Origin of the sequence: Erythrobacter dokdonensis DSW-74 (genome assembly GCF_001677335.1) — a bacterium.
GTDB classification, from domain to species: domain Bacteria; phylum Pseudomonadota; class Alphaproteobacteria; order Sphingomonadales; family Sphingomonadaceae; genus Erythrobacter; species Erythrobacter dokdonensis.
Genome location: NZ_LZYB01000009.1, coordinates 1 through 55,475 on the forward strand (window position 1 = coordinate 1; position 55,475 = coordinate 55,475).

At 65.2% G+C, this 55,475-nt stretch carries 61 protein-coding genes (1 of these 61 running past the window's edge); 37 read left to right on the forward strand and 24 right to left on the reverse strand.

The features are described 5' to 3' along the window. The 3 genes from I603_RS13435 to I603_RS13445 form a co-directional block, all read right to left on the reverse strand. A partial coding sequence (locus I603_RS13435; protein ID WP_198157260.1) for a hypothetical protein occupies positions 1-546 on the reverse strand: 546 nt, incomplete at its 3' end. A gap of 27 nt (positions 547-573) precedes the next feature. After that, on the reverse strand, positions 574-1,395 hold the full coding sequence (locus I603_RS13440) for a fimbrial biogenesis chaperone (RefSeq protein WP_068865759.1): 822 nt from the start codon (positions 1,393-1,395) through the stop codon (positions 574-576). Positions 1,396-1,502: 107 nt separating this feature from the next. Continuing rightward, a complete protein-coding gene (locus I603_RS13445) occupies positions 1,503-1,994 on the reverse strand; it encodes a DUF4402 domain-containing protein (RefSeq protein WP_158093644.1) in 492 nt (163 codons plus the stop codon). 307 nt (positions 1,995-2,301) lie between these two features. Between I603_RS13445 and I603_RS13450 the strand changes: the two genes are divergently transcribed. The 3 genes from I603_RS13450 to I603_RS13460 all read left to right on the forward strand — a co-directional run bounded on the left by I603_RS13450 (position 2,302) and on the right by I603_RS13460 (position 6,820). After that, positions 2,302-4,773 (forward strand): hybrid sensor histidine kinase/response regulator, encoded by a 2,472-nt coding sequence (locus I603_RS13450; protein WP_084440127.1) that lies wholly within the window; start codon positions 2,302-2,304, stop codon positions 4,771-4,773. Beyond that, the gene (locus I603_RS13455; protein ID WP_068865762.1) at positions 4,761-5,372 is read left to right on the forward strand and encodes a response regulator transcription factor; all 612 of its coding nucleotides are present in this window, start codon (positions 4,761-4,763) and stop codon (positions 5,370-5,372) included. The genes I603_RS13450 and I603_RS13455 overlap by 13 nt, the downstream gene beginning before the upstream one ends. A 641-nt stretch (positions 5,373-6,013) precedes the next feature. Next, positions 6,014-6,820, forward strand: coding sequence for a mechanosensitive ion channel family protein (locus tag I603_RS13460; protein WP_198157261.1), 807 nt, complete (start codon positions 6,014-6,016; stop codon positions 6,818-6,820). Between the two features lie 166 nt (positions 6,821-6,986). On the opposite strand, the gene I603_RS14920 is transcribed toward I603_RS13460, so the two are convergent. From I603_RS14920 to I603_RS13475, 3 genes are all read right to left on the reverse strand, one after another. Further along, positions 6,987-7,364: a Smr/MutS family protein gene (locus I603_RS14920; protein ID WP_324613960.1), complete on the reverse strand. Its 378-nt coding sequence runs from the start codon at positions 7,362-7,364 to the stop codon at positions 6,987-6,989. A 203-nt stretch (positions 7,365-7,567) separates the two neighbouring features. Continuing rightward, a complete protein-coding gene (gene mltA / locus I603_RS13470) occupies positions 7,568-8,764 on the reverse strand; it encodes a murein transglycosylase A (protein WP_068865764.1) in 1,197 nt (398 codons plus the stop codon). 37 nt (positions 8,765-8,801) lie between these two features. After that, positions 8,802-9,455, reverse strand: coding sequence for a Tim44/TimA family putative adaptor protein (locus tag I603_RS13475; protein WP_407643889.1), 654 nt, complete (start codon positions 9,453-9,455; stop codon positions 8,802-8,804). Between the two features lie 255 nt (positions 9,456-9,710). Here I603_RS13475 and secB point away from each other — a divergent pair, with 255 nt between their 5' ends. The 4 genes from secB to I603_RS13495 all read left to right on the forward strand — a co-directional run bounded on the left by secB (position 9,711) and on the right by I603_RS13495 (position 13,679). Continuing rightward, positions 9,711-10,250, forward strand: a complete 540-nt coding sequence (secB, locus tag I603_RS13480; RefSeq protein WP_068865765.1) for a protein-export chaperone SecB — start codon at positions 9,711-9,713, stop codon at positions 10,248-10,250. Positions 10,251-10,275: 25 nt separating this feature from the next. Continuing rightward, positions 10,276-11,841, forward strand: a complete 1,566-nt coding sequence (gene murJ / locus I603_RS13485) for a murein biosynthesis integral membrane protein MurJ (protein WP_068865766.1) — start codon at positions 10,276-10,278, stop codon at positions 11,839-11,841. A gap of 21 nt (positions 11,842-11,862) precedes the next feature. After that, a complete protein-coding gene (trpS, locus tag I603_RS13490; protein WP_068865767.1) occupies positions 11,863-12,879 on the forward strand; it encodes a tryptophan--tRNA ligase in 1,017 nt (338 codons plus the stop codon). A 185-nt stretch (positions 12,880-13,064) separates the two neighbouring features. After that, positions 13,065-13,679 carry a DUF4136 domain-containing protein gene (locus I603_RS13495; RefSeq protein ID WP_086621943.1) on the forward strand — a complete coding sequence of 205 codons (615 nt, stop codon included), beginning with the start codon at positions 13,065-13,067 and terminating at the stop codon, positions 13,677-13,679. Positions 13,680-13,791: 112 nt separating this feature from the next. Here I603_RS13495 and dut read toward each other — a convergent pair whose 3' ends face one another. The 4 genes from dut to I603_RS13515 all read right to left on the reverse strand — a co-directional run bounded on the left by dut (position 13,792) and on the right by I603_RS13515 (position 18,412). Beyond that, positions 13,792-14,244 (reverse strand): dUTP diphosphatase, encoded by a 453-nt coding sequence (dut, locus tag I603_RS13500; RefSeq protein WP_068865769.1) that lies wholly within the window; start codon positions 14,242-14,244, stop codon positions 13,792-13,794. Beyond that, entirely contained in the window at positions 14,241-15,902 is a 1,662-nt protein-coding gene (locus I603_RS13505) for a bifunctional phosphopantothenoylcysteine decarboxylase/phosphopantothenate synthase (protein WP_086621942.1), read from the reverse strand. The genes dut and I603_RS13505 overlap by 4 nt, the downstream gene beginning before the upstream one ends. A gap of 193 nt (positions 15,903-16,095) precedes the next feature. Further along, entirely contained in the window at positions 16,096-17,652 is a 1,557-nt protein-coding gene (gene ubiB / locus I603_RS13510; protein ID WP_068865771.1) for a 2-polyprenylphenol 6-hydroxylase, read from the reverse strand. 4 nt (positions 17,653-17,656) lie between these two features. Then, positions 17,657-18,412: a class I SAM-dependent methyltransferase gene (locus tag I603_RS13515; protein WP_068865772.1), complete on the reverse strand. Its 756-nt coding sequence runs from the start codon at positions 18,410-18,412 to the stop codon at positions 17,657-17,659. A gap of 57 nt (positions 18,413-18,469) precedes the next feature. Here I603_RS13515 and mutM point away from each other — a divergent pair, with 57 nt between their 5' ends. The 4 genes from mutM (at position 18,470) to I603_RS13535 (ending at position 22,517) form a co-directional block, all read left to right on the forward strand. After that, a complete protein-coding gene (gene mutM / locus I603_RS13520; RefSeq protein ID WP_068865773.1) occupies positions 18,470-19,285 on the forward strand; it encodes a bifunctional DNA-formamidopyrimidine glycosylase/DNA-(apurinic or apyrimidinic site) lyase in 816 nt (271 codons plus the stop codon). A gap of 151 nt (positions 19,286-19,436) precedes the next feature. Continuing rightward, entirely contained in the window at positions 19,437-19,697 is a 261-nt protein-coding gene (gene rpsT / locus I603_RS13525) for a 30S ribosomal protein S20 (RefSeq protein ID WP_068865774.1), read from the forward strand. A 512-nt stretch (positions 19,698-20,209) separates the two neighbouring features. Continuing rightward, positions 20,210-21,613 (forward strand): chromosomal replication initiator protein DnaA, encoded by a 1,404-nt coding sequence (gene dnaA / locus I603_RS13530; protein ID WP_068865865.1) that lies wholly within the window; start codon positions 20,210-20,212, stop codon positions 21,611-21,613. 97 nt (positions 21,614-21,710) lie between these two features. Beyond that, positions 21,711-22,517, forward strand: a complete 807-nt coding sequence (locus tag I603_RS13535) for a HesA/MoeB/ThiF family protein (RefSeq protein WP_068865775.1) — start codon at positions 21,711-21,713, stop codon at positions 22,515-22,517. Here I603_RS13535 and I603_RS13540 read toward each other — a convergent pair. Continuing rightward, on the reverse strand, positions 22,494-22,985 hold the full coding sequence (locus I603_RS13540; RefSeq protein ID WP_068865776.1) for a hypothetical protein: 492 nt from the start codon (positions 22,983-22,985) through the stop codon (positions 22,494-22,496). The two genes, I603_RS13535 and I603_RS13540, sit on opposite strands and share 24 nt — an antisense overlap. Next, entirely contained in the window at positions 22,969-23,679 is a 711-nt protein-coding gene (locus I603_RS13545) for an NAD-dependent deacylase (protein ID WP_068865866.1), read from the reverse strand. Before I603_RS13545 ends, I603_RS13540 begins: the two co-directional genes overlap by 17 nt. A 13-nt stretch (positions 23,680-23,692) precedes the next feature. Between I603_RS13545 and dapB the strand changes: the two genes are divergently transcribed. From dapB to I603_RS13565, 4 genes are all read left to right on the forward strand, one after another. Beyond that, a complete protein-coding gene (gene dapB, locus I603_RS13550; protein ID WP_232305403.1) occupies positions 23,693-24,448 on the forward strand; it encodes a 4-hydroxy-tetrahydrodipicolinate reductase in 756 nt (251 codons plus the stop codon). Positions 24,449-24,458: 10 nt separating this feature from the next. Next, positions 24,459-25,121, forward strand: coding sequence for an endonuclease III (gene nth / locus I603_RS13555; RefSeq protein WP_068865777.1), 663 nt, complete (start codon positions 24,459-24,461; stop codon positions 25,119-25,121). Positions 25,122-25,169: 48 nt separating this feature from the next. Then, complete coding sequence (locus tag I603_RS13560; protein WP_068865778.1) at positions 25,170-25,580, forward strand: hypothetical protein; 411 nt, start codon at positions 25,170-25,172, stop codon at positions 25,578-25,580. A 105-nt stretch (positions 25,581-25,685) separates the two neighbouring features. Beyond that, positions 25,686-26,156 (forward strand): hypothetical protein, encoded by a 471-nt coding sequence (locus I603_RS13565; protein ID WP_068865779.1) that lies wholly within the window; start codon positions 25,686-25,688, stop codon positions 26,154-26,156. A 4-nt stretch (positions 26,157-26,160) separates the two neighbouring features. On the opposite strand, the gene I603_RS13570 is transcribed toward I603_RS13565, so the two are convergent. Both I603_RS13570 and dapE read right to left on the reverse strand, forming a co-directional pair. Next, positions 26,161-27,417: a dicarboxylate/amino acid:cation symporter gene (locus I603_RS13570; protein WP_068865780.1), complete on the reverse strand. Its 1,257-nt coding sequence runs from the start codon at positions 27,415-27,417 to the stop codon at positions 26,161-26,163. Continuing rightward, on the reverse strand, positions 27,414-28,568 hold the full coding sequence (dapE, locus tag I603_RS13575; protein ID WP_068865868.1) for a succinyl-diaminopimelate desuccinylase: 1,155 nt from the start codon (positions 28,566-28,568) through the stop codon (positions 27,414-27,416). Before dapE ends, I603_RS13570 begins: the two co-directional genes overlap by 4 nt. A 29-nt stretch (positions 28,569-28,597) precedes the next feature. On the opposite strand from dapE, the gene I603_RS13580 reads away from it, so the two are divergent. Together I603_RS13580 and I603_RS13585 are read left to right on the forward strand one after the other, a co-directional pair. After that, positions 28,598-29,065, forward strand: a complete 468-nt coding sequence (locus tag I603_RS13580) for a cupin domain-containing protein (RefSeq protein ID WP_068865781.1) — start codon at positions 28,598-28,600, stop codon at positions 29,063-29,065. Then, entirely contained in the window at positions 29,062-29,673 is a 612-nt protein-coding gene (locus I603_RS13585; RefSeq protein ID WP_232305404.1) for a LysE family translocator, read from the forward strand. Before I603_RS13580 ends, I603_RS13585 begins: the two co-directional genes overlap by 4 nt. Here the strand turns inward: I603_RS13585 and I603_RS13590 are convergent. Beyond that, positions 29,670-30,581: a S1/P1 nuclease gene (locus I603_RS13590; RefSeq protein WP_068865782.1), complete on the reverse strand. Its 912-nt coding sequence runs from the start codon at positions 30,579-30,581 to the stop codon at positions 29,670-29,672. The two genes, I603_RS13585 and I603_RS13590, sit on opposite strands and share 4 nt — an antisense overlap. After that, positions 30,548-31,210 carry a glutathione S-transferase family protein gene (locus I603_RS13595; RefSeq protein WP_068865783.1) on the reverse strand — a complete coding sequence of 221 codons (663 nt, stop codon included), beginning with the start codon at positions 31,208-31,210 and terminating at the stop codon, positions 30,548-30,550. Before I603_RS13595 ends, I603_RS13590 begins: the two co-directional genes overlap by 34 nt. A 106-nt stretch (positions 31,211-31,316) precedes the next feature. On the opposite strand from I603_RS13595, the gene I603_RS13600 reads away from it, so the two are divergent. The 5 genes from I603_RS13600 to I603_RS13620 all read left to right on the forward strand — a co-directional run bounded on the left by I603_RS13600 (position 31,317) and on the right by I603_RS13620 (position 36,420). Then, positions 31,317-31,736, forward strand: coding sequence for a VOC family protein (locus I603_RS13600; RefSeq protein WP_068865784.1), 420 nt, complete (start codon positions 31,317-31,319; stop codon positions 31,734-31,736). A gap of 281 nt (positions 31,737-32,017) precedes the next feature. After that, positions 32,018-32,407: a hypothetical protein gene (locus I603_RS13605; RefSeq protein WP_068865785.1), complete on the forward strand. Its 390-nt coding sequence runs from the start codon at positions 32,018-32,020 to the stop codon at positions 32,405-32,407. A gap of 88 nt (positions 32,408-32,495) precedes the next feature. Beyond that, positions 32,496-33,236 (forward strand): trehalose-phosphatase, encoded by a 741-nt coding sequence (otsB, locus tag I603_RS13610; protein ID WP_084440128.1) that lies wholly within the window; start codon positions 32,496-32,498, stop codon positions 33,234-33,236. Continuing rightward, a complete protein-coding gene (locus tag I603_RS13615; protein WP_068865786.1) occupies positions 33,233-35,023 on the forward strand; it encodes a glycoside hydrolase family 15 protein in 1,791 nt (596 codons plus the stop codon). Before otsB ends, I603_RS13615 begins: the two co-directional genes overlap by 4 nt. Continuing rightward, on the forward strand, positions 35,020-36,420 hold the full coding sequence (locus I603_RS13620; protein WP_068865787.1) for an alpha,alpha-trehalose-phosphate synthase (UDP-forming): 1,401 nt from the start codon (positions 35,020-35,022) through the stop codon (positions 36,418-36,420). Before I603_RS13615 ends, I603_RS13620 begins: the two co-directional genes overlap by 4 nt. A 13-nt stretch (positions 36,421-36,433) precedes the next feature. Here the strand turns inward: I603_RS13620 and I603_RS13625 are convergent, their stop codons facing one another. Then, positions 36,434-37,954 (reverse strand): replicative DNA helicase, encoded by a 1,521-nt coding sequence (locus tag I603_RS13625; protein ID WP_068865788.1) that lies wholly within the window; start codon positions 37,952-37,954, stop codon positions 36,434-36,436. Positions 37,955-38,089: 135 nt separating this feature from the next. Here I603_RS13625 and I603_RS13630 point away from each other — a divergent pair, with 135 nt between their 5' ends. Genes I603_RS13630 through I603_RS13640 form a run of 3 tightly spaced genes read left to right on the forward strand, consistent with a single transcriptional unit; the run spans position 38,090 to position 39,775 of the window. Next, positions 38,090-38,623, forward strand: a complete 534-nt coding sequence (locus I603_RS13630) for a UPF0262 family protein (protein WP_232305405.1) — start codon at positions 38,090-38,092, stop codon at positions 38,621-38,623. Positions 38,624-38,678: 55 nt separating this feature from the next. Further along, on the forward strand, positions 38,679-39,350 hold the full coding sequence (locus tag I603_RS13635; protein ID WP_232305406.1) for a glycoside hydrolase family 25 protein: 672 nt from the start codon (positions 38,679-38,681) through the stop codon (positions 39,348-39,350). Next, on the forward strand, positions 39,329-39,775 hold the full coding sequence (locus tag I603_RS13640) for a cytidine deaminase (RefSeq protein WP_232305407.1): 447 nt from the start codon (positions 39,329-39,331) through the stop codon (positions 39,773-39,775). The genes I603_RS13635 and I603_RS13640 overlap by 22 nt, the downstream gene beginning before the upstream one ends. Here the strand turns inward: I603_RS13640 and I603_RS13645 are convergent. The 3 genes from I603_RS13645 to I603_RS13655 all read right to left on the reverse strand — a co-directional run bounded on the left by I603_RS13645 (position 39,772) and on the right by I603_RS13655 (position 42,348). Beyond that, on the reverse strand, positions 39,772-40,509 hold the full coding sequence (locus I603_RS13645; RefSeq protein ID WP_068865791.1) for a DUF4197 domain-containing protein: 738 nt from the start codon (positions 40,507-40,509) through the stop codon (positions 39,772-39,774). The genes I603_RS13640 and I603_RS13645 overlap by 4 nt on opposite strands. Before the next feature lie 67 nt (positions 40,510-40,576). Beyond that, the gene (locus tag I603_RS13650) at positions 40,577-41,716 is read right to left on the reverse strand and encodes a M14 family metallopeptidase (RefSeq protein WP_068865792.1); all 1,140 of its coding nucleotides are present in this window, start codon (positions 41,714-41,716) and stop codon (positions 40,577-40,579) included. Next, positions 41,716-42,348: a YajG family lipoprotein gene (locus I603_RS13655; RefSeq protein ID WP_068865793.1), complete on the reverse strand. Its 633-nt coding sequence runs from the start codon at positions 42,346-42,348 to the stop codon at positions 41,716-41,718. The genes I603_RS13650 and I603_RS13655 overlap by 1 nt, the downstream gene beginning before the upstream one ends. Positions 42,349-42,466: 118 nt before the next feature. Between I603_RS13655 and galE the strand changes: the two genes are divergently transcribed. The 3 genes from galE (at position 42,467) to I603_RS13670 (ending at position 44,409) form a co-directional block, all read left to right on the forward strand. Further along, positions 42,467-43,474 (forward strand): UDP-glucose 4-epimerase GalE, encoded by a 1,008-nt coding sequence (gene galE, locus I603_RS13660; protein WP_068865794.1) that lies wholly within the window; start codon positions 42,467-42,469, stop codon positions 43,472-43,474. A gap of 107 nt (positions 43,475-43,581) precedes the next feature. Beyond that, entirely contained in the window at positions 43,582-43,707 is a 126-nt protein-coding gene (ykgO, locus tag I603_RS13665; RefSeq protein ID WP_029724010.1) for a type B 50S ribosomal protein L36, read from the forward strand. Positions 43,708-43,806: 99 nt separating this feature from the next. Continuing rightward, the gene (locus tag I603_RS13670; protein WP_068865795.1) at positions 43,807-44,409 is read left to right on the forward strand and encodes an HAD-IA family hydrolase; all 603 of its coding nucleotides are present in this window, start codon (positions 43,807-43,809) and stop codon (positions 44,407-44,409) included. A gap of 112 nt (positions 44,410-44,521) precedes the next feature. Here the strand turns inward: I603_RS13670 and I603_RS13675 are convergent, their stop codons facing one another. Then, positions 44,522-44,866 (reverse strand): CC_3452 family protein, encoded by a 345-nt coding sequence (locus tag I603_RS13675; RefSeq protein WP_084440129.1) that lies wholly within the window; start codon positions 44,864-44,866, stop codon positions 44,522-44,524. Positions 44,867-45,074: 208 nt separating this feature from the next. Between I603_RS13675 and I603_RS13680 the strand changes: the two genes are divergently transcribed. Next, positions 45,075-45,629, forward strand: coding sequence for a winged helix-turn-helix transcriptional regulator (locus I603_RS13680; RefSeq protein ID WP_068865796.1), 555 nt, complete (start codon positions 45,075-45,077; stop codon positions 45,627-45,629). Between the two features lie 61 nt (positions 45,630-45,690). Next, complete coding sequence (recQ, locus tag I603_RS13685) at positions 45,691-47,487, forward strand: DNA helicase RecQ (protein WP_068865797.1); 1,797 nt, start codon at positions 45,691-45,693, stop codon at positions 47,485-47,487. Here the strand turns inward: recQ and I603_RS14900 are convergent. Both I603_RS14900 and I603_RS13695 read right to left on the reverse strand, forming a co-directional pair. Further along, positions 47,484-48,302: a hypothetical protein gene (locus I603_RS14900; protein ID WP_086621780.1), complete on the reverse strand. Its 819-nt coding sequence runs from the start codon at positions 48,300-48,302 to the stop codon at positions 47,484-47,486. The two genes, recQ and I603_RS14900, sit on opposite strands and share 4 nt — an antisense overlap. A 58-nt stretch (positions 48,303-48,360) precedes the next feature. After that, positions 48,361-49,851 carry a YifB family Mg chelatase-like AAA ATPase gene (locus I603_RS13695; protein ID WP_068865798.1) on the reverse strand — a complete coding sequence of 497 codons (1,491 nt, stop codon included), beginning with the start codon at positions 49,849-49,851 and terminating at the stop codon, positions 48,361-48,363. A gap of 141 nt (positions 49,852-49,992) precedes the next feature. On the opposite strand from I603_RS13695, the gene I603_RS14615 reads away from it, so the two are divergent. From I603_RS14615 to I603_RS13730, 7 genes are all read left to right on the forward strand, one after another. Further along, on the forward strand, positions 49,993-51,021 hold the full coding sequence (locus I603_RS14615) for a hypothetical protein (protein ID WP_068865799.1): 1,029 nt from the start codon (positions 49,993-49,995) through the stop codon (positions 51,019-51,021). A 90-nt stretch (positions 51,022-51,111) separates the two neighbouring features. Continuing rightward, positions 51,112-51,246 carry a 50S ribosomal protein L34 gene (gene rpmH, locus I603_RS13705; RefSeq protein ID WP_057884309.1) on the forward strand — a complete coding sequence of 45 codons (135 nt, stop codon included), beginning with the start codon at positions 51,112-51,114 and terminating at the stop codon, positions 51,244-51,246. Positions 51,247-51,396: 150 nt separating this feature from the next. Beyond that, positions 51,397-51,786: a ribonuclease P protein component gene (gene rnpA, locus I603_RS13710; protein WP_068865800.1), complete on the forward strand. Its 390-nt coding sequence runs from the start codon at positions 51,397-51,399 to the stop codon at positions 51,784-51,786. Then, positions 51,783-51,992 (forward strand): membrane protein insertion efficiency factor YidD, encoded by a 210-nt coding sequence (gene yidD / locus I603_RS13715; RefSeq protein ID WP_068865801.1) that lies wholly within the window; start codon positions 51,783-51,785, stop codon positions 51,990-51,992. The genes rnpA and yidD overlap by 4 nt, the downstream gene beginning before the upstream one ends. Before the next feature lie 66 nt (positions 51,993-52,058). Then, a complete protein-coding gene (gene yidC / locus I603_RS13720) occupies positions 52,059-53,798 on the forward strand; it encodes a membrane protein insertase YidC (RefSeq protein WP_198157262.1) in 1,740 nt (579 codons plus the stop codon). 4 nt (positions 53,799-53,802) lie between these two features. Next, positions 53,803-54,495: a ribosome biogenesis GTP-binding protein YihA/YsxC gene (gene yihA / locus I603_RS13725; protein WP_068865802.1), complete on the forward strand. Its 693-nt coding sequence runs from the start codon at positions 53,803-53,805 to the stop codon at positions 54,493-54,495. Between the two features lie 109 nt (positions 54,496-54,604). After that, a complete protein-coding gene (locus I603_RS13730; protein ID WP_143736700.1) occupies positions 54,605-55,330 on the forward strand; it encodes a hypothetical protein in 726 nt (241 codons plus the stop codon). Positions 55,331-55,378: 48 nt separating this feature from the next. Here the strand turns inward: I603_RS13730 and I603_RS13735 are convergent, their stop codons facing one another. Continuing rightward, a protein-coding gene (locus tag I603_RS13735) for a DUF305 domain-containing protein (RefSeq protein ID WP_068865804.1) crosses the window boundary here: on the reverse strand, positions 55,379-55,475 show its 3' portion. It continues 2,207 nt past the right edge of the window; 97 of the gene's 2,304 nt are visible here — the last part of the coding sequence; its start codon lies beyond the right edge, outside the window; it ends in the stop codon at positions 55,379-55,381.

Below are 55,475 nucleotides of genomic sequence, written 5' to 3' on the forward strand. Positions count from 1 at the left end.
GGGCCGCAGCCGCGCCTGGCGCTCCTCGCGCGCGAGCCGCATCAGCACCGGCAGGGCGGCGCGCGGTTCGAGCAGCAGGCGCTGGCTGACGGCATCATGGCTGAGCGACAGCGGCAGGTGGTCGGGCAAGTCGGCCAGCGGGACGCAATCGCCCGAGGGGCTGGGCAGCAGCGCGGCGGCGGGGATCGTCACCGCGCGGCGCGGCTCGGGCAGGGTCACGGCGATATCCGCGCCCTCCTGCGGCCGGGTGAAGGCGAGCTCGAGCGCCTCGAGCAGCGGGACAATCGCCACGCAGGTGCCAGCGCCGGGGCCGAGATCCTGCAGCGGTAGCGTGTCCGCAATCAGCCTGCCTTCCGCAAATAGGGCCGGAAGGGCGAGCCCGTCAGCGGCCTGACCGGCCCGCTCGGCCGCAGGATCGCTGCCGAACAGCCGGTCGAACAGGCCACTATCTTGCGCCCGAACCGGGGCAGGGACTGCGCCTGCCAGTCCGGCTGCGCAGACCAGTGCGGACAGCCAGCGCAGCGGCCGGAAGGGGCGGCGGGACATGGGCGATTACCGAGCCAGGTCATGAGCTCAGAGCGCCGTGGTGAGGCTGGCGAGCAGCTTGCCCGCGCTGGCCGGATCGCCCGCGTCGGTCGAGACATAATCGATCCGCACCTGCTGCCCGGCGAGCCGAGCGCGCACTTCGGGCGGCAGCGGCACGATGACGTCGCGGGCGGTGTTCGGGGTGTAGATCGCTACCCCGCGCACCAGCCATGCAGGGTCCTTCTCGCCCGCGATCGTGAGGCTGACATCGCCATAGGTCGAACGGCTGCCCGCACGGGTCAGGCGGACCACCAGCTGATCGGGCGCTTCCTCGGCGAGCGCGGCGGTATCCATGGTGACGCTGGCATCGAGCGCGCCGACCCGCAGGATGACGGGAATGGTGATCGAGCGGATCGCCACCAGTTCGATCGACAGGGAATTGTCGCCGGCGGCCTCGCCCGCGAGCTGCGTCGTGCCCGCGCTGACGGGGGCCGACATCAGCCGGAGGTGCGAGCGATACTCGCCCGGTGCAAGATCGCCGGGGGCCGATGCCATGATCCGCACCACCTGGCGCGCGCCGGGTTCCAGCACCAGCTGGCGCGGCGAATAACGCAGCTTGTCATCGGCGAACTGCTCGCCGGGAAGCGCCTCGGGCGCGTCCTCGAGGCTGCCGTCCTCGCGCATCCGGCGGTTCTCGATGGCGATGCGGAAAGCGGCGGTCTCGGCGCCCTTGTTGACGAGCACCAGTTCGGAAGAGCGCGCCTGCGGGGTCAGCACCACGCGGGTGGGGGCGACGAGCAGCTCGGCAGCGGCAGGCACAGGGGCAGCGAGCGCCGCGAGCAGCGCGGCGACAAGGGGAAAGCGGGACATGGGAGAAGACCTCTTGGCAGGGGTATGGTCTTGGCACCTTGGCGGGGGGTTGGGGGCCGCCCGTGCGATCACCGCCGGACGACCCCCTTCCCCTGCCAGGGACTGGCTTACTGGTATTCGACAGCGACGGTGAAGCTGCCGGTGTACTTGCCGGCTTCCTGACGCACGCCGACGTAGAGCGTGCCGCCAACCGTGAAGCTGTCTTCGCCGCTCAGCAGCTGGCCGCCGGTCTTCGAGCCGTTGAATTCAGTCACCTGCATCTCGGTGCCCTTCTCGTTCACGATATTGATCTCCTTGGGCAGCGAGATGGTGTAGAAGGCGTCGGCTTCACCGGTCACCGCGAAAGCAGCAGCGGTGTGGTCGGCGGTCAGGCAGGTCAGCGCCGGGCCGCACTTGCGGCTGCCGTCGGCCAGCACCACGACCTGATCGGCGACGGTGGTCGAGGGGGCGATGGTGCCGAAGTAGAGATCGGTCACGTTGCTGATTTCCAGCGGGGCGATGATCTTCGCGCCGGCGCCGGCATCGGCCGACTGGGCGTTCGCCGAGGTCGCGGCGGCGAGCGAGGCGAGAACGGTGGCAACTGCAAACATCTTGTTCATTTCATTGGTCCTTCTGGTCATGGTCATGTCCATCGGCAGGTGTGCCGTGGCTGACCCCCAGATGCCGCCCGGACCGCTGCCTGTCATTGGCGCGAGGGGATATTGCGCGGCGCGGAAGGCTGGGACCGGTCACCCGATGGTCAGGTGGTCCCTAACCGGGGCATAGGGAAATCACCGGAGGCAGGGGGCAATATATACGAAAGGATAGGATTTCATCGCCATAAGGCCGGATTGCGCGGCCCACGCGCGCGTGGAACAGGACGAGGCCATCACTCCCCGAGGCAGATTGACAGGACAGCTTCACCCGATGCGCCAACACGACCCATCCGTTCCGCCGGTTTTGCCGGACGAGCCGTTCCGGCTTGCCGCGCTGCGCGATTTGGGCGTGCTCGATACCCCGGCCGACCGCGAACTCGACGTCATCACCCGCCTTGCGGCCGACCGTTTCGACACCGCCATCGCGCTGGTGAGCCTTGTCGATGCCGACCGCCAGTGGTTCAAATCGCGCCACGGGCTGGATACGAGCGAGACCTGCCGCCGCCATTCCTTCTGCGGCCATACGATTGCCGGCCGGGAGGTGATGGTGGTCGAGGACACGCACCGCGATCCCCGCTTTGCCGCCAATCCGCTGGTCTCGGGCGCGCCGCATATCCGCTTCTACGCAGGCGCGCCGCTGGTGCTGGCTGACGGCCATGCGGTCGGCACGCTGTGCATCATCGATTCCGCCCCGCGCGAGCGCTTCACCCCGCGCGAGCGGGATATCCTGGTGCTGATGGCGAGCCAGGTCGTGGCGCTGCTCGAAAGCCGCCGCATCCGTCAGGAGCAGCGCATCTCGCAGCTGATCGCGCAGACCACCACCGACGCCTTCGTATGCTCGGATCCGGACAGCCGCATCATCCTGTGGAACCGCGCGGCCGAGGCGATGTTCGGCTGGAGCGCCGAGGAAGCCATCGGCCAGCCGCTCGACATGATCATCCCCGATCGCCACCGCGCCGGCCACCATGCGGGCGTGGCCCGGCTGCGCGCGCGCGGACCGATCAAGCTTGTCGGCCAAACGGTCGAGGTGCCTGCGACCTGCAAGGCGGGTCACGAAATACCGGTCGAGCTGTCGCTTGCGATGTGGCCGGGTGAAGGTGCCGAGGCGGGCGGGCCGGCGGGCTTTGCCGCGATCATCCGCGACATCTCGGCACGCAAGGAGGCCGAGGCCGAGCGCGTCGCCACCGAAGCGCGCCTCGCCCGGCAGGTCGCCGCGATCGAGGCGTCGGACGATGGCATCGCAATCACCGACCCCGATGGCGTGTTCATGTTCATGAACCGCGGCCACGCGCTGATGTTCGGCTACGAAGATCCGGCAGAGCTGACCGGCAAGCCGTGGCACGTGCTCTACGATCCGCTCGAGGTGAGCCGCATCAACGAGGAAGCCATGCCGATCCTGCTGCGCACCGGCCAGTGGCGCGGCGAGACGCAGGGGCGCAGGCGCGACGGCAGCCCGATCGAACAGGAAGTCGTACTCTCGCTGTCGCCCGAGGGCGGGATAGTGTGCGTCACCCGCGACGTGAGTGACCGGCGCGCGATGGAGCGCGAGAAGGCCAGGCTGCGCGAACAGCTGATGCTGGCCCAGCGGCAGGAAGTCGTCGGCCAACTGGCCAGCGGCATCGCGCATGACTTCAACAATCTCATCGCCGCGATTTCCGGCACCGCCGAATTGCTGCGCAACATCAATGACGAGCGGGTTCGCCACCATGCGCTTCGCATCCAGTCCGCCGCCTCGACCGCGGCGGGATTGACCGAGAAGCTACTGACTCTTGGTCGACGGACGCCGCATCCGAAGCTCGCCGATCTGCGCCGCACGCTGCGGGACGTGCGCGATCTGGTGGTCCCGAGCCTCACCGATCCGCTCCACCGCATCGAACTCGAACTGCCGCCCGCGCCGCTGATGGCGCAAACCGACGATACCGAGCTCAATCAGGTGGTGCTCAACCTCGCGCTCAATGCCCGCGACGCGCTGCGGCCGGGCGAAGTCGGGCGAATCAAGCTCGAGGTGATCGCCAATCGCGATTACCAGCCCGAGGGCACAGTGGTGGTCGGCACGGTGCCGCAGGTGCCTGCCGCCGTGATCCGCGTCAGCGACACCGGCTGCGGCATTGCCGCCGAGGATCTCGGCCGGGTGTTCGAACCATTCTTCACCCACAAGGGCGAGGCCGGGACCGGACTTGGCCTTGCCGTGGTGGCGGGGATCATCGCTGCCAACAACGGCGCGCTGGCGATCCAGAGCTGGTCCGATTGCGGCACCATCTTCGAAGTCTGGTGGCCGCTCGAAGCGGGCGACGGGAACGAACGCGGAATCCCCAGCAGCCTGCTGGCCGCGGGCAATGTGCTGGCGGGCAAGACCGTGCTGGTGGTCGACGACAATCCGACCGTGGCCGACACGCTGGAGGCGATGCTCGAGGAAGTCGGCGCCGAAGTCGGCCCCTGCATCGATCCGCAGGATGCGATCGCGGTGCTGCAGGACGATCCTGGCTCTTGGGATCTGGTGATCACCGATTATGACATGCCGGGCATGAACGGCGCGCAGCTGGCGCGGGCGCTGCGCCGGACGCGGGACGATCTGCCGATCCTGCTGTTGACCGCCTTGCCGCGCGTGCATCAGCTGCACCAGAAACAGGTCGGGCTGTTCGACGGGGTGCTCGGCAAGCCCACCACCACCGCCCAGCTCGCCGCCGCCGCCGCCGCCGCGATCGACGCCGCGCGCGCAAGGAGTTCCTCATGCATATCCTGATTGCCGACGATCACGAATTGCTGCGCGATGTGCTGCGCTCCTATCTTGAGGCCGAGGGGGGCTTCATGGTGGAAACCGTGGCCGATCTCCCGCAGACGCTCGATCGCATAGCTGCGGCCGCCGCGCCGTTCGATCTGGTCGTGCTCGATTACGGGATGCCGGGAATGGACGGCTATCGCGGGCTAGAACAGACTATCGCGCAGAATGCAGGCCGCCCGGTGGCGCTGATGTCGGGGCTCGCGCCGCCGGGCGTGGCCGAGAAGGTGCTCTCGGTGGGCGCCGCGGGCTATCTGCCCAAGACCCTTCCGGCGCGCTCGCTAGTCAATGCCATCCGCTTCATGGCGGCGGGTGAGGTCTACATGCCGCTCGATCTGCACCGCCCCTCGGGCGCGGTCGAGACGCCGCCCTCGGGCCTGTCCCCGCGCGAGCTTGAAGTGCTGGCAGGGCTATGCGCAGGCCATGCCAACAAGGAAATCGCGCGCCAACTCAACCTGCGCGAGCCTACCATTAAGCTCCACGTCAAGACCATATGCCGCAAGCTCGACGCCAAGAACCGCACCCACGCAGCGATGATCGCGCGCGAACGGGGACTTTGCTAGGGCTGTCCTGATCCACAAGACTGACCAAATTCGCTTGGGGATCGCAAGGTGATTGGTATGAATTGCCTGATTAGAATGAACGCTTGCCGGCGCGGTTCCATCAGCGTCTAAACGAAAACGCACTTCCTCGTTAGACTGCGAAAAGCGAAATCCGGAGTTGACTTCTTCGGGGTCTCTTCCAGTTTGGGCTTTCAGGAAGCGGACACGAGATAGCCACCCTCGTTGCCGCTGGGCATGGTTGTGTCCGCTTCTGGTGAAACCAGCCTTAAGGCAAGCTGCCTTTTAATGGCAGCAAAGTCCCAGATCCAGTCGTTGATCCCCTTTGCACAATTGCCCGCTTTCAAGTGATCATGAGGTGGTTCGCAGAGACCGAAATGAGAGCGCAAAGCTGCCATGAGTGAGAGACCTTTCACGTTCCGACTGTGAGCACCGCCACCTCACTTGAGAAGTCGGCCCGGTTTTCATGCCGGGATGCACCAACCCTCGCGCAGCGTCATGGACGGCGCCATATGCCGGCGCGCAGGGCGGGCTGGTGGACGATAGCGGCCATGCAAAACTGTTCCCTTTCACAAGAGCTTCGGGCATTCTTCGGATGGTGACGACTCGATTTTGGTTCGGTCGCTGGTGCGGGGGATGGTGAGATGCAAATGGACTGGGCGACGATTTCGGCGGCGATGACGTCGGCTGCGCTGCAGATTGCGGCGGGCTTTGCGCTCTACATGATCGGGCGCTGGCTGATCAGCTTTGCGATCGGCGTGCTGGGACGGGTGCTGACCGCGCGCAATTTCGACCCCACGTTGCAACGCTACATCGCCTCGATCCTCTCGGTCGTGCTCAACATCGTGCTGGTGGTGGCGATCCTGGGCTATTTCGGGATCGAGACGACCAGCTTTGCCGCGCTGCTCGCCGGTGTCGGTCTCGCCGTGGGCGCGGCCTGGTCGGGCCTGCTCAGCAACTTTGCCGCCGGTGCCTTCCTCATCATCTTCCGCCCCTACAAGGTCGGCGATTACATCGTCGGCGGCGGGGTCGAGGGGACGGTGACCGAGGTCGGGCTGTTCAACACCGTCATCACCAGCCCCGACAATGTCCAGACCATCGTCGGCAATGCCAAGATCTCGGGCGATGTGGTGAAGAACTTCTCGTCCCATGAATATCGCCGCGTCGACCGCACCGCGCAGCTCGCCTTCGGGGTCGATCCGCTCGATGCGATTGCCCGGCTCAAGCCCGCGCTGGCGGCGATCCCCAATGTCGTCGCCGAGCCTGCGCCCGATGTCGAGATCCTCGATTTCAACGAGCGCGGCACCGTGCTCGCAGTGCGTCCCTATTGCCACACCGACCACTACTGGCAGGTCTATTTCGACACCAACAAACTCATCGCCCGGACCTTCGGCGAAGCAGGCTACGCACCGCCCTACGTGGTCGAACAGCAAAAGACGGCGCAAGACTAAGGGGCTGCTCCTGCTTGGGACGGCAGGTCGTCGCGATGCGATAACTCCGAAGCCGATCTCAGCGAGCTTGTGAGACGTCGTTGGCGCAATTGCGCGCCCGCAGATCGAAACCGCCCTGCGCGTGAGCGGCACGGAAAAGCGAGCCCATGCCCGGCGTGCAGGGCTTTCAGCTGCGGCGCTTGAGAATGAGGTATAGCGCCCCATCACCACCATGGCGGACGTGCGCGCGGCGAACCGCTGCAATCGTGCTCGCATGACGGCTGGCGGCCAGCCAGTCCAGCAGCTTGGCACGGATTGCGCCGCGCGTGCTGCTTCGGTCTGCCGGATCGACAGGCCTCTCGCGCCCGGCGATGATCAGCACGACGCGGGCATCCATCGCCCGGGCCTGATCGAGCCCTGCCATGATCCTATCATAGGCTGCGTCAAGCGTATGCCCATGGAGATCCAGCGTCAGATCCGGAACAATCCGCCCCCCCTTCATCCGCCGCTCCCAGTGCGAATCCAGCCCGCCGGGAATGGCAGGAGGTGGCGGCGGCGGGGACACGGAACGACGCGATCCCTTGACCGGTTTGGCGGATTGGGCTGGCTCGATGGATACACCCGCGCTTGGCCCGACCGCAGGCCTGGGATGCGCTGCCTGCGCCTTGAGAGGTGCATCTGGGCGCTTTTTCCCCGGCAGCGGTTTCACGCTCGCGGCAAGATGTGCCCATGCGACCTGCTCACCGACTGTCAGCCCGCGCGGTGGTCTCATGGCGTACGCGTTCCGAGCCGCGCGGCTGCAGCGCTTGGCAGCAGTACATAGGCCTGTCCGCGCCCGCTCATCCCCCCGGCGATCACTCTCGCGTCTTCGCCTGCGCCCCAGAACGTATCAAAGCGATTGGCTCCCTTGATCGCCCCGCCAGTATCCTGCGCGATCCAAAGTCCGGAAGCCTCTTGCCGGTCGAGATCGAGCCAAACCGGCGCTCCTAGCGGCACGTAGGCTGGATCCGCAGCAACCGAAACCCTGCCGCGCACCGGGACCCCGAGGGCACCCAACGGGCCATCCCCGTCCAGTTCCCTAAAGAACACCCAGCTCTTGTTGAGCCGCATGAGCGCGCGACCTTCAGACGGGTTCTCGCGGATATAGGCCATAATCCCCTGCATCGATCCCGGATACTTGCCGGGGCCATCCCCCAGCAAGCCACGCTCGCGCATTACCCCGCCGATGCCGACATATTCGCATCCGTTCTGTCCGGCATAGCCGATGCGGATCACTTCGCCCTCGGGCGTCCGCAGGCGACCAGAGCCCTGGATCTGAAGGAAGAAAAATTCGACCGGGTCTGCTGCCCATGCGATCACCTCGGCCTTGCCTGCCAAGGCACCGTCTTCGATAGCAGCGCGATCGTGATAGAGGACGAAGCGTCCCTGTTGATCATAGCGACCCAGTGGCGGACGACCATTGCGTTCCGCTTGGGGCACATCATCAGGCCAGGCGCGCACAAGATCGGAAGGCACGGCGTAAACGGGGACCGTGAAGCCCGGTCGAGCGGTGCGGCTGCCAGAGATCTCGGGCTCGAAATATCCGGTCGCAAAGGCTCGTCCATCACCGATCCGTACCGGCTGGAACTGGCTGGCGAAAAAGATGCGCGAACGTTCCCTGGGCCACCCGCGCGCCTCATCGCATACCTTGCGCCAGTCATCAGGCACGGTCAGCCCGCTGGCATCGTCGCGCGTGACCAGGGCAGGACAGGACTCGATGAAGCTGGCCAGAGCCGGTCGGGCATCCGCTTCACTGACAGAAAGCGCCGCAAAGGTGGGACCCAGCACAACGCCCGCCAGCACCGCATTGGCGGAGAGCGGTGTCGCCGGCGCGGCAACAACCGGGGTCGATGCGGTGGCCTGAGGAATAATCCGCCCGCAACCTGCGAGCGCGAGGCCAAGCGCCAGGCCAAGCAACAGCCTCATCGGGGTTCCTCGGAAAAGGGGCACGGCGCCCCGAACCTCAACCCTCGTCGGTTTCGTCGAGCAGCCAGTTCGGGTCGCGGGCAGCAGTGTTGCGCGAGAAGGTCCAGACATCGCGGCTCTCAATCGCGTCGTCCAGCGAACCAGCGACTACATTCCCGTCCTTGTCCCGGGTCACAGCAGCAATATCGGCTACGAACAGGACTGCAATGCGGGCCATGCGGCCATCCACCGATGCCGAGTGAATCCGGGTTTCCTCGATCCGGATCAGCGTGTTTTCGAGTGTCTCGCCGGCGGCCTCACGCGCATCAAGCGCCGCGATGAAGCCTTCATATACGTCGTCGTCGCACAATTCGCGCAGGGTGGCACGGTCACCACTCCAGAAGGCTTCAAGCACCATCCGGTATGCGCCGCGCGCGCCTTCGAGAAACTGGGCAAGATTGAAGCGGCTGTCAGCTGCGGCAATCTCGCGGATGCCGCGTTCGACAGCCGGCATCACGCCGGCAAGCTCGGGCGGCCGGGCCGCCACTACAGGAGTAGCCGGAGCAGGGTGCACGACGCCAGCCGGCTTGTCGTCCGATTCAAAACGCTGCGGAACCGATTCCTCCTCATGCTCGGCACGGCGCCCGAGCACCGCATAGAGGCGCAGGCCGAGAAAAGCGGCGACCATGGCGAGGAGAACGATTTCAAGCACTAGACATATCCGATCTGCGAGGGGGCCGACCAACCGGCTGGGCCGGACGGGCACCCGAATAGCATTACTGTGCCTTAGATAGGCACTGATTACAATTCGCCAACGACCGATAGGTTGCCGCGGGTGCCGAAACTTTGGCCTTCAGGGACTGTTGCGAGGGGGCTCTGCGCCTGCTAGTCGCGCGGCGTGGCTGCGGACCGATGCCGACAATGCATACCGCGCAATTCCTGTTTCAAAGATTGAAAGACCAGACCAATGGCCGATGAAGAAGGCATCCTCACCAATCTCGACAATGCCGGCGGCGCGAAGCCCAATGGTGCGGATACGCAACCCGCGGTCGGCCTGATTACCCAGTACGTGAAGGATCTTTCGGTCGAAAACCCCAACGCACCCGATGTCTACCAGTGGAACGAGGCACCGCAGATCGATGTCCAGTTCAACATCGGTGCGGAAAATGTGGGCAGCGACGTCCACGAAGTAACGTTGAAGATGACCCTCACCGCATCTTCGCAGCGCGGAAAGGTCTACATCGTCGACCTCGCCTTCTGCGGGCTTGTCGGCATGCGCAATGTGGCGGAGGATCAAGCGCACGCTTTCCTTTATGCCGAAGCGCCGCGTTTGCTTTTCCCGTTCGCGCGCCGCGTAGTGGCAGATGCGGTTCGCGATGCCGGTTTCCCGCCGCTGATGCTCGATCCGATCGACTTCAACGGCCTCTACGTCCAGCGTCTGCAGGCGCGCCGTGCCGAGGAAGCCGCGGGCGGCGATCCAGTCGCGCCGGTGACTGGCAACTCCTGACCCTCACCGCTCGCGGGCGCGCGCCATGAGCCTGCTCAAAAACGTCGGGACCATCGGTTCGCTGACCCTGGTCAGCCGGGTCTTCGGGTTTGCCCGTGATATAATGCTTGCCCGGGTGCTTGGCGCGGGCGGGGTAGCCGATGCATGGCAACTGGCCTTCCAGCTGCCCAACCTGTTCCGGCGGCTGTTCGCGGAAGGGGCCTTTGCTTCGGCTTTCGTGCCGCTGTTCAACCGTCACATGACCGAAGGGGAGAACCAGGCAAAGCAGTTCGCCGGCGAAGTGCTGGCGGTGCTGCTGCCTATCCTTGTGCTGTTCGGCGCATTGATGATGCTGTCGATGCCCTGGGTTCTTTGGGCCTTTGCCAATGCCGACCTGCGCGGCAATGCAGCGACCTATGATCTCGCCGTCACCATGGGCCGGATTGCCTTTCCCTATCTCATGTTCATGAGCCTCGCGACGCTCGTCGCCGCGATCCTGAACTCGTTGTCGCGCTTCGCTGCGGCCGCTGCGGCGCCGATCCTGCTCAATATCTGCCTGCTTACAGCACTGGTCTGGGGTGCGATGCAGCCCGGTGGAGAGGCAACGCGGGCCGCGACCGGGATCGGGCTCGCCATCGCGGTCTCGGTCAGCGGAGCGCTTCAGCTGGCATGGCTCTACTGGTTCATGCGCCGCGCCGGTTTCCGGATCCCGCGCCTGACGCCGCAAATCACGGCACGGGTGAAGGAAATGGGTGCGCTGATCGTTCCGGCCGTGTTCGGCGCCGGGGTCTACCAGATCAGTCGGTTCATCGATCTCGCCTTCATCCGCGGCCTGCCCGACGGCAGCCTGACCTACATGGCCATGGCCGACCGCTGGAACCAGCTGCCGCTCGGTATCATCGGCATTGCGCTCGGCACCGCGATCCTGCCTGCCCTTTCGCGCTACATCAGCCGGGCCGAGGACGAAGAGGCGGTGCGCCTGCAGGCCAATGCAATCGAGCTTGCGATGCTGTTGACCCTGCCTTGCGCGGTCGCGCTGTTCATCACGGGCGGAGCCTTCGTGAAAGTATTCATGCAGGGCCAGGCCTTCACTCCCGAGGATGCACGGGTGACGGGTATGGTCGTCTCGGCGCTTGTCGTGGGCCTGCCGGCCTACGTGCTGGTAAAGGTGCTGACGCCGAATTTCTTCGCACGGGCCGATACCAAGACACCGGTCTACACGGCAGCGGCCTCGTTGGCGGTAACGGTGGTGATGAACTTCCTGCTGGTGCCTCGCTTTGGCGTGGTCGGCCTGGCGCTGGCAGGAGCGATCGGGGCGTGGATCAATATCGTATTGCTGGGCACCATACTTGCTCGGCGCGGCTTCTTCCGTTTGCCCGCACGCGTGGTCGGCCGGCTGGTCAGGATCGCAGTGGCTTCGGCCGCCATGGGCGGAGCACTGCTGGCACTCATGCAGGCCATCGCACCCTTGTTGGAGGGAAGTCTGGCCGAAAGGCTGATGGCAATTGCGGCGATCGGCGGGGTTGGTCTTGTGACCTACGGCGCAGGTGCGGTCATCCTCGGAATACTCGACAAAGCGACGGTGCAACGCCTAATGCGCCGCCAGACGTAAATTCGAAGGACAGTCACCATCATGCGGGTCGTTTCCGGCATCCAGCCCACCGGCAATCTTCATCTCGGCAATTATCTGGGCGCGATCCGCAACTGGGTGCGGATGCAGGACGAGATGGCCGATGGCAGCGAGTGCCTGTTCTTTCTTGCCGATCTGCACGCCATCTCGCAGCCGCATGATCCAGCAACCTTGCGCGCTGCCACGCTGGAAATGGCAGCGGCGCTGGTCGCCTGCGGGATTGATCCGGACCGTTCGGTGCTGTTCAACCAGGCGCAGGTTCCCGCCCATGCCGAGCTGCAATGGCTGCTGAACGGCACGGCGCGGATGGGCTGGCTCAATCGCATGACCCAGTGGAAGGACAAGGCCGGCAAGAACCGCGAGGGCCAGTCGGTTGCGCTGTTCACCTATCCGGTGCTGCAGGCCGCCGACGTTCTGCTCTACCAGGCGACCCACGTGCCTGTGGGCGAGGACCAGAAGCAGCACCTGGAGCTCGCGCGCGACATCGCACAGAAGTTCAACAACGATTTTTGCCCGGAAGAGGCGCCCGTATTCACCCTGCCCGAGCCGATCATCCCGGGCGAAGCAGCGCGGATCATGTCCCTACGCGACGGTAGCGCCAAGATGTCGAAATCCGATCCCAGCGAGATGAGCCGGATCAACCTCGTCGATGATGCCGACACGATCATGCAGAAGGTCAGGAAGGCCAAGACCGATCCTGAACCGCTGCCCTCGGAGACCGACGGATTGGAAGGTCGCCCGGAGGCAGCGAATCTCGTCGGCATTTTCGGGGCGCTGGCGGGCAAGGAACCGGCATCGGTCCTGGCCGAGTTCGGCGGGCAGGGCTTCGGTGCATTCAAGCCCGCGCTGGGCGAGCTGCTGGTGGAAACGCTCGCGCCGATCAGTGAAAGATTCCGCGCGCTCAAGGGCGATTCAGAGACGCTCGACGCCATCCTCGCGCGCGGCGCGGCCAAGGCACGCGAGCGCGGCACGCCGACGCTAGATGCTGCCTACCGCGCACTCGGACTGGTGCGACACTGATCCGTCAGGGCTGCGACGAGTCGAGCCTGAGGTGCGGCGAATATTCAATTGCCGTTCATGCCTGCCTGATATTGTGTTTGCCACAAGCACCAGTGCCAAGGTCGCACTGGTTACAGAACAAGGGTTATGTCATGTTGACATTTATGACGTCGAATAAGTTGCTCCGCCGCATCGGGCTGCCTGTCATGCTCGCAGCCAGCCTTGCAGCCTGCAGCACGCTGTTCAAGGCCGACGTGTCGCGCTTCACCGTGCCGCTTCCGGCGCCGCAGGGTCAGTCCTTTGCCGTGGTGCCGGAAGATCCCAAGCTTGCCGGCGGGCTGGAATTCGCCACCTATGCCAATGTGGTAGCGGCGGAGATGGAGCAGCTCGGCTATACTCGTGCCGCCTCGCCCGAAACGGCGGACATGCTGGTACGGTTCGACTATCGTGTCGATAATGGGCGCGAACGGGTGCGCACCGATCCGGGCGTCGGCTTTGCCGGTGGCCCATGGGGACCCTGGGGTCCGTGGGGCGGTGGCTTCGGCGCGTGGGGCTTTGGTTTCAATGATCCATGGCTCGGTGGCCCGAACGTGCGCAGCTACACGATCTTTACCAGCGGGATCGAGTTGAAGATTGATCGCGCTGCCGATGGACAGCGCCTGTTTGAAGGCAGGGCTGAAGCCGTCTCGCGCTCAAACCGCCTGCCGCGGCTGGTGCCCAATCTGGTGGACGCGATGTTCACGGACTTCCCGGGCAATTCGGGAGAGACCGTGCGCATTACGATCCGTGATGACGAAAAGACCGTGCGCCAGCAGGATTGATGGTGTAGACGGAAAAACAACGAGACCCTTGGACGGGAACAAGAAGGCGGCGCAGGGGATCGCGCCGCCTTTTTTGTTGGGATGCGGCGACAGCCAGCACCCCGTTACCTTGTCAGAGTTTCGCGTGCCCCCCGGTCGAGCCGAAGCCGCCGTCGCCTCGCTCGGTCGCGTCCAGTTCCGCTACCTCGTCCCATGCCGCCTGCACCACGGGTGCAAGCACCAGCTGGGCCACGCGGTCCCCCCGCGCGATGGCAAAAGGTTCGGCGCCGTGATTGACGAGGATGACCTTTAGCTCGCCGCGATAGTCGCTGTCGATCGTGCCGGGCGTGTTGGGCACGGTGATGCCGTGCTTGAGCGCGAGCCCGGAGCGCGGACGGACCTGGACTTCGTAGCCCTGCGGAATCGCCAGCGCGAGGCCCGTCGCCACCGCATGACGCGCGCCGGGCGCGAGAGTCACGTCTTCGGCGCTCACCACGTCCATCCCCGCCGCGCCGCTTGTCGCATAGGCGGGTAACGGCAAGCCTGCACCGTGGGGCAGGCGCTTGACCTGAACCGGGATGCTCACTCGGCAGCCTCCGCCTTGAGGGTGGCAGCGATGCGCTCCACCAATGCCATCGCAACAGCGCTTTTCGGCATTTCGTCAAGCGTCTCGACCCCGTCCGCGCTCACGATGTGGACCCGGTTCTTGTCGCCGCCCATGACATCGCCGCTGACGTCATTGGCGACGATCCAGTCGGCACTCTTGCGCTTGCGCTTGGTCTTGGCATTTTCGAGCACGTTGTCGGTCTCGGCGGCGAAACCTACCACCAGTTCGGGGCGTTTGGCCCCGGCGGCAACATTCGCGAGGATATCGGGGTTCTCGGTCAGCATCAGTGCCGGAGGAGCGGAGCTGCGCTTCTTGATCTTCTCCCCGCGATATTCCTTGGGCCGCCAGTCCGCGACCGCCGCGACCATCACCGCCACGTCTGCAGGAAGCGCCGTCTTGACCGCCTTGGCCATATCCTCGGCACTTTCGACATCGACGCGCTTAACGCCGGCAGGAGTCTTGAGCGAAACGGGGCCGGCCACAAGCGTCACCTTTGCTCCCAGCGCCGCAGCAGCCGCAGCGATGGCGAAACCCTGCTTTCCGCTTGACCGATTGGCGATATAGCGCACCGGATCGATCGCCTCCCAGGTTGGTCCAGCCGTCACAAGCACGTGCCGGCCCGCAAGCGGCCGGTGATCGGCAGGCAGATCGAAGTCGGCACCCTCGGTAACCTCGCCAAGCACGGCTTCGATCTCGTCCGGTATCGCCGGGGCGATGGTCTCGGGCGCGCTCTTGCGGGTATCGACCTTGTGATTGATGGCATCGGCATCGACCGGCGGCGCGGCACTGGCCTTGCCCTTGGATGCCAATAGCGGTCCACCGAGATCGGGGGCGAAGTCGGGCACGGGCTCTTCCGGCGGCGGCAGGTCTTCGTCGTCGGGCTCGGGCAGGTCCTGATACTCCGCCTCGATCTCCTCGTGCGTGCGCTTGGCGGTCGAGCGGGGGATGATGCGCGCAAGCAGCCCGCCCAGTCCACCACCGCCGGCGGGCGTCGCTGCGCCCTCCTCTTCATCCTCCGGCTCGAGCGCCTCAACTTCGATTGCCTGCCGGTCCCTCGGCGAAAGCAGCGCAGGCTCGGGCTCGGCCACGGCGATGCCGAAATGGTCGGCGATCACGCGCCAGATCGCATCGGGCTCGGGCAGGCGACCATAGCCGAACTCGCCGCAGGCCATCGGGCCTTCGTCGGGATGGAGAACGGTCACGCCCGCCGAGGCGAGCAATTCGACATTGCGCTGGGTTGTCTCGTGTTCCCACATGCGCACATTCATGGCGGGAACGGCAATCACCGGCTTGTCGGTCGCGAGGATGAGGGTGGTAGCAAGATCGTCGGCAATGCCTGCCGCCATCTTGGCAAGCAGATCGGCGGTTGCCGGGCAGACCACCACCAGATCAGCCTCGCGGCTGAGCTGGATGTGGCCCATTTCCGCCTCGTTCTTGAGGTCGAAGAGGTTGGTATAGACCTGGTTCTCGGACAGGGCCGCAAGCGCCATCGGGGTGACGAACTGCTGCCCGCCCTTGGTGACCACACAGGTTACCTCGCCGCCGCCCTTGCGGATCAGCCGCACGAGCTCGCACGCCTTGTAGGCGGCGATGCCGCCACCCACGACCAGAAGGATGCGCGGGCCTGTACCCGTCATCGCCGCATTCCGCTTGTCACGCCGATCCATGCCATCGGTCCGAACTACTCCCTTGCCGCAGCTTCCGATTGCCGCCGGCAGAATCCTTTAGACGCGCGGCACCTCTGCGCCAAGCAGCGCGCTTATGGTCTTCGCGCGCAGGTTTGGCGCAGTGTGGTTAAGATTGCGCTTATAGCCCAGGATCACGAACAGTTCACCCAATCCAGCCCATGGCAAGCGCGCCCCATGCCGCACCGGCTCCGACACTGCCCGCCAACAGGTAGCCCAGCCAGCCACGGCCTTCACGCCGGTCGGTAATGAGCGGGATCTCCGGTAACGGCGGTGGTTCGGGCGCGCCGCCCTTGGGCGGGAACATTTCCTCGACCCGGCGGATAAGGCCCGGCAGGCGCAGGAGCGTTTCGGCATCCTGCTTCAACCTGTCCGCAAGCGCCGCCTCCGGCCCGAGTTCGTCCCTGATCCACTCGCGCACATAGGGCGCGGCGGTGTCCCACATGTTGATGTCGGGATTGAGCTGGGTCGCGATTCCCTCGACCATTACCATCGTCTTTTGCAGCAACAGCAAGTGAGGCTGGGTCTGCATGTCGAAATCGCGGGTGATCGCGAACAGCCCGTCGAGCATCTGGCCGACGCTCAGCTCCTTCACCGGCTTGCCGCGCATCGGTTCACCTACGGCACGCAGCGCGGTCGCGAATTCGCCGACGGAGTGGTAGGAGGGTACATATTGCGCCTCGAAGTGAATCTCGGCGACGCGCTGGTAATTTCCTGTCGTCAGGCCGTAGAGAATCTCCGCCAGCCACTGCCGCGCGCGGCGGTCGATGCGCCCCATGATCCCGAAATCGATCGCGACGATGGTGCCGTCGTCCTCCACGAACAGGTTGCCCTGGTGCATGTCGGCATGGAAGAATCCGGCGCTGATCGCCTGGGTAAGGAAGCTGATCACCAGCTTTTCCGAGATCGCCGCCAGATCATGCCCGCGTGCGCGCAATTCATCGACGCGGCTGATCTTGATCCCGTCGATCCACTCGATGGTCATCACCCGGCCATTGGTGCGGTCCCAGTCGATAGTCGGAATGCGATAGCCGGGCACGCCTGCCATCTGCTCGGCAAGTTCGCTGGCCGAAGCCGCCTCGCGCCTGAGATCAAGTTCCGAATTGGTCCAGCGCTTGAAATTGGCGATGGTAAGACGCGGCCGCAGACGCGACGCCTCGCCCCCCATCGCCTCGACATGGGCAGCGGCCCATTCATAGGTCTGGATGTCGCGCGCGAATTTTTCGCGGATGCCGGGACGCAGCACCTTGATCGCAACCTTGCGACCATCGGTAGTCACACCCCGGTGCACCTGAGCTATGGAAGCTGCACCGACCGGCTCGGGGTCGATTTCGCTGAACAGGTTTTCGAGCGGCTGGCCGAAGCTCGATTCGATCACGGCCCGGATCTGGGCGAAGGGAACGGGCGGCAGCGAATCCTGCAGGCTCAGCAGGTTGTTCGCCGCTTCCTCGCCAACGAGATCGGGACGGGTCGCCAGCGACTGACCCAGCTTGATTGCAGCAGGACCGATGGCGCGGAAGGCCCCGGCATAGTCGCGCGGTCCGCTCTTGCCGGTCAGCGTCGCGAGGCGCGCGAGGCGCACGAGTTGGCGCAGGGCTGCAGGCGCGTTGGGATCATTCTCGATCCCCACGAGCGCGCGCCTGCGGGCAAGCGTAACTCCCCAGCGGGCAAGGCGGATCAGATGCGTTGCGGATGAAGGCACTGACCTAGATCTTCCACCCTGAGTGGATCGCGACAAGACCGCCCATGATCGGTTCGACCTTGGTGTTGGCAAAGCCGGCCTTGCGGATCATCTGCTCGAAGGCGGGCATCGGCGGGAACTTGCGGATCGACTCGGCAAGATAGCGATAGGAATCCGCATCCCCGGCAATCGCCTGCCCCATGCGCGGCAGCAGGTGCTCGGAATAGAGGTCATAGGCCTCCTTCAGCCCCGACCATTCGACGGTCGAGAATTCGAGGCAGAAGAACCGCCCCCCCGGTCGTAGCACCCGCAGCGCCTCGGCCAGCGCGAGGTCGATGTGGGTCACATTGCGGATGCCGAAAGCGATGGTGTAGGCATCGAAGGTATTCGAGGCGAAGCTCACGCTTTCCGCGTTCTGGCAGGTGAAAACGAGGCTGCCGTCCTCTTCGGAAAAGCCGCGTTCGAGTGCGCGCTCTGCCCCCACATCGAGCATGTCCTGATTGATGTCGGCGACGGTGATATGCGCTCCCTTCGCCGCCATGCGGAAGGCGATATCGCCGGTGCCGCCCGCCATATCGAGGATCTGCTCGCCCGGTTGCGGCTTCACGCGCTTGACGAAGCGGTCCTTCCACAGCCGGTGCATGCCTCCCGACATGGCATCATTCATGATGTCGTACTTGCGCGCGACACTGGAAAAGACCTCGCCAACCTTGCGGGTCTTTTCCTGGGGGGTGACCTGCTGGTAGCCGAAGGAGACGGTTTCGTCGGTGGTTTCGCTCATGTGGGGTTCCCTAGAGGGAATTGCTGCGAAGGCAAAGAGTGATACAGGCGCAAGACCATGCCCGAATTACCCGAAGTCGAAACCACTGTCCGCGGTCTTGCCCGCTTCCTCGAAGGCGAGCGGATTGCCCGCATCAGCCTGAACCGGCCTGATCTGCGCCGTCCCTTCCCGAACGATCTGGTGCAGGTAATGACGGGGGCAACCGTCACGGCCTTGTCGCGGCGGGCCAAATATGGGCTGGTGCATCTGGATCGCGGCAGGACGATGATCTTCCACCTGGGAATGAGCGGGCGCTGGCGGATCGATCCCGATGTGCCCGACACCCATGATCACCTGCTTATGGAGACCGCCACCCACCGCTTCGCGCTCTGCGATCCGCGCCGATTCGGCTCGGTTGATCTGGTCGAGACGGATGCGCTCGAACAATGGCCGCAATTTGCCGCGCTTGGTCCCGAGCCTCTGGGACCCGGCCTGACACCTGCGCATCTCAAGGCCGCACTCAGGGGCAAGACCCAGTCGATCAAACTGTGCCTGCTCGATCAGCGGATCGTGGCGGGTCTCGGGAATATCTATGTCTGCGAGGCTTTGTGGCGCGCCGGCATCCGACCGACCAAACAGGCAGGCAAGGTCACGGGGCCCCAGCTTCAGCGCCTCGTCCCCGCCATTGTCGATGTGCTCGAAGCATCGATCCGCGACGGTGGCTCGACCCTGCGCGACTATGCCCGCCCGGATGGGGAACTGGGGTATTTCGCCAGTTCCTTCGACGTCTACGGGCGCGAAGGCGAGGCGTGCCGCAGGGACGACGGCGGAATAATCCGCCGCATCGCCCAAGGCGGGCGCAGTACCTGGTTCTGCCCCATTTGCCAGAAATAGGGGAGAATCGTTGACCTCCGGCGGGTTCGCGACTATGCGCGCTGCTTTCCGGCGGGAGACCCAAGGGTCCGCTCGCCCTTTTCGAGCAACCCGATACAGTTTTCCCGGCTGCCCCAGCGGCCTGAACCAAACACGAGACAGACGAGACACCATGGCCAATACGCCGCAAGCCAAGAAGCGCATCCGCCGCAACGAGCGCCGCGCCGAAATCAACCATTCGCGCATCAGCCGCATCCGCAGCTTCATCAAGAAGGTCGAATCGGCCTGCGAAGCGGGCGACAAGGAAGCTGCCGCTGCCGCACTCAAGGCGGCTCAGCCGGAAATGGCCCGCGGCGTTGCCCGTGGTGTGCTGCACAAGAATACCGTGGCCCGCAAGCTGTCGCGCCTCACGCGCCGAGTCGCTACGCTCTGATTCGTTTTAGTTCGATCCGTAGTACCGACTAACGGGGATCTACGGGTTGTCAGACAGCAGAAAACGGCAAGAGGCCGCGCTCATCCAGCGCGGCCTTTTTCGTTTGTGACAATTGCAGACGGAACAATCGCGCAAAATGTCAGGATTCTCCGCGATTCGCACAGTCTTCCAATAGGTTTCCTTGCAAAAACAACAGGATCAACGCAAGTCTGCGGGCTTGCGCGGAGTCAACAGGAATATTTCACTTTTTTTAAATCTCGGCGCTTGCGCAAAGCGGCGATGCGTTCTTAATTCGGCTCTCGGCTCGGGGCGGGACAGCCCGGGTTTCTACAAACCGGTCGACAGGGGGGACACCGCGGGACACGCGTCTCGTGGGTGGGACGGTCTTTGCCTGTTGCAACAAAAAGCGCGCTTGCGGTCCACGGCTCCGCAGGCTCGATGAGATTGGGGAAGAGCTTGTGCACAGGATCGATAAGGCGCGCAGTACGCGCCGCGCTGCGGATGATGATTTGATGGAAGATGCCGAAGCCGTAAATCTGGCTGCTGACTGGTCTGATATCAGCCAGGGGCTGCGCAAGGATCTGGGCCATCAGTTGCACAGCCAGTGGATCAAACCGATCCAGCTCGGCAGCCTGAACCGCGATTCGGGCACGCTCGATCTTTACCTGCCGACCGAATTCTCGGCCAACTGGGTGCGGGACCGGTTCCATGACCGCCTGCAGCTTGCATGGAAGATTGCCCGTAGCGAGGTGCGCAAGGTCAACATCATGGTGCATCCGGGTCGCCGCCAGCTGCCCGATCTGCGTCTGGATGACGGCCGTCGCCCAGCCAATGATGGCGCCAGCGCGATCGCAGTTGCGGCCGGGACAATGTCGGACTCGACCTTCACCTCCTCGGTTGGGCTCGATCCCTCGCTGACCTTTGCGGCCTTCGTGACCGGCGAGGCCAATATTCTCGCTTGCAACGCAGCCCAGCGTATGGCTGCCCTTGAACAGCCGCAGTTCTCGCCTCTGTATCTCAAGGCCGCCACCGGCCAGGGCAAGACCCACCTGCTCCACGCGATCGGCCACGGCTATCTGCAGGCCCACCCGCGCGCACGAATCTTCTACTGTTCGGCCGAACGCTTCATGGTCGAATTCGTCCAGGCTTTGAAAGCCAGCCAGACGATCGAGTTCAAGGCCCGGCTGCGTAGCTTCGACCTTTTGCTGGTGGACGACATCCAGTTCATCATCGGCAAGGCAAGTGCGCAGGAAGAGCTGCTCTACACGATCGACGCGCTGCTGGCCGAAGGCAAGCGGCTGGTCTTCGCCGCCGACCGCGCCCCGCAGGCGCTGGACGGGGTGGAACCGCGCCTGCTCTCGCGCCTGTCGATGGGTCTGGTGGCCGACATCCAGCCTGCCGATATCGAACTTCGCAAGAAGATCCTCGTCTCGAAACTGACGCGCTTCGCGCCGCTCAGCGTGCCCGAGGATGTGGTCGATTTCCTTGCCCGCACCATCACGCGGAACGTGCGCGAGCTGGTGGGCGGTCTCAACAAGCTGATCGCCTATGCCCAGCTCACGGGTCAGGAAGTCTCGCTCCAGTTGGCCGAGGAACAGCTGACCGACATCCTGTCGGCCAACCGCCGCCGGATCACGATCGACGAGATCCAGCGCACCGTATGCCAGTTCTACCGCATCGACCGCGCCGAAATGAGCTCCAAGCGCCGCGCGCGGGCAGTAGTGCGGCCGCGACAGGTGGCAATGTATCTCTCCAAGGTGCTCACTCCGCGCAGCTATCCCGAAATCGGGCGCAAGTTCGGCGGCCGCGACCACTCGACGGTGATCCACGCGGTGCGCCTGATCGAGGATCTGCGCCAGCGCGATGCCGACATGGACGGCGACGTGCGCAGTCTGCTCCGACAGCTGGAAAGCTGAATTCGCACATAATCTCCGCAGGGCTTTCACAAGCCTGTCGACAGACCTTTCCACAGGCCTGTCGACAGGTGCTGCACAGGCTGTAAACAGCCCTTCCATGCCTTCTGCACCGCTTTCTCCCGCCCGTCTGGAGCGTTTCGCCCGCCATATCGTGCTGCCCGAAGTGGGCGGTGCGGGGCAGGTGACGCTGGCATCCAGCCGGGTCGCGGTAATTGGGCTGGGCGGCATCGGATCGCCGGCCCTGCAATATCTCGCGGCGAGCGGCATAGGGCGACTGGCGCTGGTCGATAACGACGTGGTCGACGCAAGCAACCTCCAGCGCCAAACCATCTTCACCCAGCGCGATGTGGGGCACGGCAAGGCCGTCTCCGCGCGGCGCTGGCTCGCCAATTTCGACGATGCGCTTCAGGTCGACGTATCGGATGCGCGGATTACCCCGCAGAATGCTGCCGGCCTGATTGCAGGCTGCGACCTGGTGCTCGACGGGACGGATAATTTCGCGACCCGCCTTGCCGTGTCGGACGCCTGCGTGACGGCGGGCGTCCCGCTGCTCTCGGCCGCCGTCGGCCGCTTCCAGGGTCAGGTGGCGGCCTTTGCCGGGCACTTGCCGGATGAGGCCTGCTACCGCTGCTTTGTCGGCGATGCCTTCGATGCCGAGGACTGCGACACCTGCGCCGACGACGGCATGCTCGGCGCGATGGCCGGCTGGGCGGGCACCTTCGCTGCGCTTCAGGCGGTCAAGGTGCTGTTGGCGGGCACGGCCGCGCTGGGCGATCCGGGCTGGGGCAAGCTCCACATCCTCGACGGCCTCGCGCCGGGGATGCGCACGATCCGGATCGCCAGGGACCCGACCTGCAGGGGATGCGGGGCGCGCCCTGGTTCAGATGATGTATCGTCCGGGTGATTGCCAGTCAGGTATGCCAAGGCAAACCCAAGCACCACTTTCATCTGACCTGAAATGGACGGTCCATTCCGTATTCCAAAGTGTCGAGGAATAGCGGAACACGACCTGCCGCTGATCGAGATCGATCTCGACCTCAAACAGTTCCTCGTTCTCGTCATATTGGCACGGGATGGCGCGCGCGGCATCATCCATTCGGATCAATTCATCGAACACAGTTCCGACGAGCGACATGTCGTTCTCGTCAGGCTCGCCTGCTTCACGCAAGATTGAGAGCGTGAAGTAGAACGGATCCTTAGCTTCATCGAACAAGGCGAATTCGAATGTCCGCTTGGCGGCTTGTCGCCCGGGCGGCCCCTCACCCTGCTCATAGATTCGCGGCGCGCGGCACAATGCCTTCTCGAGCGTTTCGCGGAAGAAGGATGGCGGACGAGCCGCGAGCCGGTAATAGTGCTTACGGTCCTTGAGCATCCAGCACCTCCTCGACCCACTCCGGCACCAGCCGGCTCGCCGGGCCGAGACGCGTCTCGTGGAACAGGCGCGAGCCTTCGCTCGGTTCGAGATTGAGTTCGAGGGTGCGCGCGCCAAGCCTGCGCGCCTCCTGCACGAAGCCCGCTGCCGGATAGACCGCACCGCTGGTGCCGATGCTAACGAACAGGTCGCAGGTCTCGAGCGCCTGATAGATCCGCCCCATCTGATACGGCATCTCGCCGAACCACACGACATCGGGGCGCAAGGTGGGCGCGCGGCAGACCGGGCACGGCGGGCGGTCGATCATTGTCGCCTCCCACCGGCTGCGCGTCTCGCAGGAGGTGCAAAGCGCGCTCTTCAGCTCGCCATGCATGTGCAGCACGCTGGCCGAGCCGCCGCGTTCGTGGAGATCGTCAACATTCTGGGTGACCAGCAGCAATTCGCCCGAAAACTCCCGCTCCAGCCGCGCCAGCGCCATGTGAGCCGCGTTCGGCGCGGCATGGGCCAGCGCCGCGCGGCGCATGTCGTAGAAGTTCAGCACCAGATTGGGATTGCGGGCAAAGCCTTCAGGCGTGGCGACATCCTCGACCCGGTGCTGTTCCCAAAGCCCTCCCGCGCTGCGGAAGGTGTCGATCCCGCTCTCGGCGGAAATCCCCGCGCCGGTGAGGATGACGATGCGTTCAATCTCTGCCATGAGGCCTTCAAGCATGATCGGCAGAGGCGAGGCAATGGCACAGCTGCAATTCGGAGTGATCGGGCACAAGGGTCGCATGGGCCACGCATTGGAGGCGGCGATTGCCGATGCCGGCCACATTATGCATGTCGGTGTCGATGCTGGCGGCAGCATCGGACCCTTCGCAGCACATTGCGATGTGCTGGTCGATTTCTCCGCCCCTGATGCGCTGTCTGCCAATCTCGGCGCTGCGCGGGTGTCGGGCAAGCCGATCCTGGTCGGGACCACCGGTCTGGAAGAAGAGCATTTCGTCATGCTGGCAGAGGCGGCGCGGGCGGTTCCTGTTCTGCAATCGGGCAATTTCTCGCTGGGCGTCACGCTGCTCGCGCATCTGGTACGCGAGGCGGCGGCACGGCTCGGGCCGGAGTGGGATATCGAGGTGCTGGAGATGCACCACCGCATGAAGGTCGATGCGCCCTCGGGTACCGCCAAGCTGCTTGGCGAAGCGGCGGCAGCTGCGCGCGGGATCGATCTTGCCGCCAATATGGAGAGCGGACGCCACGGCCAGACCGGAGCGCGGCGCGAGGGCAATATCGGCTTTGCCACCCTGCGCGGCGGCACAGTGGCCGGCGAGCATTCGGTGATCTTCGCCGGGCCAGAGGAGCGACTGACCCTCTCGCACTCGGCGGAAAACCGCATGATCTTTGCGCGCGGTGCGGTGAAGGCAGCGGCGTGGCTGGTCGGCAAACCGGCAGGCCGCTACACCATGAACGACGTGCTGGGGCTGTGACGCGCAGCCAATGACAAAAGACCAGATCTTCGAATTCTTCCGCCGTCTCGCCGAAGACAATCCCGCGCCGCAGACCGAGCTGGAATATGGCAATGCCTACCAGCTGGTGGTGGCCGTGGCGCTCTCCGCACAGGCGACCGATGTCGGCGTGAACAAGGCCACCCGTGCGTTGTTCGCCAAGGTCAGGACACCGCAGCAGATGCTCGATCTGGGCGAAGAGGGGCTGAAGGAGCACATCAAGACGATCGGGTTGTTCAATTCCAAGGCCAAGAACGTGATTCTCCTCTCGCAGCTGCTGGTCGACGAATATGGCGGCGAGGTGCCGGACAGCCGCGAGGAACTGGTCAAGCTCCCCGGCGTCGGGCGCAAGACTGCAAATGTCGTGCTCAATTGCTGGTTCGGACAGGAAACCTTTGCGGTCGACACCCACATTTTCCGCGTCGGCAACCGCACGGGACTTGCCAAGGGCAAGACGCCCGATCACGTCGAGGCCAAGCTGGAAAAGCGCGTGCCCCAACCTTTCCGCCTCCACGCGCATCACTGGCTGATCCTCCACGGGCGCTATGTCTGCAAGGCAAGGCAGCCCGAATGCTGGCACTGCAAGGTCGCTGACCTGTGCAGCTACCGCAAAAAGGTGCTAGAAGACCCGCGCAGGGGCAAACAAGGCGGGTGACGCTGGCTCGAAGGGCATGGCGTCCCTGAAGGGAAGGATGCCAGAACCATGCAGAAGACACATCCGCTGATCGCCGTCACCATGGTGGCCGCAGCCTGCGCGCCTGTGGAGCGTGATCCCGATGCCGACCCTGCCGCCGGCGCGCCCGAAGTCCGGGTGGTGGGAGAGGCGCAAAGCTGCATCAACCGGCCACAGATCCGCCAGACGATGGTGCGCAGCGACCGCGTGATCGACTTCGAGATGCGCGGCGGCAAGGTCTATCGCAACATCCTGCCCAGCAAGTGTCCGGGCATCTCGATCGAGCGGGCCTTCACCTACAACACGACCATCGACCAGCTTTGCACGCCCGAGATCATCTATGTGCTGACCAATATCGGCGGGGTGCCGCAACGTGGTGCAGGCTGCGGGCTGGGTAAGTTCATACCAGTCGAATATGTGAAGGACGACAAGGCCGATTGAGGCGCTCTCAAACTTGCATTGTTCATCAGGAATTCAGTAACTTGCCCCTAATTTCAGCAGGCTGCAAACATCATTAGCGGCAGATCGGCAGTTGAGGAGGCATGCATGGAACGCGGGCTATGGATCGGGGTGACAGGAGCAACCTTGGCGCTCGGAATCAGCCTCTCCGCCGCAAACGCGGGTCAAGGCGGCTGGCAGGCCTCGCCGACCCCGCTTACGACGCTGCTGATGCAGCATGACGAGCCGGTCGACTTCGTGGTCACCGGCGCGCCGCGGAAATGCCTGCGGACCAGTAACGCCAGCTTTCTCGTGGTAAACGAGCGCAAGGTCTTGTTTGAGCGTCAGGGCCAGATATTCGTCAACGATCTCGCCAAGCGCTGCCCCGGCTTGCGCCGCGAGCGCGAGGACGGCGTTCCCGGCATAGGCGCAGTCAATGCGACTATCTGTTCGGGCGAAACGATGCGGCTCAATCAAGATCGCGGGTCAGGGCTTGCCTTGTGTCGACTGGGAGACTTCGTGCCCGTCGCACCCTCGGCAAAAGACAGTGCGCGCGTGCCGCCGGCCGGCACGAAATAGAAGCCTACACGTCGTCCGCGCTGATCAGTTCTGCCCGGTCGAGTTCGCCGGTCAGGCTTGCCACAGTCACCGCCACCGCCGCATCGCCGGTGATGTTGGTGGTGGTGCGCATCATGTCCATGATCCGGTCGATGCCCGCCACCAGTGCGATGGTTTCCAGCGGCACGCCGACCGCGCCGAACACCAGCACCATCATGATCAGCCCCGATCCCGGAATGCCCGCCGCACCGATCGCGCCCAGCGTGCCGAGGATCGAGATCGTGAAATAATCGCCCCAGTTCAGATCGACCCCGAAGGCCTGCGCCCCGAACAGCGTGGCAAGGCCAAGATACATCGCCGTACCGTTCATGTTGATCGTCGCCCCCAGCGCGATCACGAAGCTCGCCACCGAATTCGACACGCCAAGGTTGCGCTCGGCACAGCGCAGCGTCACCGGCAAGGTCGCATTGGAGCTGGCGGTGGAATAGCTGACCGCCATCGCATCAACGATGCCGCGGAAGAAGTCGATCACCGGCACCCGCGCGAAGAGTTTGATCATCCCTGCGTAGATGAGGCCAATGATCAGGAAACAACCAAGGTAGTTGAGGAACACCAGCTGGCCCAGGGCCTTGAGCGCATCCATGCCAAGGGTTCCGGCCACCCAGGCCATCAGCGCGAACACACCGAACGGGGTGAGCTCCATCACCACCATGGTGACCTTCTGCATCACCACGCTGCCGCTATCGAAGATCCTGAGGACCGGCTCGCCCTCTTCCTTGGCCATGAGAATGCCGATGCCGATCAGCAGCGAGAACACGATCAGCGGCAGCACGTTGACATCGGCCATCACCTGCACCGGGCTCGAGGGCACGACCTCCAGGAGCATCTGCTCAAAACTCTGTGCGGTTTCGCGGCGTTCCTGCGCACGTTCTAGCGCGGTCTGGTCAAGCGCCATGCTTGCCCCGTCGATCCCGGCGCCCGGTTGCGTCAGCGTGCCGATGCCGAGGCCCATCCACACCGCCATCTGCCCCGTCACCACGAACAGAAGCATCGCCCGCCAACCGACGCTGCCGAGCTTGCGCAAGTCGCCGATGCTGGCAACGCCCGCGACGAGGCTGAAGAAGATCAGCGGCACCACCAGCATCTTGATGAAGGCGATGAAGATGTCGCCGATGATCTTGATGCTCGCCGCGCCCGGCCCCCACAGGTAGCCCACGATAATGCCGAGTACGAGTGCGGCAATCACGCGTTGCCACAGCGGGATACGGAACCAGACGTTCAAGCTGCTTGTCCTTCCTCGAGCGCCAGCGCGGCGCGCGCGATGCGAGCATAGATGCGGGCGAGAATGGCGAGATCGGGGATTGCCACAGCCTCGTCGCGCTTGTGCATGGTTGCGTTGCACAGGCCGAATTCGATCACCGGACAAACGCTGCGCAGAAACCGCGCATCCGAGGTACCGCCGCTGGTGGAGAGTTCGGGCGCGATGCCGGTCTCGGATTCGACCGCATCGCTTACCAGCATTGAAAAGGCTCCCGGCTCGGTCAGGAAGGGTTCGCCCGATATGATCGGCCGCGCCTTGCCGCCATGTTTCTCGGCAATCGCCATCACCCGTTCGGACAGGCTTTTGCCGGTGTGAAGATCGTTGAAGCGGATCGAGATGCGCGCCTGCCCCAGCGCCGGGATAACGTTATGCGCGCGGTTGCCGACATTGATATCGGTGATCTCCAGATTGGAGGGCTGGAACCAGTCGGTGCCGGTATCGAGCGTCAGCGCATCAAGTTCCGCAAGGATCGCCACCAGTCGCGGCAGCGGGTTGTCAGCCAGGTGCGGATAGGCGACGTGGCCCTGTGTGCCTTCGGCGTCGATGAAGATATTCACCGAGCCGCGCCGCCCTATCTTCACCATGTCGCCCAGCCGGTGAACCGAAGTCGGCTCACCGACGAGGCATAGATCGGGCTGGTGGCCTTCGGCCGCCATGTAGTCGATCAAGGCGCGGGTGCCGTGGAGCGCCGGGCCTTCCTCGTCGCCGGTGATGATGAAGCTGATCGTGCCGGCATTGGCAGGCACTTCGGCGACAGCGGCAACCATCGCCGCGATCGCGCCCTTCATGTCGACCGCGCCGCGCCCGTGAAGCAGTTCGCCGCGCACCTGCGGCTCGAAGGGATCGGACGCCCATCCCTCGCCCGGCGGGACGACATCAAGGTGGCCTGCAAAGGCGAAATGGCGCGATCCCGGCGGGCCTTGGCGAATGGCGAACAGGTTTTCGACCGGTGCCTCTTCGCTGCCATCCGGCCCCTCGCCGCGAGTGAAACGATGGACCGCAAAGCCGAGCGGGGCCAGCATCGCTGCGAGTTCATCGAACACCGCGCCGGTGGCGGGCGTGACACTGGGCGCGGAAATCAGGCGCTTGGCAAGGTCGAGCGGGTCGAGCATCATCGCGTGCCTAGCAGGAGTTTCCGGCAATGCCCAAGCTTGATCTTGACGCGATTCCCCGGACCGATGCCACCGGCTACCCGCCACCCTTCGATACGGCGGTGGCGGGACGCTGGTATCGCCGCCTGGCACCTGCGGCGGGGCTGACGCTCATGGGCGCCAGCCACGTTACCCTGCTGCCGGGTGCGTTTTCATCGCAGCGCCATTGGCACCGCGGGCAGGATGAGCTGGTGGTGATGATTTCGGGCGACGCGGTGCTGATTGACGACCATGGCGAGACGCCGGTCGGGCCGGGCGACGTGCTCGCCTTCCCGGCGGGCGAGGCCAATGGCCACCACCTTCACAACCGCTCCGATGCGCCTTGCGTCTATCTTGCCGTCAGCGCGGGCAAACGCGAGACCGACAGCGGCGAATATGCGGACATCGACATGGTGTTCGGCCCCGAGGGCTATGCCCGCAAGGACGGCACGCCCTACAACAGCAAGCGCATTCCGTGATCGACCTTGCCGGATTTGCGCTTGCCGTGCTGCTGGTGGAGCTGACACCCGGCCCGAATATGGGCTGGCTCGTGACTCTGACACTCGCGGAGGGACGCCGGGCGGGGCTCGGCGCGATTACCGGGATCGCGCTCGGCCTTGCCGCCAATGCCGCGCTCAGCGTACTCGCCGCGAGCCTCGTCCTTGCGCAGGACGGAGGACTGACCCGAGCGGTATCCGTGCTGGCCGCGGCAATGATGACCTGGCTGGCCTGGGAGGCATGGCAGGGCGCGGGCGAGAGTTCGCCCGCCGCCACGCCGCGCGACGGGGGGAAACGGCATGCGCTGGCCGGGTTTGTCATCAACCTCCTCAACCCCAAGGCCGCGCTATTTTTCGTCACCGTAATGCCCCAGTTCATCCCCGGCGGACGGCCCAGCTTTGCGCAGGGGCTGACGATGGCCGCTGTCAGCGTCACTATTGCCACGCTGATCCACCTGACGCTGGTGCTGGGTGCAGAGCGGGTGCGGGGCATGCTGATGGCCGAGCACCGCGCACTGGTTGTCAGGCGCGGCCTGGCGCTGGCAATGCTGGCGGTGGCAGCGTGGTTCGTCTCGAAGGCCTTCGCCTAGCGGCGCCGTTCCTCGATCTTGAGCGGACCCGGCGCGAAGGCACTTTCAAGCAGGTCGGCAATCCGCAACCCTGCCTGCTGCACCCGGCGCTTCGCGATCGGCACGCCGCGAATGATGTCTTCCTGACTGAGCGCGGTCTTGTTCGGCAATTCGCCATCGCAAGGCGCATCCGTATCGAAGGCCGTGGGATAGACGAAGCTGCGTGCAGTCTCCCAGCTCTCGCGGCCCCAGTCGTCGGGCGTCCCGCCGCCCAGTTCCGCACGTTCGGCCGGGGTATAGCGCCGCACCACCGGATCAGCCGGATCGCTGATCGCCCGCTCGGCCAGCGGGCCATCCCAGATGCTGTGCAGGTTGAGGCCCGGCTTGATCCCGTAATCGGCCTCGCGGTCATTGCCGCCGCGATCCTCGTTGTCGCCCGAATGCAGCGGCATGTGCACGTCGCCCGCGAAGTGGACCATGAAGGCGAGCGCCTCCAGCCGTACCGCGTCGGGCAGGCTTTCGTCGGCGAGGATGCGATGGGCGCGAAGGATCTGCGCGGTCACGCAATTGCCGCCCGCACAATTGGCACGCGGGTTGAATGCCTGACAGATCGGCGCGGTGCGGTAATGCCACGCGGCCGTGTATCCCCAGCGCCAGCCCTCGCGCCGCACGCAATCGGGCCAAACGGCGGCGTCCTGCAAGGTGCGCAGCGGACATTCGGGCGTGCCCAACGCCTTTTCGGAGCGCAGCAGGCGGCGGATCTTGGCGCGCACCTGCGGCGAGACATTGGCCTCGGCGATCTCGGCAGTCTTGCCGTGCGCATAAAAGCCCCAGGCCTGCGCCGGCGAAGGGGCCAGCAGCAGCGCCGCAAGGCCCGCCAGCAAGGCAGCAATGTTCACACGGCCAATTCGTATTGCTCTATCACCCATTGCTCTTCCTCGGCAGCCCCGGTCCATGCACGCATCCATTCGTGTTCGGCAATCACCTCCATATAGGCCTGAGCAAAGCCCGGAACGCCGATGCCGTAAGTGACGAAGCGCGTCACCACCGGAGCATAGAAGATATCCGCCGCGCCAAAGGTTCCGAACAGGTAGGGGCCGCTGCTGCCATGACGCGCGCGGGCCTCGGCCCACAGGGTCAGGATGCGCACGATATCGTGCTGGGTCTGCTCGGAGACATCGGCCAGCTGCACCCGGCGGCGGATGTTCATCGGCATTTCCTTGCGCAGGGACTGATAGCCCGAATGCATCTCTGCGACCATCGCCCGCGCCATTGCCCGGGCAACCTCGTCTTTCGGCCAGAACCGGTCGCGCCCGACCTTGTCCGCGAGGTATTCCATGATCGCAAGGCTGTCCCACACCACCGCTTCGCCGTCCCAGAGGATCGGCACCTTGCCGCTGGACGGCTGGACCTCTCCCATGTCGTGCTTCAGCCGGTCCCATTCCTCGCCCATGATCGGCACGGTCAGTTCGTCGAAGTGCAGTCCCGATTGCTTGGCCGCGAGCCAACCGCGCAGGGACCAGCTGGAATAGTTCTTGTTACCGATGATGAGTTTCATTGGGCCGTCTGCTCCACCTTGCGAGACCGGATAGCTGCGGCCCTAGATATTCAGGCTTTCCCTGTCGAGCGTGAACGGGCTATCGCGGACGAAACAGGAGCCGCGCATGAGTCTGCCCCCCTTCCACCTCGCCTTCCCGGTCGACGATCTTGCAGCGGCCCGCCGCTTCTACGGCGAGGCGATGGGCTGTGCCGAAGGGCGATCGTCCGACGAGTGGATCGATTTCGACTTTCACGGCCACCAGATCGTCGCCCACCTCGCGCCGGGGCAGTCGGGGGACAGGGTGAGCAACCATGTCGACGGGCACGGTGTGCCGGTGCCGCACTTCGGACTGGTGCTGTCGATGGACGAATGGGAAGCACTGTCCGAACGCCTGCGTGCGGCGGGCACTCAATTCGTGATCGAACCGACTATCCGGTTCAAGGGGCAGCCGGGCGAACAGGCGACGATGTTCCTGCGCGATCCTGCGGGCAATGCGCTGGAGTTCAAGGCCTTTGCCGACATGGGGCAACTCTTCGCGACCTGATTGCGGCGCATATTGCGCTACCGGAAGCAAGGCCGTGAGTCGTCGTTAACCCGAAATTAGTCATGCTCGCCTATTTTGGCGGGATGGGTGGTATAGACCCTTCCATTCCCACGGACGAGTGGCAGATCCTGTCGTCCGGCGGAGGAACAGTCGGACAGCGCTCCCGCAGGGCCTTCACGGTCCACCGCAGGAACGCCGACCGATCGCTTAATGCCATGCGGCGCCGGACTCGCACCCGGCGCGCTGTCACAAGGTCGCTCCGCGCAGCATGCGCGCTGTGCATGGCAAGTCTCAGCCTGTCGAATGCTCCGGCAGGCCAAACCGCCGGACCCTTGCCGGCTTCCGGAAGCTTGCGGATTGCGCTTGCGGACGTGCAGCGCGTCAGCGCTTCGGCACCGGGCGGCTCGCGTCTGGTGAATGCATTGACCCGGTGCCGCTCCAGTCTGGACGGCAGCTTCAGCGAACTCGTCAATGCGACAACCGAAGTGGTAGGCTCAGGCGAATTCGAGCACATCGTCACAGATATTACCGCGGTCGACGGTTCGACGGCGAGCGTGGCGATGATCTTCCGGGCTCGGGGCCAGCGGGGTCTCAATGTCGTGCGCGAAGCGCGGGCCAGCATCGATCTGGCGTCGTGCAGCGCTTCGGATATTTCCCTCCCGCGAGCCTGACCTCAAGGCCATTGCGCCGGATTGCCAATGTGCTGCACCTGCGAAGTGCCGGTTTGACGCAGGCCAATCAGGCTTTATGTCTCGGTGGATGGCAATGCGTCCCGGCCTTCCTCCTCCGCCCTCGCTAGCTGACCTGCTTGCTGACGGCCCGACCGCGCTGTTCCTCGATTTCGACGGAACGCTGGTGGAGATTGCCGCAGGGCCGGATGCGATTGCCTTGCCGGACGGGCTCGGCGCCGGGCTCGAGCGTCTCGCGAGACGGCTGGGCGGCGCACTGGCGCTGGTGAGCGGGCGCAGCGTCGACAATCTCTCAGCATTTCTCGGGCCACTACCGCTGCACATTGCAGGATCGCATGGTGGTCACGTTCTGACCCCTTGCGGCAACACCTTGCTCGAAGCAAAGCCGCTGCCCGCTCCGGTGGCAGAGGCACTTGGCGGCTTTGCCGCCGAACGCGGCCTGCTTTATGAACGCAAGGCCCATGGCGGTGCGCTGCATTACCGTGCCCAGCCGGAACTGGAAGGTGACGCCCATCGCTTCGCCAATGGCCTTGCTGCCGAACATGGGCTTGTAACCAAAAGCGGAAAATGCGTGATCGAGCTTGTCAGACCCGGCGCGGACAAGGGCGGCGCGGTCGATTTGCTAAGTCGCCAGCCACCCTTCGCCGGCGCGCGGCCAGTCTTTATCGGCGACGACGTGACCGACGAGGACGGCTTTGCCGCCTGTAACCGCTTGGGCGGGTTCGGAATCGCCGTGGGCGAGCGCGCATCGGCCGCCGCCCGCTATTCCCTTGCAAGCGTAAAGGACGTGCACGCGTGGCTGGAGCTATGACCGCAGACCTCGAACTCTGGCCGATCGGCAATTGCCAGGTCAGCGCCCTGATCGACCGCGAGGGCGCGGTCGCATGGTCCTGTGTGCCGCGGGTCGATGGCGATCCGGTGTTCTGTGCACTTCTCAACGGCGACAGCCGCGAGGCCGGAATCTGGCGCTTCGAACTGGCCGGGCAGGTCAGCGCCACACAGGAATATATCCGCAACACGCCGATCCTCGTCACCCGGCTCGAGGCCGAGGATGGCTCCGCGGTGGAGGTGCTCGATTTCTGCCCGCGCTACGAACACAAGGGGCGGATGTATCGCCCCGTCGCGATCAGCCGGATCGTGCGGCCAATTGCAGGCAGTCCGCGTATCCGCGTAGTGCTGCGTCCGCTACACGGTTACGGCGCGCATGTCCCCGAGACGACCCACGGCACCAATCACATCCGCTACCTTGTCGGCCCGCACACCCTGCGGCTCAGCACCGATGCGCCGGTGGGTTACATTCTCGAACAGCGCAGCTTCCGGGTCGAGGACGATCTGCATTTCTTCCTCGGTCCGGACGAACCCTTCGCCGGCCCCTTGCGCGAGGAAATCCGCCGGATGGAACAGGCAACGCGCAAGTACTGGCAGCACTGGGTAAGGAGCCTTGCCACCCCGTTCGAATGGCAGGAGGAGGTGATCCGCTGCGCGATCACGCTGAAGCTGTGCCAGCATGAAGAAACCGGCGCGATCGTCGCCGCGCTCACCACCTCGATCCCCGAAGCCCCCCATTCCGAGCGGAACTGGGACTACCGCTACTGCTGGATCCGCGATTCCTATTACACCGTGCAGGCGCTGAACCGGTTGGGCGCGCTCGATGTGCTCGAGAAGTATCTCGCCTATCTGCGCAACATCGTCGACAATGCCAAGGGCGGGCAGATCCAGCCGCTCTATTCGGTAATGGGCGAGGGCGAGCTGGACGAGACCACCGCAGCGTGGCTCGCCGGCTATCGCGGGATGGGGCCGGTCAGGCGCGGCAATGCCGCCTACAAGCAGATCCAGCACGATTGCTACGGCCAGATCGTGCTGCCCACGGTGCAGGGCTTCATCGACCGCCGCCTGCTGCGGATCGCTGACGAACGCGATTTCGAGAGCCTCGAACAGGTAGGCGAGATGGCCTGGGCCATGCACGACCAGCCCGATGCCGGCCTGTGGGAGTTCCGCACCCGGCAGGAGGTCCATACCTATTCGGCGGTGATGAGCTGGGCTGCCTGCGACCGGCTGGCGATGGCCGCCGACTGGCTCGGCAAGGCCGACCGCGCGGCGCTGTGGCGGAACCGCGCCGATGCCATCCGGGCGACAATCGAGGCGGAAGCGTGGGTGGAAAACGGGGATGGTGGCCATTACGGCGCCAGCTTTGAAAGCGACTATCTCGACGCGAGCCTGTTGCAGATGGTCGAACTACGCTTCATCTCGCCAGACAACCCGCGCTTCCTGTCCACCTTCGCCGCGGTCGAGCAGCAGCTCAGGCGGGGGGATTTCATGCTGCGCTATGCCGCAGAGGACGATTTCGGCGCCCCCGAAACCGCCTTCAACGTGTGTACCTTCTGGCTGATCGAGGCGCTGCACCTTGCCGGACGTAGCGAGGAAGCGCGGCGCCTGTTCTGCACCATGCTCAGCCACACCACACGTTCGGGCTTGCTGAGCGAGGACCTCGACTACAATAGTGGGGAACTGTGGGGCAATTTCCCGCAGACCTATTCGCTGGTCGGCGTGATCAACTGCGCCGGACTGTTGTCCAAACCATGGAGTGAGGTCCGATAGAACGGCTGGTCGTCATCTCCAACCGCGTGGCCGTGCCCAAGGCGCGCGGCGTGGCGGGCGCGCAGGGCGGGCTGGCAGGGGCGCTCAATGCCGCGCTCAAGCAGCATGGCGGGATCTGGTTCGGCTGGTCGGGACAGGAAAGCGACGACGCGGCCGGCAATATCCACCTCCAGCGTAACGACGGCGTCACCACCGCGACCATCGACCTGTCGCACCGCGATATCGACGAATATTACAACGGCTATGCCAATTCGACCCTATGGCCGCTGTTCCACTACCGGCTCGACCTGACCCAGTATGAACGCGAGACCGGCAAGGGCTACGAAAGGGTCAACGAACGCTTCGCCGAATGCGTCACTCCGCTGATCGAGCCCGATGACCTGATCTGGGTCCACGACTATCACCTGCTCCCGCTGGGAGCGCGGCTGCGCGCGCGCGGCATAGGTAACCGTATCGGGTTCTTCCTGCACATTCCGTGGCCGCCCGCGCGCCTGTTTGTCTCGCTGCCGTTCCACGAACGGCTGGTGCGCACGATGCTCGACTATGACCTGATCGGCTTCCAGACTGACGAATGGCGCGAGAGCTTCCTGCATTACTGCCGCAAGGAACTGGGTGCCGAGGTCGACGAGGCGAGCGGCGTTATCCGTTTCGAAGGACGCACCACCATTGCGCGGGCGTACCCGATCGGGATCGACTGGGAGCATTTCCAGGCCCAGGGCGCCAGCGAAGAAGCACGAGCCGCCGAACAGCGCCTGATCGTCTCGACCCGCGATCGCACCGCGATGATAGGGGTCGACCGGCTCGACTATTCCAAGGGCCTGCCCGAACGCATCGACGGAATCGGCCGCTTCTTCGACCAGCATCCCGAGCGCGTGCGCGACCTCGTATTCATCCAGATCGCGCCCCCCAGCCGCGAAGACGTGGAAAGCTACCAGCAGATCCGCATGCTGCTCGAACAGAAGGCCGGACAGATCAACGGCGCGAGGAGCGAAGTCGACCTGGTACCGATCCGCTACGTCAATCGCGGCTATTCGCACGCCGAACTCTACGGCTTCTTTCGCGCGTCCAAGATCGGGCTGGTGACCCCCTTGCGCGACGGGATGAACCTGGTCGCGAAGGAATATGTCGCCGCACAGGACCCGGAAGATCCCGGCGTGCTGATCCTGTCGCGCTTTGCCGGGGCGGCGCAGCAGCTGGCGGCCGACGATGCGGGCGCGGTGCTGGTCAATCCCTATAGCCCGGACGACATCTCCCACGCGATCCGGGTGGCGCTCGACATGCCGCTGGCGGAACGCAAGGCGCGCTACGAGGCGATGATCGGAACCATCCGCGAGGACAGTGTCCAGACCTGGACCGAGCGTTTCTGCGCCGACCTCGCCGCTACGCACACCGGCTGAGACCGCGCCGGGACTATTCGAATCCGTAGTCCGAATAGTCCTTGAAATTGGGCGAGGTGAACTTGGTGATGTCGCTCTGGAAATGGAGCGGCACATTGCCGGTCGAGCCATGGCGCTGCTTGGCGACGATGAGGGTTGCCTTGCCGACGAGCGCCTCGAACTTCTCCTCCCATGCGCGGTATTTTTCCTGCACATCGGGCGGACTGCTGGCGTCGGGCGTGTCGGGCTTGACCAGCAGATGATAATAATCCGAGCGGTAGATGAACCACACCATGTCCGCGTCCTGCTCGATCGAGCCGGACTCGCGAAGGTCGGAGAGCTGCGGGCGCTTGTCCTCGCGTTGCTCGACCGCACGGGAAAGCTGTGACAACGCGATCACCGGAACCTGAAGTTCCTTGGCCAGCGTCTTGAGGCCACGGCTGATCTCCGAGATTTCGTTCACGCGGTTGTCGTTGGCACGGCCGGAACCCTGCAGCAGCTGCAGGTAGTCGACGATGATAAGGCCGATATCGTGCCGCCGCTTCATCCGCCGCGCGCGGGTGCGCAGCGCGGCAATGGTAAGCGCGGGGGTATCGTCGATATAGAGCGGCAGTTCGGCAAGCCGCTGGCTGGCGAAGCTGAGCTTCTGGAAATCCTCCCGGCTGAGCTTGCCGCTGCGCAGGGCTTCCGATGAGATCTCGGCCTGTTCGGCCAGGATGCGGGTGGCAAGCTGGTCGGCGCTCATTTCGAGGCTGAAGAAGGCAACCGGCGCGCCATAGTTGAAGTCGCCGCCCTCGCTCTGCCATTCGAGGTGCTTTTCGGCGCAATTGAACGCGATATTGGTGGCAAGCGAAGTCTTGCCCATGCCGGGACGTCCGGCGAGGATGACAAGGTCGGACTTGTGCAGGCCCGAAGTCTTGCGGTCGATGGTTTCAAGACCCGTGGTCTTGCCCGACAATCCGCCGCCCGAATTCATGGCCGCCTCGGCCATGCGGATGGCCTGCACAGCAGCTTCGCGGAAGGTCGCTGCCTCGCGGCCTGTTGCAGCGCCCTCGGCCACCCGGAACAGGTCCGCCTCGGCCAGCGCGATACGCTCCATCGGCGAGGTATCTTCAGAGGTGTCGAGCGCGCCTTCAACCAAATCGCGCCCGACGCTCACCAGTTCGCGCAGCAGCGCGAGATCATAGATCTGCTGGGCCAATTCGCGCGGCGCGAGCAGGCCGGCGCCGTTGGCCGTGAGCTGCGCGAGATAGGAAGTGCCGCCCAGCTCCTTGAGCGCCTCGTCCGCCTCGAAATAGGGCCGCAGCGTGACTGGAGAGGCGGTGGCGTTGCGGTTGATGAGCGCCAGCACGCGTTCGTAGATGCGCTGGTGGAGCGGCTCGAAGAAATGCTCGGGCCTCACCGGCACCTGAAGTTCCTCGATCACGCGGTTATCGATCAGCACCGCGCCCAGAAACGCGGCTTCGGCTTCGAGATTCGCGGGGAGCTTGTGCGAGAAAGGGTCGGCCGCTGGAGTGGCGGCGCTAATCGGGGTAACTTTTTCAGGTTCGGCCATCAGGCTCTGATGCCCGTCCCGGCTGGACCGGCGCAAGGGCGAAACGCGCCAATATTTTTTTCATGCGCTGTGGATAGCGGGGAGATTTTGTCGAAGTGCTTGAAGTGCGGCCCCTGCATCTGCGAAGGCAGGATCATGGCCGACCTGCCACCTGATTCCCTGCCCGCATCGCCCGCCCCCGGAGGTTCGGGATCCTATCGCATCGCCCAGATCACTCTGGACGAGGCGACGATCCTGTGGCGCAACGCCGATGTCGAGCAGGAACGCCGGGTCGCGATCTATGACCTGATCGAGGAAAACACCTTCAAGCCGCTGCGCGCCGCCGAGCGCGGAGCCAAAGGCCCCTACCATCTTCACCTGTCGGTCAATGACGGGCGGCTGGCGATGGACATCAGCGACGAGGCCGGGCAGCTGCTCGAAACCCTGCTGATCGGCATGGCCCGCTTCCGTCGGCCGATCCGCGAATATTTCGCCATCTGCGACAGCTATTACCAGGCGATCCGCAAGGCGACCCCGGCCGAGATCGAGACGATCGACATGGCCCGCCGCGGCATCCACAACAACGCTGCCGAGTTGCTGCTCGAACGGCTCGAAGGCAAGGTCGAGACCGATTTCGCTACCGCGCGGCGGCTGTTCACGCTGATCTGCGTGCTGCACATCAAGGGTTGAAGGGCACATGCCAAAGGGTCGCCGAACTGCGGGGCGCAAAGCCTCCCGCCGCTGGTTGCTCCGTCTGCTTGCGCTGGCGGCGCTGGTAGCCCTCGCCTTTGCCGCGTGGCTCTGGTGGGATATGCGCGAATGGCACCCGGACGAGACGCGCTACCCCGAACAAGGGGCAGTGATAGGCAGCGGAACAGCGCCGGTGCGGTTCGAGACGATCCGCGCGCTAGGCGGCACGTTTGTCTATCTCGTCATGCCCGAACCCGGCGGTGCACCCGATCCGGCCTTTGCCGAACGTCTCGAGGCGGCACGCGCGGCAGGGCTCAAGGTGGGGGTCGTGCATCCCTTCGATCCCTGCCAGCGCGCCGACCTGCAATCAGACGACTTCAACCGGCTGGTTCCCCGCGATGCCGCGCTGCTTCCTCCGGCCATTGCGCTGGTGCGACTGGCGGATGACTGCCGACCGAAGGTGAGCAAGGCAGCGGTCGAAAGCGAGTTGATGACGCTGATCAACCAGGTCGAGATGCACAGCGGAAAGCCTGCGATTCTCAAGCTGGGACGGAAATTCGAGGAGCGGCATGGCATTGCGACCATGATCACCCGCGATCTCTGGCTTGTACGTGATCGCGCACAACCCGATTATGCCGGGCGCCCATGGTTGCTATGGAGTGCCAACAGCGCGCGGGTGACCGACGCGAGCGAGGAGCCGATCGAATGGGTGGTGGTGCAGAAATGAGCCTCGTGGCCGAGCACGAAAGCGCGCTGGTCGCTGCCGCATACGCCGCGGCGGAAAAGGCCTATGCGCCCTATTCCAACTACCCCGTCGGCGCCGCGCTGCTGTTCGATGACGGCGCGGTGATAACGGGGTGCAATGTCGAGAACGCAAGCTACGGCCTCGCGCTGTGCGCCGAGACGGTGGCGGTCGCCAAGGCGTTTGAAGCGGGGCGGCGCGGCGGATTGGTTGCGGTCGCGGTGGTCGGCCTGAAGGCCGGGGACGAACCGATCACGCCCTGCGGCCGCTGCCGCCAGGTTCTCAACGAAGTGGCAGCGCTCGGCGGCACGGATCCGCTGGTGCTGTGCGTCGGTCAGGAACAAGTGCGCCAGGTGCCGCTTTCGACCCTGCTGCCCCATGCCTTCGGGCCGTCCAATCTGGAAGGCTAGTTGCCCAGCAAATTGCCCAACCCGCCGAGCGGGTTCTTGCGGAAATCCCGTTCCTCGCGCCCGATATAGGTAAAGATGCCGTCCAGCCCCTGATCGGTGACCGAACGGTTGATGCTCTCGCGGTTGAGGCCCGCTTCGCGGATGAAGGCGTGCTGCTGTCCCAGCTTGTCGACCTCGCGGTGGATGCCGGCATCGCCCAGAGCGCTGTCGATCAGCGGCTCGAGCCGGGAATGGAGCCGGTCATCGGCCGAACGCCGCAGATATTGCGTGCCGCCGTCATCCTGCCGGATGATGTCGGGGGCATCGCTGAAGGAAAGGCCGTCAATCGCCTCGCGGAAGATCGGCTTGGCCTCTCCGGCTGCGACGCCTGCGGCATCGTTGATCCCGCGCGTCAGCCCGTCGAGCAGGCCCAACTGGCTGCCAGCCCCGACCACCGAGCCGAGCAGACCGCCCAGGCCGCCACGTCCGCGCCCGCCCGAAAGACCCGGGATCGGCAGGCCGATACGCACCTCCTCGTCCCCGTAAAACGCCCCCGGCTGGGCCAGCTTGTCGAGCGCGGAATCGGTCGCCGTACCGAGAAGGGCCGACAATCCGCCGCCCTTGCCCCGCCCGCCGAGCCGCAGCCCGCCGAGGCTTTGCGCTCCGGCGGAGGAAGTCCAGATCATGCCGAGCGACACAGCGCCAAGACTCGCCAGAACCGCACGCCGATCCGAAAAATCACCTTGCCAAGCCATTCGCATCCCCTCTTCCTGATTGGCTCGGCTTCTAGCACGTTACCGGCGGAAAAGGGAGCGGGTGCGCCTATTGCGCCGCGCCCTCCAGCCATTCGAGCAGGGCGGCCAGACATTCGCGGCCCAGCAGTTTGCAGCGTTCGGGCGAGAAACCCTGTTCGGGCTCGGGGAAGTCGGCGAGGTCCTTGTATGGCATCTCCAGCGTCATCGCGACCGCGCCGAAGCGTTCGGCGAGCTGGTTGGTGCTCATCGACAGGTTGGCCTTGCCCGCAGCCGCCTTCGGGTAGCCGAGCTTCGTCTGGAAATCGGGCGTGCGCCGGTCGAGGATGCGCTGGTAGCGGTAATATCCCTCGCCTTGCGCCTCGGTCCATGAGGGGATGCCCTCGAACCCGGCGAGGAACACCGCCGGAATCGCCTCGTCGGCATGGACATCCATCGCGAAATCGACGCCGGTCTGATCCATGCGGTTGCGGATCGCCAGCACTTCGGGCGATTTCTCGGGCGTGGGCACGGCCCATTCGCGGTTGAGATTGGTGCCGGCCGCATTGGTCCTCAGATGCCCCCGCCGCGAGCCATCGGGATTGCAATTGGGCACGATGTGGATGCGGCAATGCTTGCGCAGACCCCGCGCGACCGGATCGGCGGGATCGGTCAGGCATTCGAGCGCGCCTTCCATCCACCATTCGGCCTGGGTCTCGCCCGGGTGCTGGCGGGCGTAGAGCCAGACCTGCGTGGTGCCTTCGCCCATTTCGAGGCAGTCGACCGGCTGGCCATCAAGCGTGGTCCCGAGCCGGACATAGTCCACCCCCTCGCAACTTGCCGCATCGGCCACGAGATCGTGGTGCCGCTCCATCGAGAAGGGCGCGAAATAGGCGCACCAGAACAGGTCCGAGGCGGGCAGGTAGCGGATCGTCAGCGTGCCGCCTTCTTCGTCCTTGTCGAAGCTGCTGGCCGCGCGCGCCCAGTAATCGCGGTCTTCCGAGACGCAGGCGTCATAGTCCGGCCATCCGCCCGGATAGGCGCTGGCGTTGAGGCCGGTGATCTTGAGCACCACTTCCTCGCCTGCGCTGGCAGCGACGCGGAAGTGGAACCACTGGAAGAATTCGGAATCCTTGTCGCGGCGGATCGCGAGGCGCGCGGTGCGCCCGTCGATCGACAGCACGTCGATATTGCCGCTGTCGAAGGCGGCATCGATGAAGAGGGAGGTCATCAGTTTCCTTGAAGCTTCTTGACGCTGATCGTCACGGTCTCGCCATTTCCACCCGGAAAGTCCCTGAACAAGCCCGCCGCGAGGGTCTGCGCGCTGGTGGTGATCTGCGAATAGGGCGACTTGACCCCGGTGGCGATCTGCGAGCGCCCTTCCCACAGGGTCGTGCCGTCATCGCGGCTGATGCGCACGGCGAGATCGGTCATCACGCTGGGGCTTTCGCGCCCGCCCCCCAAATTGATGCCAACTCCCATGCCGAGGCCGGAACCGAAGCTGCCGGTCTGCCCGCCAACCCCGACGTTGACCGGGCCGCGACGATTATCGGTGGCGGCGGCGATCCCGCTCCGGCTGGTGCGGATAGCGGCAGTCTGGCTTGCCGGGACGCCTTCGGGCACAACAGTGTAGCCAAGCCGGGTCAGCTCCTTGGTCACCGCAGAGGTGAAGGCTGCGCGGGCGGCGGCATTGCCGAGTTCGTCCGGGAAAGAGAGCGCGATGGTGCCCTGCCCCAGTCCTGCAGGATCAGGCGCGACGAAGCGCGTGACTTCGACCGGCCCGGTATAGGGGCTGGTCGCACAGCCCGACAGGGCGAGTGCGGCGACAAGCGTTGCAGGGGCAAGCAGGCGGACAGGACGCATGGCAAGGTTTCCTTTCTCAGGCCGAGTTATAGGCGCTGCTCCCGCAGATGGACAGCGTGTCGATATGCGCGCGATATATTGACGCTTTGTCATCGCTTTCCTGATATTGGGCAGGCGCATGAGCCCATACAACAAGCCTTCCGTTCTGGTCACCGGCGGCGCCGGCTATATCGGCAGCCATGCGGTGCTGGCCCTCAAGGACGCCGGGTGGCCGGTGGCGGTGATCGACAACCTGTCGACGGGCTTCCGCTTTGCCGTTCCCGAAGGCGTGCCGCTTTACGAAGGCGACATCGCCGATGCCGACCTGCTGGCACGGATTTTCGCCGAACAGGACACGCGCGCGATCATGCATTTCGCGGGATCGATCATCGTGCCTGAAAGCGTCTCCGATCCGCTCAAGTATTACCACAACAACACCGCCAAGAGCCGCGTCCTGATCGCGGCGGCGGTCACGGCGGGTGTGCCGCATTTCCTGTTTTCATCGACCGCTGCGACCTATGGCATTCCCGATGTGGGCGCAGTGAGCGAAGATACGCCGCAGCGTCCGATCAATCCCTATGGCTGGTCGAAGCTGATGACCGAGCAGATGCTTGCCGACGTCGCGGCCGCGCACCCGCTCAACTATGGCGTTCTGCGCTATTTCAATGTCGCGGGCGCCGATCCGCACGCACGCAGCGGACAATCCACCGCAGGGGCAACCCATCTGATCAAGGTGGCGATCGAGGCGGCGCTCGGCATGCGCTCATCGGTCAGCGTGTTCGGGACCGACTATGCCACGCCTGACGGCACGGGGGTGCGCGACTACATACATGTGAGCGATCTGGCCGCCGCCCACGTGCTGACGCTCGAGGCACTGATTGCCGAGCCCCAGCGTTCGTTGACGATGAACTGCGGCTATGGCCGGGGGTTTTCGGTGCTCGAAGTGCTCGACGCGGTCGACCGGGTCACCAACCGCAAGCTCGACCGCCGGATGGAGGCACGCCGCGCGGGCGATCCCGATTCGCTGATTTCCGATTCGCGGCGTCTGCGCAAGACGCTCGGCTGGGAGCCTGCCCATGCCGATCTCGACACGATCATCGCCCATGCGCTGGCGTGGGAGCTAAAATTGAGCGATTTGCGCGCCTGATCAGGGCAGGTTCGCATTGACGCGAGAGGGCTGTGCCGCTAACGGCACCCTTCAATTTCCGCGCGTCGGGGCTGATCCGGCGCGCTTTGCATTTGGAAGCAAGCGCCATGAAGATCGTCAACAGCCTCAAGTCGCTGAAGGGCCGCCACCGCGACAACCGCGTGATCCGTCGTCGCGGCCGGACCTATGTCATCAACAAGACCAACCGTCGCTTCAAGGCCCGCCAGGGCTGATTGATACGCGGTGCGGCTGCCGCAAGCGGCAGCCGGTGGCAACAGACGGCCCGCCTCCTTGCCGGAGTGCGGGCCGAAATCATTTGAGGAGCAAGCGGTGTGAGCCAGGCGGTGGTGTTCGATGTCGGGCGGGTACTGTTCCAGTGGCAGCTCGCTGCGCTGTTCGAGAAACTGATCGACGACCGCGAGGAGCTTGAATGGTTCCTCGGCCATGTCGTCACCGAGGAATGGCATTTCGAGCATGACCGCGGCCGCGCGCTGGCAGACATGGTGCCGGAACGGATCGCGCTGTTCCCGCAATACGAAGCCCATATCCGCGCCTATGCGACCCGCTTCAACGAGACCGTCCCCGGGCCGGTGGATGGCACACACGAGATTGTCGAGCGCCTGCACGCGCGCGGGGTACCGCTTTATTGCCTGACCAATTTCGGAGACGAGTTCTGGGCAGCCTTCCGCCCGACCCAGCCGATCTTCGACCGTTTCGCGGAGATCATCGTCTCGGGCGTGGAGAAGGTCGCCAAGCCCGAGCCACGCATCTACGAGATCGTCGAGACGCGCAGCGGGCGCGAGGGCGCGGCGCTGTTCTTCACCGACGACAATCCGGCCAATATCGAAGCGGCCCGCGCGCGCGGCTGGAACGCCCACCTTTTCACAGATGCCGCCGGACTGGAAGCGGCACTGGCCGACGCCGGACTGTTGTAGCCACAAAAAACAAACCCCCGGTCGCGCTTGGGGGAACGCGCGCCGGGGGCTGTGGAGTCCCGCGCAGGCTGGAGAGGCACCCGCGCGGTGGGGATCGGATATCAGCGGGTGATCAGCCGTTGCACTTGGCCAGTTCCTCGGCCGGCAGTTCCTCGCCATTGGCGGTGAAGCTGGCCACTTCGCCGAACTTGCGGTTGAGGCCGCGGCACACACGCAGGGGGCGCGCGCTGGTCTTGCCCGCGACGCAGGTCGTGCCTTCGCAGGCCCAGGCAACCCCGCCGGCGACCACACGGCTATCGCCGGCCGGCGCAGCCAGCTGGGCGGAGTAATAGGCATTGCCCGCAGCATTGGCAGGAGCGGTCGAAGTGGCGACACCGAAGGTCATGGCGGTGTACAGCACGGCCGAAGCCAGAATGGCGAACTTGCCGGTGCGCGGAGCGGAGAGGGTGTTGGTCATCGCGGTTTTCCTTTCATTATGCGGTCTTGGGCACCTGGCCCTGTGGACGTCTGCCCGGAATTTTGCAATGCAACATTTCGAATCGAAACCGGTTGCTATTCGCTACCTAATCCCCTAGGTTTCGAGTTGCAACTGAAAACTGAAATTTTTTTGTGACTGCCCGCAAAAGCGGTTACACATCACCCCGAAAGGGGAAGGGACTGTAGGTATGGGCGACTTGAGAGAACCGCTGCGCGACCTGATCGAATGCGGATTGCCGCAGGCGCTGGAAGTGATGGGTGAACGCTGGTCGTTCATGATCCTGCGGGCGAGCTTCAACGGCCTCAAGCATTTTGAGGAATTCCTGAGCGAGCTCGGAATCGCCCGCAACATTCTCTCCAACCGCCTCGCCAAGCTGGTCGAACACGGCATCCTCAAGCGCGAGCCGTGCGCCGATGACCGGCGCAAGATCGAATACCGCCTGACCGAAAAGGGCCTCGACCTGCTCCCCGCCATGCTGGCGCTGCGCCAATGGGGCCAGAAATACGGCAGCGAGCAGGTGATCGAGGATCCCGTGCTGGTCGACGAACGTGACCGCCTGCCGATCGGTCCGGTCTCGATCCTTGCGCATGACGGCCGCATCCTTGGCCCGCAGGATCTGTGGCTGACCCGCCCGACCGACCTCGGCAAGCGTGCCGACGGGACGATCGCTACCCCCGGCGCAGGGCTGGGCACAGGCGACGTGGTCGATCTTGCGGCAACCAAGCAGGCCGCCGCCGGATAAGCCGTCGATAGCCCGCCGCGCGCGGGTGCCCATGCCCCACCCGATCGGCTAGGGCGCGGCCATGAGCCTTGCTGCACTCTCCGAATGTCGCGAAATCCTGCGCCGCACCTTCGGCTATGCAGGTTTTCGCGGCCAGCAGGAAACGGTGATCGCGCGGGTGATGCGCGGTGCGCACACGCTGGCGCTGATGCCGACGGGGGCAGGCAAGAGCCTGTGCTACCAGATCCCCGCCCTTGCGCGGCCCGGCACCGCCATCGTCATCTCGCCACTGATCGCGCTGATGCACGACCAGATCCGCTCGGCCGGCGCGGCGGGCATCCGCGCCGCCTCGATGAGCTCGGCCGACAGCGACAACGCCGCCACCGCGCGGGCCTTGTGCGAGGGCGAGCTCGATCTCCTATACGTTGCGCCCGAACGGGCTTCCACGCCGGGCTTCCAGAAACTGCTGGAACGCATCGAGATCGCGCTGTTCGCAATCGACGAGGCGCATTGCGTCTCCGAATGGGGGCATGATTTCCGCCCCGATTACCGGATGCTGCGGCCGGTGCTGGATCGCTTCCCGGAGGTGCCGCGTCTCGCGCTCACCGCCACCGCCGACCAGGCGACGCGGGCCGACATCCTCAAGCAGCTCGGCATTCCCCAAGACGGCCTGATCGTCGCCGGGTTTGACCGCCCGAACATCCGCTACGCAATCACGCCGAGGGATTCGGGCGCGCGCCAGATCGTCGACCTGCTCCGGCGGCTCGAGGGCGCGGGCATCGTCTACGCGCCCAGCCGCAAGCAAGCCGAAGACCTCGCTGCCCAGATCGCCCGCTCGGGGCGCGAGGCAGCGTTCTACCACGCCGGGCTAGAACCGGAGCGCCGCGCGCGGGTGCAGGCCGAATTCGTCGCGTCCGAAAACATGGTGATGGTCGCCACCATCGCTTTCGGCATGGGGATCGACAAGCCCGACGTGCGCTTCGTGATCCACGCCGGCCTGCCCAAATCGATCGAGGCCTATTACCAGGAAACCGGGCGCGCGGGACGCGACGGCGATCCGGCCGAAGCGCATCTGTTGTGGGGGGTGAGCGATTTTTCGCGCGCGCGGCAGTGGCTTTCCGAAGTCGAGCCCGAACGCCTGGCCGCAGAACAGGCGCGCCTCAATGCGCTCGCCGCGCTGGTCGAGGCACCGACCTGCCGCCGGGCGATCCTGCTCGGGCATTTCGGCGAACAGCCGCCCGAGGCCTGCGGCAATTGCGACAATTGCGAAACCCCGCCGCAGGTGATCGACGCCAGCGAGCTGGCAAGGAAGCTCCTCTCGGCAGTCTATCGCACGGGACAGAGCTTCGGGATCGGCCATGTCGAGAAGGTGCTGACCGGCCGAAGCGACGAGCGCGTGACCGGTCGCGGGCATGATGCGCTCTCCGTGTTCGGAATCGTCGGGAGGACGGAAGCCGCCCTGCTGCGCCCGCTCGCCCGGACGCTGGTAGCACGCGGCGTCCTCGCGGCGACCGAGCATGGCGGGCTGATGCTGGGACCGGATGCGCGCGCGGTGTTGAGGGGGGAAGTCGGCGTGACGATGACCGAGCCGCCGCAAAGGCGCGAGCGCCGCAGCAGGCGTGGGCGCAATGAAGCCGGCGCGCCGAACCCGGTCGGCAATCCGCTGTTCGAGGCGCTGCGCGCCAAACGAAAGGCACTCGCTGCCGAACAGGGTGTGCCGGCCTATGTCATCTTCCATGACTCGGTGCTGCGCGACATGGCGCACCAGTGTCCCGAAACGCTCGCCGAACTGGGCACGATTTCCGGTGTCGGCGCCAGGAAGCTGGAGACCTGGGGCCCGGATTTCATCGCCGTGGTGCGCGAACACCTGAAAGCTTAGCGCGGGCTGCGGCTCTGCAGGTAGTCGATCCTGATCCGTACCCAGCTGCCGAACTGTTCGCGCCCGCCGATCCGTGCCGGACGGACCCGGAATTGCCACGCCGCGGCCATCACCGCACGGCCGATCTGCGAGCGCGGCGGAAACTCGGAGAGCAATTCGCAGTCCTCGACGTAATAGCCTTCAACGGTCTTGCAGGCGATCAGCGCGTAGCCCGGACCAGCGGCGGTGGAGAGATAACCCGCCAGCTCCTGCCGCGTGGGCTCGCGATACCAGCGCGCGGCATACAGCGGCTCGCCATTGGGCGCGGTCCCGACCCGCTCGCTGTCCATACTCGTGCGCGGCGGGCCGGTGTCGGCGGGGCCATAGGTGCGGCCCGGATTGATGCGCGCGCCGATGGTCGGCGAAGGGCGCGGGGCGGGCTGCTCCACCGGTGGCGGCGCAGGCGGAGGCGGAGCAGGGGTCGGGTTCGACACCAGGGGCGGCGGCGGACGGACCGGCTCGGGCAAATCGGGCTGGACTGGCTGTTCGGGCTGCGGCTCGACCGGGGGCGTGGCGCTATCAGGCGCAGCTTCGGCAGGCTGTTCGGGTTCCGGCTCGGCTTCGGGTGCGAAATCGACCGCGGCGAATTCGGTGACGGTTTCAGCCCCCTCCTCGACCCCCGCGATGCGCGCACCCAAGGTGAACAGCAGCGCCACGATCAGCGCCTCGATGACCAGCGCGATCGCAAGGCTGGCCCAGCGCTGGCGCGACCGCCCGTCCCAGCGCGCGCCGGGGCGGCCTGCCACCAGTTCTGAAGGATCCTCGGAAATCGCCACGCGCGCCCTTGCTTCGGCCGCGTTCGGTGGGAGGGGGTGCGCGGCCTTGCGCGCCCTCTTAACCCGTCATCAGGCGATAGGATAGCGCCTCGGCAATATGTGCGCGGCCCACGGTTTCGGCGCGGGCGAGGTCGGCGATCGTGCGCGCGACGCGCAGCATCCGGGTGTAGCCGCGCGCCGACAGGCGCAACTTCTCGGCCGCCTGCATCAGCAACTTGCGTCCGGCCTCGTCGGGCGTGGCGAAGGCTTCAAGCGCCTCGCCCTCAAGCTCGGCGTTGGAGCGCACGCCCCGCGCGGTCTGGCAGGAACGGGCGACGGCGACGCGGGCAGCCACCTCGGCGCTGCCCTCTGCCGGCGGAGGCAGCGCCATGTCCATCGCGCTGACCGCGCCGACGTGCACATGCAGGTCGATCCGGTCGAGCAGCGGGCCCGAAAGCCGCGCCTGATAATCGCCCACGCAGCGCGGATACTTGTTGCAGTTCCTCGCCGGATCGCCTGCATATCCGCAGCGGCAGGGGTTCATCGCGGCGATCAGCTGCACCCGTGCTGGGAAGGTGACATGGGCATTGGCGCGGGCGACATCGACCTGCCCGGTCTCCAGCGGCTGGCGCAACGAATCGAGCACCGGGCGCTGGAATTCGGGCAGTTCGTCGAGGAACAGCACGCCCAGATGCGCGAGACTGACCTCGCCCGGGCGCACCTTCAGCCCGCCGCCAGTGAGCGCGGCCATGCTGGCCGAATGGTGCGGCGCGCGGAACGGGCGGGCGCGGCTGATGCGCCCTGCTTCCAGTGTCCCCGCGACCGATTGCACCATCGACACCTCGAGCGCCTCGGCGGGGGTCAGGTCGGGCAGGATGCCGGGCAGGCAGCTTGCCATCAGGCTCTTGCCCGATCCCGGCGGGCCGACCATCAGCAGATTGTGGCCGCCGGCCGCCGCGATCTCGAGCGCGCGCTTGGCGGTCTCCTGCCCCTTGACCTGGCGAAGGTCGTTGCCGCCGGCCGCATCGGCCACCGCACCGCGCTGCGGCTGCTCCAGAACGAGGCTGCCCTTGAGGTGCCCCAGCAGGCTCACCAGATCGCGCGGGGCGAGCACCGGCACCCCGCTCGCCCAGCGCGCCTCGGGCCCCTGCTCGGCAGGGCAGATCAGGCCCGTCCCCGCCTCGCTGGCATGAAGCGCGGCGATCAGCACGCCGGGGCTGGCGACAATGCGTCCGTCGAGCGCCAACTCGCCCACCGCAATCCAGTCCTCCAGCTGCTCGGCGTCGGTCACCCCCATCGCCGCCAGCAGCGCAAGCGCGATCGGCAGGTCGTAATGCGACCCGTCCTTGGGCAGGTCGGCAGGCGAGAGGTTCACCGTGATCCGCTTGGGCGGCAAGGCAAGGCCCATCGCGGCCAGCGCTGCCTGCACCCGCTCGCGGCTTTCGCTTACCGCCTTGTCGGGCAGGCCGACGACGGTGAATTTCGGCATTCCGGGCGCGACCTGGCACTGTACCTCGACACCGCGCGCCTCGAGCCCGAGATAGGCAACCGTCCTTACCAGCGCGACCATCTGCACCCCCCAGCCCGCCTCTGACCCGTGATTGTGCAGGCTTAAGAGAGACTTGTCGAGCACCTTGGGAGGGACGCTAAGGGTTTTCTAAAGGATAAATCTTGGCAAAATCGGAAGGCGCCACGGGCGATTGTCGCGGGCATGAACCGCGCCCTTGCCTTTCTGCTTGCCGCCTTCGCGCTGCTGCTGCCCGCCGCGCCCGTTCTGGCGCAGTCGGGGGCGCGGGTGGTGGCGAGCGTCAGCTGGGTCGAGGAATGGGATCCGGCCACCGGCGAGTGGGTGCGGGTGGAAGAGACCCGCGCTGCTATCGTTCCTGCCGCAGGCCAGACCGTCACGACCTTGGTGACCCGCGCTGGCGGTGCGACGATCACCGAAACCGTGATCGAGGAGCCGGTGCGCTTCATCGCCCGTCCTTCGCGCATCGTCGGAGGGGGGCAACGACTGGCACAATACGGCCCGTTCCGCGTGCTCGACGGCAAGCGCGCCGCGCTGGTCGGTTCGACCGATGCGGGCAGCCCGTCCGACTTTGCCGCGATGCTGGCGGCCTATCCCGATCTGGAAATGATCGAGTTTCTCGATGCGCCCGGTACCAGCAATGACCTTGCCAACCTCGCGGTCGGCCGGGCGATCCGCGCCGCCGGGCTGGCGACCCATGTGCCGCAGGGCGGCTCGGCGCGGTCGGGCGCGGTGGAGCTGTTCCTTGCCGGAACCCGCCGCAGCATGGACCCGGGCGCGCTGTTCGCAGTCCATTCCTGGCGCGACGAGGCCGGGCGGGAGCCTGCCGACTTTGCCCCGGATGCGCCGGAAAACCGTCTCTATCTCGATTATTACGCCGAAATGGGCATGACCGAGGACGAGGCGCGCGCCTTCTACGCCATGACCAATTCGGTGCCCCACGCTGCGGCGCTGTGGCTTAGGGGTAGCGAGATGACGCGCTGGATCGCTCCTGATGCTGGCGTCGTAGATTTCGGGCGCAGCCGCACGCTCCCGACGCTTCCCATACCGGCGCTGCTGACAGCCTCGGCTGGCACAAATGCGCTGGGAGCGCGCGTGCAGGCCTCGTTTGTGATTGCACTGGCGGACGCATGGCGTGCCGCCCCGCCCTGTCTCGCCTATGCCGATCCCGACGCCGATCCCGGCGTTGCCCCGCTGGCGCTGCTTGACTCGTGAAAGGCTTTCCCATAAGCGCGCCTGCCTGACCCCGGCTGCCTTCACGGTGGCCGCGTGCCGGACTGCCGGCTCCAGCTTTTCGAGGATGATATGAAGCGTACCTTCCAGCCCAGCAATCTCGTGCGCGCCCGTCGCCACGGTTTCTTCGCGCGCAAGGCGACCCCCGGTGGCCGCAAGGTGCTTCGCGCCCGCCGCGCCCGCGGCCGCAAGAAGCTCTGCGCTTAACTTTCTGGCGCCCTCAGGCGCCGGGCGCGGGCCGTCCGGCCCGCTTGGCTTCCGCGGCAAAGGCCGCGACGCGCGTTCGCGCTTGCGGGCTCCCTCTGGGAGCCCGTTGACTTTCGTCGCCTCACCTGATGGCCTATTGGCGACATCATCATGATCTCCGTCCTGACCAAGCGCGCGGATTTTCTTGCCGCCAATGCGGGCCTGCGCAACGCGCGCGCCGGGTTTGTGCTGCTGACCCGTCCGAACGACGGGCAAGGCATGCGCTACGGGATCACTGTGACCAAGAAGATCGGCAATGCGGTGGTGCGCAACCGCATGAAGCGGCGCTTTCGCGAATTGCTGCGCGCCGCATTGCCCCAACACGGCCTGCCCGATCACGATCACGTGCTGATCGGGCGTGCGGGCGGGGTGGAGCGCGACTTTCACCTGATGAGCGAGGAGCTCGCCAAGGCGCTCGAACGGGCGCGCGAGGGGCGCGGCGATCCGGCCGGCGGCCGCCGTCCCCGCAAGGGCGACCGGCGCGGGGGCCGGCGCAAATGAAGCATCTTCTCATCCTCATCGCGCGGTTCTGGCAGATCGGCCCGTCGCGCCTCCTGCCGCCAACCTGCCGTTATTCCCCGTCGTGCAGCCAATATGCCATCGAGGCGATCGGCAAGTATGGTGCCATCAAGGGTGGATGGATGGCCACGAAGCGGCTAATGCGCTGCCACCCTTGGGGCGGACACGGGCATGACCCGGTTCCCTGAGGGGTTTAAACGGGACCGTCTTAACCCCATAACACAGCTAACATCGCATTCTTTCGGGGCTTGATCTTGGACAATCGCAATTTTCTTCTCGCTGTCGTGCTTTCCGGCCTGCTCATTCTCGGCTGGGATCTGGGCATGCGGTTTTTCTATCCCGAAGCTTCGATCAGCGCGCCGATGGATGCAGCTGAGCCTGTGTCGCAGACCAGCGCGGCGGACGCGCCCGGCACCCCAAAGGGTGCATCCGATCTCGGCGCGGATGCCGGGAAGATGCAGGTCATCAAGCTGAACGATGCGCTCGCCAGCCCTGACCGGGTCGTAATCGACACCCCGCGCATTGCCGGCTCGATCAATCTTGTCGGCGCACGGATCGACGACGTGGTGCTGAAGGACTACCGCCAGACGGTGAAGAAGGATTCCGGTCCGGTGCGCCTGTTCGCGCCGGAAGGCACCCCGGACCAGTATTTCGCCGAATTCGGCTTTGTCACCGGCGGGGTGCGTCAGCCCTCGACCGCGCGCTGGCAGGCTGACGGCGCGAAGCTCACGCCCGAGACCCCTGTCACCCTCACCCGCACCGATGCCGACGGCGTCAGCTATGCGATCCGCCTTTCGGTGGACAAGGATTACATGATCACCGCCGAGCAGAGCGCCACCAATGGCAGCCCGGCGGCGGCCATCATCCAGCCCTTCGCGCTGATCAAGCGCACCGACCGCAACGCGACGCCCGACCAGTTCGTGGCCCATGCCGGCCCGGTCGGGGTGTTCGGCGGGACGCTGTGGGACCCGCATTCCTACGAGGAACTGGCCGAGCTGGGCGGCGAAAAGCCCGAAGGCGCGGCCAGCTGGCTTGGCTTTACCGACCAGTACTGGCTTTCCGCGCTGGTGCCCGGAAAGGGCGAGACGGACAGCGCCGGCTTCCGTTCGCTTGGCGACAGCCTGTTCCGTTCCGATCTCATCTACGCCGCGCAGACCGTCCCGACGGCAGGCAGCCTGAGCCAGCAGACCCGCCTCTATGCCGGGGCCAAGGATAGCGAGATCCTCGACAGTTACGAGGACAGCGGCATCACCTATTTCGGCAAGGCCATCAGCTGGGGCTGGTTCGAGATCATCGAAAAGCCGATCCTGTGGCTGCTGCGCACGCTCAACGGTCTGGTCGGCAATTTCGGTGTGGCGATCATCCTGCTCACCGTGATCATCCGCGGGGCCATGTTCCCGATTGCGCAGAAGCAGTTCGCCAGCATGGCCGCGATGAAGGCCATCCAGCCGAAGATGAAGGAGATCCAGGAACGCTTCAAGGACGACAAGCAGCGCCAGCAGCAGGAGATCATGAAGCTCTACAAGGACGAGAAGGTGAACCCGCTGGCGGGCTGTCTGCCGCTCGTGCTGCAGATCCCGATCTTCTTCGCGCTCTACAAGGTGCTGGTGCTGGCGATCGAGATGCGTCACGAGCCGTTCTTCGCCTGGATCCGCGACCTTTCCGCCCCCGATCCGGCGCATATCCTCAACCTGTTCGGGATGCTGCCTTACGATGTGCCGGGCTTCCTTGCCATCGGTCCGCTGGCGATCCTGCTCGGCGTGACAATGTGGCTGACCTTCAAGCTCAACCCCACGGCGATGGACCCGGTGCAGCAGCAGATGTTCGCGATCATGCCGTGGATCCTGATGTTCGTGATGGCGCCCTTTGCCGCCGGCCTGCTGCTTTACTGGGTGACCTCGAACATCCTCACGCTGGCGCAGCAGAGCTATCTCTATTCCAAGCACCCGCAGCTGAGAGCCGCGGCGGCGAAGGAAAAGGCAGCGAAGGGTTAGGCGCGTGAGCGATCCGGAAGACCAGGCCGCGCTCGAGGAAGCGGCATCGAAGCTGTTTTCCGGGCCGGTGGACTTCCTGCTGTCCGCCCCGCAGCTCAAATTCCTGCCCGATCCGGTGGTGCCGGAGATTGCCTTCTGCGGGCGCTCGAACGTCGGCAAGTCATCGCTGCTCAACGCGCTTACGGGCCGCAAGGCGATTGCCCGCGCCTCGGTCACGCCGGGGCGCACGCAGGAACTGAATTTCTTCGATGTGGGCAGGCCAAGGGACGAGAGCGTGGAGGACGGTGCGCTGCCGCTGTTCCGGTTGGTCGACATGCCCGGCTACGGCTTTGCCAAGGCCCCGCTGAAGGTGGTCGAGAAGTGGAAGGCGCTGGTCAATTCCTACCTGCGCGGGCGGCAGGTGCTTTCGCGCACGCTGGTGCTGGTCGACAGCCGCCACGGGCTGAAAGAGGTCGACCGGGCGATGATGAAGATGCTCGATGAAGCCGCCGTCGGCTACCGCATCGTGCTGACCAAGACCGACAAGATCAAGGCCAGCGAACTCGCCGCCGTGACCGAACGCACCATTGCCGAAGCGCGCAAGCATGTCGCCGCGCACCCGGAAATCCACCAGACCAGCGCGGAAAAGGGCATGGGCATTGAGCGCTTGCGCGCCGCCGTGGTGGCCGACGCGCTGGGCGAAGACTGGACGGGCTAGCGCGCCGGGGTTTCGCGGGCTCAGCCGCATAACATCCTGATCGCACTGGCTTACTCTTAAGCGACGGTTCAGCTTCCGGGAATTACGCCTGCTCCAAAGGAGAGGTGAGGTGCACAGGCGTATCCTGCAAAGGTGGCCATTCTTGCTCGCCGGCGCGATGGTGGCGGCATTGCCCGTTTCGCTTCCGGCCGCCGCGGAAACGCGCGAAGCTTATCTCGAAAGTCTCCGGATGATCTGCGCGCCGGGCTGCAAGGGGCCGCGCGACCTGCTGCGCAGCGCCCGCAAGGAAGGGCGTGGCGGCGATCAGGATATCGCCGGGATCATCGACGTTGCCGATGTCTCGATGTGGAATGGCAAATACATGCTGCATTCCGACATTCCCGATGCACTTTTCGGCCCGCGCGCCGGATCGCAGACCCCGCTGAGCCTGCAACCGCTCACCGAACCGAACATCATTGTGATCGAGATGGATGAGGCGACCTTCTTCAACCTGCTGAACGTGCCGACCCCGCAGGAACAGGCCGCGATGCAGGCCGAGTCGGAACGCAATGGCGGGATTGTGGTCGAGCGTGACCGCAGGCGCAACCTTACCAAACCCACGCTTGCCACCCTTCGCACCATGTTCCGCAATCGCCGCGTCGTGGTGCGCGGCAAGCCGCGGCTTGAGGCAGTATTCGTCGGAGCGCGCCGCGATTTCCGGCGCAAGAAGCTGTTCATCGAACTGGATGATGCGGGCGACCTCGCCTTCCTGCCGCGCTACGACAGGAACGGAGAGCCGATTTTCGACGGCCCGCTCGAAGGGCTGCGCACAGCCTACGCGGCCACCGGCCACTAAGCCTCTATCCCCGGCAAGACGCGGGAGGGCGCAGCCCCCCCGCCCCGGTTATCCGCCCTTGCGGCTCGCTTCGGCGGCTTCGATCGCGGCGCTGTCCCAGGTCACCTCGGTCTGGGTCTGCGGGTTGAACCGACCGCCCTCATAC

Coding starts and splice junctions, on each gene's coding strand:
- secB (WP_068865765.1), top strand. CDS start 9,711: ATGGCCGATGAAGAAGGCATCCTCACCAATCTCGACAATGCCGGCGGC.
- I603_RS13535 (WP_068865775.1), top strand. CDS start 21,711: ATGCCTTCTGCACCGCTTTCTCCCGCCCGTCTGGAGCGTTTCGCCCGC.
- I603_RS13645 (WP_068865791.1), bottom strand. CDS start 40,509: ATGGCTTGGCAAGGTGATTTTTCGGATCGGCGTGCGGTTCTGGCGAGT.
- I603_RS13565 (WP_068865779.1), top strand. CDS start 25,686: ATGGAACGCGGGCTATGGATCGGGGTGACAGGAGCAACCTTGGCGCTC.
- I603_RS13580 (WP_068865781.1), top strand. CDS start 28,598: ATGCCCAAGCTTGATCTTGACGCGATTCCCCGGACCGATGCCACCGGC.
- I603_RS13615 (WP_068865786.1), top strand. CDS start 33,233: ATGACCGCAGACCTCGAACTCTGGCCGATCGGCAATTGCCAGGTCAGC.
- I603_RS13625 (WP_068865788.1), bottom strand. CDS start 37,954: ATGGCCGAACCTGAAAAAGTTACCCCGATTAGCGCCGCCACTCCAGCG.
- I603_RS13455 (WP_068865762.1), top strand. CDS start 4,761: ATGCATATCCTGATTGCCGACGATCACGAATTGCTGCGCGATGTGCTG.
- I603_RS13440 (WP_068865759.1), bottom strand. CDS start 1,395: ATGTCCCGCTTTCCCCTTGTCGCCGCGCTGCTCGCGGCGCTCGCTGCC.
- I603_RS13445 (WP_158093644.1), bottom strand. CDS start 1,994: ATGAACAAGATGTTTGCAGTTGCCACCGTTCTCGCCTCGCTCGCCGCC.
- I603_RS13695 (WP_068865798.1), bottom strand. CDS start 49,851: ATGGTCGCGCTGGTAAGGACGGTTGCCTATCTCGGGCTCGAGGCGCGC.
- dapE (WP_068865868.1), bottom strand. CDS start 28,568: ATGCTCGACCCGCTCGACCTTGCCAAGCGCCTGATTTCCGCGCCCAGT.
- I603_RS13640 (WP_232305407.1), top strand. CDS start 39,329: ATGGGTGGTGGTGCAGAAATGAGCCTCGTGGCCGAGCACGAAAGCGCG.
- yidD (WP_068865801.1), top strand. CDS start 51,783: ATGAAGCATCTTCTCATCCTCATCGCGCGGTTCTGGCAGATCGGCCCG.
- I603_RS13505 (WP_086621942.1), bottom strand. CDS start 15,902: ATGACGGGTACAGGCCCGCGCATCCTTCTGGTCGTGGGTGGCGGCATC.
- I603_RS13515 (WP_068865772.1), bottom strand. CDS start 18,412: ATGAGCGAAACCACCGACGAAACCGTCTCCTTCGGCTACCAGCAGGTC.
- I603_RS13650 (WP_068865792.1), bottom strand. CDS start 41,716: ATGACCTCCCTCTTCATCGATGCCGCCTTCGACAGCGGCAATATCGAC.
- murJ (WP_068865766.1), top strand. CDS start 10,276: ATGAGCCTGCTCAAAAACGTCGGGACCATCGGTTCGCTGACCCTGGTC.
- otsB (WP_084440128.1), top strand. CDS start 32,496: ATGGCAATGCGTCCCGGCCTTCCTCCTCCGCCCTCGCTAGCTGACCTG.
- I603_RS13675 (WP_084440129.1), bottom strand. CDS start 44,866: ATGACCAACACCCTCTCCGCTCCGCGCACCGGCAAGTTCGCCATTCTG.
- I603_RS13560 (WP_068865778.1), top strand. CDS start 25,170: ATGCAGAAGACACATCCGCTGATCGCCGTCACCATGGTGGCCGCAGCC.
- dnaA (WP_068865865.1), top strand. CDS start 20,210: ATGGAAGATGCCGAAGCCGTAAATCTGGCTGCTGACTGGTCTGATATC.
- I603_RS13600 (WP_068865784.1), top strand. CDS start 31,317: ATGAGTCTGCCCCCCTTCCACCTCGCCTTCCCGGTCGACGATCTTGCA.
- rnpA (WP_068865800.1), top strand. CDS start 51,397: ATGATCTCCGTCCTGACCAAGCGCGCGGATTTTCTTGCCGCCAATGCG.
- I603_RS13680 (WP_068865796.1), top strand. CDS start 45,075: ATGGGCGACTTGAGAGAACCGCTGCGCGACCTGATCGAATGCGGATTG.
- I603_RS13590 (WP_068865782.1), bottom strand. CDS start 30,581: ATGGGTGATAGAGCAATACGAATTGGCCGTGTGAACATTGCTGCCTTG.
- I603_RS13595 (WP_068865783.1), bottom strand. CDS start 31,210: ATGAAACTCATCATCGGTAACAAGAACTATTCCAGCTGGTCCCTGCGC.
- I603_RS13495 (WP_086621943.1), top strand. CDS start 13,065: ATGCTCGCAGCCAGCCTTGCAGCCTGCAGCACGCTGTTCAAGGCCGAC.
- recQ (WP_068865797.1), top strand. CDS start 45,691: ATGAGCCTTGCTGCACTCTCCGAATGTCGCGAAATCCTGCGCCGCACC.
- I603_RS13605 (WP_068865785.1), top strand. CDS start 32,018: ATGGCAAGTCTCAGCCTGTCGAATGCTCCGGCAGGCCAAACCGCCGGA.
- rpmH (WP_057884309.1), top strand. CDS start 51,112: ATGAAGCGTACCTTCCAGCCCAGCAATCTCGTGCGCGCCCGTCGCCAC.
- galE (WP_068865794.1), top strand. CDS start 42,467: ATGAGCCCATACAACAAGCCTTCCGTTCTGGTCACCGGCGGCGCCGGC.
- rpsT (WP_068865774.1), top strand. CDS start 19,437: ATGGCCAATACGCCGCAAGCCAAGAAGCGCATCCGCCGCAACGAGCGC.
- mutM (WP_068865773.1), top strand. CDS start 18,470: ATGCCCGAATTACCCGAAGTCGAAACCACTGTCCGCGGTCTTGCCCGC.
- I603_RS13655 (WP_068865793.1), bottom strand. CDS start 42,348: ATGCGTCCTGTCCGCCTGCTTGCCCCTGCAACGCTTGTCGCCGCACTC.
- I603_RS14615 (WP_068865799.1), top strand. CDS start 49,993: ATGAACCGCGCCCTTGCCTTTCTGCTTGCCGCCTTCGCGCTGCTGCTG.
- I603_RS13450 (WP_084440127.1), top strand. CDS start 2,302: ATGCGCCAACACGACCCATCCGTTCCGCCGGTTTTGCCGGACGAGCCG.
- I603_RS13630 (WP_232305405.1), top strand. CDS start 38,090: ATGGCCGACCTGCCACCTGATTCCCTGCCCGCATCGCCCGCCCCCGGA.
- nth (WP_068865777.1), top strand. CDS start 24,459: ATGACAAAAGACCAGATCTTCGAATTCTTCCGCCGTCTCGCCGAAGAC.
- trpS (WP_068865767.1), top strand. CDS start 11,863: ATGCGGGTCGTTTCCGGCATCCAGCCCACCGGCAATCTTCATCTCGGC.
- ykgO (WP_029724010.1), top strand. CDS start 43,582: ATGAAGATCGTCAACAGCCTCAAGTCGCTGAAGGGCCGCCACCGCGAC.
- I603_RS13545 (WP_068865866.1), bottom strand. CDS start 23,679: ATGGCAGAGATTGAACGCATCGTCATCCTCACCGGCGCGGGGATTTCC.
- I603_RS13460 (WP_198157261.1), top strand. CDS start 6,014: ATGCAAATGGACTGGGCGACGATTTCGGCGGCGATGACGTCGGCTGCG.
- mltA (WP_068865764.1), bottom strand. CDS start 8,764: ATGAGGCTGTTGCTTGGCCTGGCGCTTGGCCTCGCGCTCGCAGGTTGC.
- I603_RS13540 (WP_068865776.1), bottom strand. CDS start 22,985: ATGCTCAAGGACCGTAAGCACTATTACCGGCTCGCGGCTCGTCCGCCA.
- dapB (WP_232305403.1), top strand. CDS start 23,693: ATGATCGGCAGAGGCGAGGCAATGGCACAGCTGCAATTCGGAGTGATC.